48 protein-coding genes and 7 pseudogenes (2 of these 55 only partly in view) are annotated in these 57671 nt (G+C 69.1%); 19 read left to right on the top strand and 36 right to left on the bottom strand.

Annotated elements, in window-relative coordinates; translation table 11 throughout:
* Positions 1-37, bottom strand: the 5' end (the start) of a protein-coding gene (trhA, locus tag ACQY0Z_RS02355) for a PAQR family membrane homeostasis protein TrhA (RefSeq protein ID WP_189906211.1). 677 nt of this gene lie to the left of the window's left edge; only the first 37 of its 714 coding nucleotides appear in the window; its start codon is at positions 35-37; its stop codon lies beyond the left edge, outside the window.
* Positions 38-364: 327 nt separating this feature from the next.
* On the opposite strand from trhA, the gene ACQY0Z_RS02350 reads away from it, so the two are divergent.
* Positions 365-2185: a phosphoenolpyruvate carboxykinase (GTP) gene (locus ACQY0Z_RS02350; protein ID WP_254586418.1), complete on the top strand. Its 1821-nt coding sequence runs from the start codon at positions 365-367 to the stop codon at positions 2183-2185.
* A 287-nt stretch (positions 2186-2472) separates the two neighbouring features.
* Here the strand turns inward: ACQY0Z_RS02350 and ACQY0Z_RS02345 are convergent, their stop codons facing one another.
* The 4 genes and pseudogenes from ACQY0Z_RS02345 to ACQY0Z_RS02330 form a co-directional block, all read right to left on the bottom strand.
* Positions 2473-4095 carry a VWA domain-containing protein gene (locus ACQY0Z_RS02345; RefSeq protein ID WP_439811773.1) on the bottom strand — a complete coding sequence of 541 codons (1623 nt, stop codon included), beginning with the start codon at positions 4093-4095 and terminating at the stop codon, positions 2473-2475.
* Positions 4096-4102: 7 nt separating this feature from the next.
* Positions 4103-5301: pseudogene (locus ACQY0Z_RS02340) on the bottom strand (AAA family ATPase).
* A 40-nt stretch (positions 5302-5341) separates the two neighbouring features.
* Positions 5342-5965, bottom strand: coding sequence for a DUF6058 family natural product biosynthesis protein (locus ACQY0Z_RS02335; protein WP_439811772.1), 624 nt, complete (start codon positions 5963-5965; stop codon positions 5342-5344).
* Between the two features lie 99 nt (positions 5966-6064).
* On the bottom strand, positions 6065-6691 hold the full coding sequence (locus ACQY0Z_RS02330; protein WP_439811771.1) for a TetR/AcrR family transcriptional regulator: 627 nt from the start codon (positions 6689-6691) through the stop codon (positions 6065-6067).
* A gap of 80 nt (positions 6692-6771) precedes the next feature.
* On the opposite strand from ACQY0Z_RS02330, the gene ACQY0Z_RS02325 reads away from it, so the two are divergent.
* The 3 genes from ACQY0Z_RS02325 (at position 6772) to ACQY0Z_RS02315 (ending at position 10061) form a co-directional block, all read left to right on the top strand.
* Positions 6772-7737: a zinc-dependent alcohol dehydrogenase family protein gene (locus ACQY0Z_RS02325; RefSeq protein WP_439811770.1), complete on the top strand. Its 966-nt coding sequence runs from the start codon at positions 6772-6774 to the stop codon at positions 7735-7737.
* 259 nt (positions 7738-7996) lie between these two features.
* Positions 7997-8428 carry a hypothetical protein gene (locus ACQY0Z_RS02320; RefSeq protein ID WP_019526020.1) on the top strand — a complete coding sequence of 144 codons (432 nt, stop codon included), beginning with the start codon at positions 7997-7999 and terminating at the stop codon, positions 8426-8428.
* Positions 8429-8579: 151 nt separating this feature from the next.
* Positions 8580-10061, top strand: coding sequence for an FG-GAP and VCBS repeat-containing protein (locus ACQY0Z_RS02315; protein ID WP_439811769.1), 1482 nt, complete (start codon positions 8580-8582; stop codon positions 10059-10061).
* A 30-nt stretch (positions 10062-10091) separates the two neighbouring features.
* Here the strand turns inward: ACQY0Z_RS02315 and ACQY0Z_RS02310 are convergent, their stop codons facing one another.
* Entirely contained in the window at positions 10092-10532 is a 441-nt protein-coding gene (locus ACQY0Z_RS02310) for an ATP-binding protein (protein WP_189906226.1), read from the bottom strand.
* Positions 10532-10735, bottom strand: a complete 204-nt coding sequence (locus ACQY0Z_RS02305; protein WP_189906228.1) for a hypothetical protein — start codon at positions 10733-10735, stop codon at positions 10532-10534. Before ACQY0Z_RS02305 ends, ACQY0Z_RS02310 begins: the two co-directional genes overlap by 1 nt.
* Positions 10736-10893: 158 nt before the next feature.
* On the opposite strand from ACQY0Z_RS02305, the gene ACQY0Z_RS02300 reads away from it, so the two are divergent.
* Together ACQY0Z_RS02300 and ACQY0Z_RS02295 are read left to right on the top strand one after the other, a co-directional pair.
* Positions 10894-11748 (top strand): helix-turn-helix domain-containing protein, encoded by an 855-nt coding sequence (locus ACQY0Z_RS02300; protein WP_189906230.1) that lies wholly within the window; start codon positions 10894-10896, stop codon positions 11746-11748.
* Complete coding sequence (locus tag ACQY0Z_RS02295; RefSeq protein WP_189906233.1) at positions 11729-12004, top strand: DUF397 domain-containing protein; 276 nt, start codon at positions 11729-11731, stop codon at positions 12002-12004. The genes ACQY0Z_RS02300 and ACQY0Z_RS02295 overlap by 20 nt, the downstream gene beginning before the upstream one ends.
* A 7-nt stretch (positions 12005-12011) precedes the next feature.
* Here ACQY0Z_RS02295 and ACQY0Z_RS02290 read toward each other — a convergent pair whose 3' ends face one another.
* From ACQY0Z_RS02290 to ACQY0Z_RS02280, 3 genes are all read right to left on the bottom strand, one after another.
* Complete coding sequence (locus ACQY0Z_RS02290; protein ID WP_347225791.1) at positions 12012-12695, bottom strand: hypothetical protein; 684 nt, start codon at positions 12693-12695, stop codon at positions 12012-12014.
* Entirely contained in the window at positions 12692-14062 is a 1371-nt protein-coding gene (locus ACQY0Z_RS02285) for an SMI1/KNR4 family protein (RefSeq protein WP_189906235.1), read from the bottom strand. The genes ACQY0Z_RS02290 and ACQY0Z_RS02285 overlap by 4 nt, the downstream gene beginning before the upstream one ends.
* Positions 14063-14125: 63 nt before the next feature.
* On the bottom strand, positions 14126-14608 hold the full coding sequence (locus tag ACQY0Z_RS02280) for a hypothetical protein (protein ID WP_189906237.1): 483 nt from the start codon (positions 14606-14608) through the stop codon (positions 14126-14128).
* Positions 14609-14746: 138 nt separating this feature from the next.
* Here ACQY0Z_RS02280 and ACQY0Z_RS02275 point away from each other — a divergent pair, with 138 nt between their 5' ends.
* On the top strand, positions 14747-15601 hold the full coding sequence (locus ACQY0Z_RS02275; protein WP_189906656.1) for an alpha/beta fold hydrolase: 855 nt from the start codon (positions 14747-14749) through the stop codon (positions 15599-15601).
* A gap of 10 nt (positions 15602-15611) precedes the next feature.
* On the opposite strand, the gene ACQY0Z_RS02270 is transcribed toward ACQY0Z_RS02275, so the two are convergent.
* The 4 genes from ACQY0Z_RS02270 to ACQY0Z_RS02255 all read right to left on the bottom strand — a co-directional run bounded on the left by ACQY0Z_RS02270 (position 15612) and on the right by ACQY0Z_RS02255 (position 18399).
* Positions 15612-16121 (bottom strand): hypothetical protein, encoded by a 510-nt coding sequence (locus ACQY0Z_RS02270; protein ID WP_189906658.1) that lies wholly within the window; start codon positions 16119-16121, stop codon positions 15612-15614.
* Positions 16106-16432 carry a hypothetical protein gene (locus ACQY0Z_RS02265; protein ID WP_137210755.1) on the bottom strand — a complete coding sequence of 109 codons (327 nt, stop codon included), beginning with the start codon at positions 16430-16432 and terminating at the stop codon, positions 16106-16108. The genes ACQY0Z_RS02270 and ACQY0Z_RS02265 overlap by 16 nt, the downstream gene beginning before the upstream one ends.
* Before the next feature lie 295 nt (positions 16433-16727).
* Positions 16728-17342: an SMI1/KNR4 family protein gene (locus ACQY0Z_RS02260; protein WP_137210754.1), complete on the bottom strand. Its 615-nt coding sequence runs from the start codon at positions 17340-17342 to the stop codon at positions 16728-16730.
* Positions 17343-17628: 286 nt separating this feature from the next.
* Positions 17629-18399: a hypothetical protein gene (locus ACQY0Z_RS02255; protein ID WP_019527952.1), complete on the bottom strand. Its 771-nt coding sequence runs from the start codon at positions 18397-18399 to the stop codon at positions 17629-17631.
* A gap of 553 nt (positions 18400-18952) precedes the next feature.
* On the opposite strand from ACQY0Z_RS02255, the gene ACQY0Z_RS02250 reads away from it, so the two are divergent.
* A complete protein-coding gene (locus ACQY0Z_RS02250; RefSeq protein ID WP_078504720.1) occupies positions 18953-19321 on the top strand; it encodes a transposase in 369 nt (122 codons plus the stop codon).
* 125 nt (positions 19322-19446) lie between these two features.
* Positions 19447-19650 (top strand): annotated as a pseudogene (locus tag ACQY0Z_RS02245) (IS256 family transposase); the annotation flags it as partial.
* Here the strand turns inward: ACQY0Z_RS02245 and ACQY0Z_RS02240 are convergent.
* The 4 genes and pseudogenes from ACQY0Z_RS02240 to ACQY0Z_RS02225 all read right to left on the bottom strand — a co-directional run.
* Positions 19589-19936: a transposase family protein gene (locus ACQY0Z_RS02240; RefSeq protein ID WP_342636679.1), complete on the bottom strand. Its 348-nt coding sequence runs from the start codon at positions 19934-19936 to the stop codon at positions 19589-19591. The pseudogene ACQY0Z_RS02245 and the gene ACQY0Z_RS02240 sit on opposite strands and share 62 nt — an antisense overlap.
* 200 nt (positions 19937-20136) lie before the next feature.
* Positions 20137-20193: pseudogene (locus tag ACQY0Z_RS02235) on the bottom strand (hypothetical protein); the annotation flags it as partial.
* A 341-nt stretch (positions 20194-20534) separates the two neighbouring features.
* Positions 20535-20900: a hypothetical protein gene (locus ACQY0Z_RS02230; RefSeq protein WP_147474372.1), complete on the bottom strand. Its 366-nt coding sequence runs from the start codon at positions 20898-20900 to the stop codon at positions 20535-20537.
* An 860-nt stretch (positions 20901-21760) separates the two neighbouring features.
* Positions 21761-22081: pseudogene (locus tag ACQY0Z_RS02225) on the bottom strand (RHS repeat-associated core domain-containing protein); the annotation flags it as partial.
* Between the two features lie 36 nt (positions 22082-22117).
* Here ACQY0Z_RS02225 and ACQY0Z_RS02220 point away from each other — a divergent pair.
* Positions 22118-22935 (top strand): IS5 family transposase gene (locus ACQY0Z_RS02220; RefSeq protein WP_161233103.1). Its coding sequence is split into 2 segments (ribosomal slippage): positions 22118-22460 and positions 22460-22935, totalling 819 coding nucleotides; the frame shifts between segments, so codons are not numbered across the junction.
* Between the two features lie 213 nt (positions 22936-23148).
* Here the strand turns inward: ACQY0Z_RS02220 and ACQY0Z_RS02215 are convergent.
* From ACQY0Z_RS02215 to ACQY0Z_RS02165, 11 genes and pseudogenes are all read right to left on the bottom strand, one after another.
* On the bottom strand, positions 23149-23673 hold the full coding sequence (locus ACQY0Z_RS02215) for an SMI1/KNR4 family protein (protein WP_086699568.1): 525 nt from the start codon (positions 23671-23673) through the stop codon (positions 23149-23151).
* Between the two features lie 14 nt (positions 23674-23687).
* Positions 23688-24377 (bottom strand): DNA/RNA non-specific endonuclease, encoded by a 690-nt coding sequence (locus ACQY0Z_RS02210; RefSeq protein WP_439813338.1) that lies wholly within the window; start codon positions 24375-24377, stop codon positions 23688-23690.
* A gap of 57 nt (positions 24378-24434) precedes the next feature.
* Positions 24435-25205: pseudogene (locus ACQY0Z_RS02205) on the bottom strand (RHS repeat-associated core domain-containing protein); the annotation flags it as partial.
* A 98-nt stretch (positions 25206-25303) separates the two neighbouring features.
* Positions 25304-26551 carry an IS256 family transposase gene (locus ACQY0Z_RS02200; RefSeq protein ID WP_159674542.1) on the bottom strand — a complete coding sequence of 416 codons (1248 nt, stop codon included), beginning with the start codon at positions 26549-26551 and terminating at the stop codon, positions 25304-25306.
* 125 nt (positions 26552-26676) lie between these two features.
* A pseudogene (locus tag ACQY0Z_RS02195) lies at positions 26677-27159 on the bottom strand (hypothetical protein); the annotation flags it as partial.
* Positions 27160-27577: 418 nt separating this feature from the next.
* Positions 27578-27931 carry a hypothetical protein gene (locus ACQY0Z_RS02190; protein ID WP_439811768.1) on the bottom strand — a complete coding sequence of 118 codons (354 nt, stop codon included), beginning with the start codon at positions 27929-27931 and terminating at the stop codon, positions 27578-27580.
* Positions 27932-27961: 30 nt separating this feature from the next.
* The gene (locus ACQY0Z_RS02185) at positions 27962-28339 is read right to left on the bottom strand and encodes a hypothetical protein (RefSeq protein WP_155553692.1); all 378 of its coding nucleotides are present in this window, start codon (positions 28337-28339) and stop codon (positions 27962-27964) included.
* A gap of 96 nt (positions 28340-28435) precedes the next feature.
* Positions 28436-29173 (bottom strand): nucleic acid/nucleotide deaminase domain-containing protein, encoded by a 738-nt coding sequence (locus tag ACQY0Z_RS02180; protein WP_337657416.1) that lies wholly within the window; start codon positions 29171-29173, stop codon positions 28436-28438.
* A gap of 15 nt (positions 29174-29188) precedes the next feature.
* Positions 29189-30730 (bottom strand): annotated as a pseudogene (locus ACQY0Z_RS02175) (RHS repeat-associated core domain-containing protein); the annotation flags it as partial.
* A 413-nt stretch (positions 30731-31143) separates the two neighbouring features.
* Complete coding sequence (locus tag ACQY0Z_RS02170) at positions 31144-31758, bottom strand: hypothetical protein (protein ID WP_439811767.1); 615 nt, start codon at positions 31756-31758, stop codon at positions 31144-31146.
* A gap of 22 nt (positions 31759-31780) precedes the next feature.
* Positions 31781-40528 carry a golvesin C-terminal-like domain-containing protein gene (locus ACQY0Z_RS02165; protein WP_439811766.1) on the bottom strand — a complete coding sequence of 2916 codons (8748 nt, stop codon included), beginning with the start codon at positions 40526-40528 and terminating at the stop codon, positions 31781-31783.
* A gap of 461 nt (positions 40529-40989) precedes the next feature.
* Here ACQY0Z_RS02165 and ACQY0Z_RS02160 point away from each other — a divergent pair, with 461 nt between their 5' ends.
* The gene (locus ACQY0Z_RS02160; RefSeq protein ID WP_439811765.1) at positions 40990-41376 is read left to right on the top strand and encodes an MmpS family transport accessory protein; all 387 of its coding nucleotides are present in this window, start codon (positions 40990-40992) and stop codon (positions 41374-41376) included.
* A 67-nt stretch (positions 41377-41443) separates the two neighbouring features.
* Entirely contained in the window at positions 41444-43054 is a 1611-nt protein-coding gene (locus ACQY0Z_RS02155) for an N-acetylmuramoyl-L-alanine amidase (RefSeq protein ID WP_439811764.1), read from the top strand.
* 74 nt (positions 43055-43128) lie between these two features.
* On the opposite strand, the gene ACQY0Z_RS02150 is transcribed toward ACQY0Z_RS02155, so the two are convergent.
* Together ACQY0Z_RS02150 and ACQY0Z_RS02145 are read right to left on the bottom strand one after the other, a co-directional pair.
* Positions 43129-43554 carry an SCO4983 family protein gene (locus ACQY0Z_RS02150; RefSeq protein WP_028959644.1) on the bottom strand — a complete coding sequence of 142 codons (426 nt, stop codon included), beginning with the start codon at positions 43552-43554 and terminating at the stop codon, positions 43129-43131.
* A gap of 104 nt (positions 43555-43658) precedes the next feature.
* Entirely contained in the window at positions 43659-44870 is a 1212-nt protein-coding gene (locus tag ACQY0Z_RS02145) for a pyridoxal phosphate-dependent aminotransferase (protein WP_439811763.1), read from the bottom strand.
* A 390-nt stretch (positions 44871-45260) separates the two neighbouring features.
* On the opposite strand from ACQY0Z_RS02145, the gene ACQY0Z_RS02140 reads away from it, so the two are divergent.
* The gene (locus ACQY0Z_RS02140) at positions 45261-46196 is read left to right on the top strand and encodes a S1 family peptidase (protein WP_381730527.1); all 936 of its coding nucleotides are present in this window, start codon (positions 45261-45263) and stop codon (positions 46194-46196) included.
* Between the two features lie 21 nt (positions 46197-46217).
* On the opposite strand, the gene ACQY0Z_RS02135 is transcribed toward ACQY0Z_RS02140, so the two are convergent.
* Together ACQY0Z_RS02135 and ACQY0Z_RS02130 are read right to left on the bottom strand one after the other, a co-directional pair.
* Complete coding sequence (locus tag ACQY0Z_RS02135; RefSeq protein WP_439811762.1) at positions 46218-47828, bottom strand: N-acyl-D-amino-acid deacylase family protein; 1611 nt, start codon at positions 47826-47828, stop codon at positions 46218-46220.
* Between the two features lie 11 nt (positions 47829-47839).
* Positions 47840-49105, bottom strand: a complete 1266-nt coding sequence (locus tag ACQY0Z_RS02130) for an amino acid deaminase (RefSeq protein ID WP_437067532.1) — start codon at positions 49103-49105, stop codon at positions 47840-47842.
* Between the two features lie 133 nt (positions 49106-49238).
* Here ACQY0Z_RS02130 and ACQY0Z_RS02125 point away from each other — a divergent pair, with 133 nt between their 5' ends.
* The 6 genes from ACQY0Z_RS02125 to ACQY0Z_RS02100 all read left to right on the top strand — a co-directional run bounded on the left by ACQY0Z_RS02125 (position 49239) and on the right by ACQY0Z_RS02100 (position 55308).
* Positions 49239-50312 (top strand): sugar kinase, encoded by a 1074-nt coding sequence (locus ACQY0Z_RS02125; protein WP_439811761.1) that lies wholly within the window; start codon positions 49239-49241, stop codon positions 50310-50312.
* The gene (locus ACQY0Z_RS02120) at positions 50309-51067 is read left to right on the top strand and encodes an IclR family transcriptional regulator (protein WP_019522387.1); all 759 of its coding nucleotides are present in this window, start codon (positions 50309-50311) and stop codon (positions 51065-51067) included. The genes ACQY0Z_RS02125 and ACQY0Z_RS02120 overlap by 4 nt, the downstream gene beginning before the upstream one ends.
* 13 nt (positions 51068-51080) lie before the next feature.
* A complete protein-coding gene (locus tag ACQY0Z_RS02115; RefSeq protein WP_019522386.1) occupies positions 51081-51491 on the top strand; it encodes a RidA family protein in 411 nt (136 codons plus the stop codon).
* 149 nt (positions 51492-51640) lie between these two features.
* Entirely contained in the window at positions 51641-53128 is a 1488-nt protein-coding gene (locus ACQY0Z_RS02110; RefSeq protein ID WP_439811760.1) for a GntP family permease, read from the top strand.
* A gap of 101 nt (positions 53129-53229) precedes the next feature.
* Entirely contained in the window at positions 53230-53841 is a 612-nt protein-coding gene (locus ACQY0Z_RS02105) for a hypothetical protein (protein WP_189905249.1), read from the top strand.
* A gap of 144 nt (positions 53842-53985) precedes the next feature.
* Complete coding sequence (locus tag ACQY0Z_RS02100; protein ID WP_254587853.1) at positions 53986-55308, top strand: Nramp family divalent metal transporter; 1323 nt, start codon at positions 53986-53988, stop codon at positions 55306-55308.
* An 18-nt stretch (positions 55309-55326) separates the two neighbouring features.
* Here ACQY0Z_RS02100 and ACQY0Z_RS02095 read toward each other — a convergent pair whose 3' ends face one another.
* The 3 genes from ACQY0Z_RS02095 to ACQY0Z_RS02085 form a co-directional block, all read right to left on the bottom strand.
* Positions 55327-56592 carry a hypothetical protein gene (locus tag ACQY0Z_RS02095; RefSeq protein ID WP_439811759.1) on the bottom strand — a complete coding sequence of 422 codons (1266 nt, stop codon included), beginning with the start codon at positions 56590-56592 and terminating at the stop codon, positions 55327-55329.
* Between the two features lie 63 nt (positions 56593-56655).
* Positions 56656-57165 (bottom strand): SigE family RNA polymerase sigma factor, encoded by a 510-nt coding sequence (locus tag ACQY0Z_RS02090; protein WP_189905256.1) that lies wholly within the window; start codon positions 57163-57165, stop codon positions 56656-56658.
* Between the two features lie 150 nt (positions 57166-57315).
* Positions 57316-57671, bottom strand: the 3' portion of a protein-coding gene (locus ACQY0Z_RS02085) for a chitinase (protein WP_439811758.1). Its footprint extends 1354 nt past the window's final position; 356 of the gene's 1710 nt are visible here — the last part of the coding sequence; its start codon lies beyond the right edge, outside the window; its stop codon occupies positions 57316-57318.

Below are 57671 nucleotides of genomic sequence, written 5' to 3'. Positions count from 1 at the left end.
GAGGGTCCTTGGGCGTATCGGGGGCGAACGCAGTCATGTTCGCATGGTACCTACGGGACCGTAAGTTACACCTCTGAGCGTCCTGTTGGGCCGCGCGAAGTGGCCATCGTCTCACGACGGCCCGCGCGGGCCGTCACGCAAAGAATCGGTTTCGTTCACTCAACGTACGCGTAAAGCCGCACGACAACCGTGGTCAGCGTCACGTTGCTCACCTGTGCGGCCCTCTGGACAGATGGGCGCGGGCATCGGATGATCAAATGAGTGCGGTCGACACCGGATGAGCGCCAGAGTCACCACTTTTCGCATCCGGGTCGCAGCCCCCACGGGGCCTCCAACCACAAAAACCCCTCATTTAGGAGCAAACGTGGCGCGCGACATCGAGGAACCCGGCGTCCCCACCACCCATCAGGGACTGATCTCCTGGGTCGACGAGATCGCAGAGCTGACGCAGCCGGACCGCGTGGTCTGGTGCGACGGTTCGGAAGCCGAGTACGAGCGCCTGTGCGAGGAGCTCGTCGCCAAGGGCACGTTCACGAGACTCGACCCCGTCAAGCGCCCCAACTCCTACTACGCCGCCTCCGACCCGACCGACGTCGCCCGCGTCGAGGACCGGACGTTCATCTGCTCCGAGAAGGAGGAGGACGCCGGCCCGACCAACCACTGGAAGGCCCCCGCCGAGATGCGGGAGATCTTCCAGGGCGAGAAGGGCGTCTTCCGCGGCTCCATGCGCGGCCGCACCATGTACGTCGTCCCGTTCTGCATGGGCCCGCTCGGCTCGCCGCTGTCCGCGCTCGGCGTGGAGATCACCGACTCCGCGTACGTCGCCGTGTCCATGCGCACCATGACCCGCATGGGGCAGCCCGTCCTCGACGAGCTCGGCGACGACGGCTTCTTCGTGAAGGCCGTGCACTCCGTCGGCGCCCCGCTGGAGCCCGGTCAGGAGGACGTCCCCTGGCCCTGCAATCAGACCAAGTACATCTCGCACTTCCCCGAGGACCGCGAGATCTGGTCCTACGGCTCCGGCTACGGCGGCAACGCCCTGCTCGGCAAGAAGTGCTACGCCCTGCGCATCGCGTCCGTCATGGCCCGCGACGAGGGCTGGCTCGCCGAGCACATGCTCATCCTGAAGCTCACCCCGCCCACCGGTGAGTCGAAGTACGTCGCCGCCGCCTTCCCGTCGGCCTGCGGCAAGACCAACCTCGCCATGCTGGAGCCGACGATCTCCGGCTGGACCGTGGAGACCATCGGTGACGACATCGCCTGGATGCGCTTCGGCGAGGACGGCCGCCTCTACGCGATCAACCCCGAGGCCGGCTTCTTCGGCGTCGCGCCCGGCACCGGTGAGCACACCAACGCCAACGCCATGAAGACCCTGTGGGGCAACGCGGTCTTCACCAACGTCGCCCTCACCGACGACGGCGACGTCTGGTGGGAGGGCATGACGGAGGAGACCCCGGCGCACCTCACCGACTGGAAGGGCAACGACTGGACCCCCGAGTCGGGGACCCCGGCCGCCCACCCCAACGCGCGCTTCACGGTGCCCGCGTCGCAGTGCCCGATCATCGCGCCCGAGTGGGAGGACCCCAAGGGCGTGCCGATCTCCGCGATCCTCTTCGGCGGGCGCCGCGCCACGGCCGTACCGCTGGTGACGGAGTCCTTCGACTGGAACCACGGCGTCTTCCTCGGCGCCAACGTGGCCTCCGAGAAGACCGCCGCCGCCGAGGGCAAGGTCGGCGAGCTGCGCCGCGACCCCTTCGCCATGCTGCCGTTCTGCGGCTACAACATGGGCGACTACATGGCCCACTGGATCGACGTGGCGAAGGACAAGGACCAGTCCAAGCTGCCGAAGATCTACTACGTCAACTGGTTCCGCAAGAACGACGAGGGCACGTTCGTCTGGCCCGGCTTCGGCGAGAACTCCCGCGTGCTGAAGTGGATCGTGGAGCGCCTGGAGGGCAAGGCGGAGGGCGTCGAGACCCCGATCGGCGTGCTGCCGACGAAGGACGCCCTCGACACGGACGGCCTCGGCCTCTCCGACCGCGACCTGGACTTCCTGCTCACCGTGGACAAGGAGGTGTGGCGCGAGGAGGCCGCCCTGGTCCCCGAGCACCTCAACACCTTCGGCGACCACACCCCGAAGGAGCTGTGGGACCAGCACCGGGCGCTCGTGGAGCGCCTGGGCTGACCACGCCCGCACAGACCCCGCGGCCGGCCGGTATGAGGATGCCCTGACCAGCGATCGTCACGCCACGGCCGGCCGCGGAACACACCGGCGGGGCCCCGCACAACGGCGTGCGGGGTACCGGTCCCGGCGCCGCTCCTCCCGTCCGCCCCGACGGGAACCCGCGGCCCCGGGCCCGCCCCCGCCTGATTCGGCACGGCCCGCCCAGGGGCTCACGAACGTGCCGAGACCCGACGGACGCCCCGGTTCTTCTCGGACCGGGGCGTCCGGCTGTCCTCTCGCGAGGGTGGTCAGATCACGCGGAACAAATCCGCCGTCGTGTGGACGTCCGTCAGGTCGTCGACCGTGCGGAGGTTGTCGCAGAGGGACTCCAGGACCGAGCCGGAGGCGGTGGCCGTGTCCGGGGTGGCGATGGCGATGCCGAAGAGGCGGAAGTCCAGGCGGCGTTTGATCTCGTTCCACAGGCGGGTCCAGTTCTCCGAGACCTCGCAGGCGTCGTCGGTGATCAGGACGATGTCGCCGCGGGCGCGGGACGCGGAGTCGAACTCCTCCTCCAGGATCTTCGCGGCCGTGCCCAGCGGGCGCTGGAAGTCCGTGCCGCCGCCGAGGAACGTCTCCGCGAAGTCCAGGACGTCGGTGACCGGGGCGGGCCGGTCGCCCGGGAAGCGGAACACCTGGAGCTTGTCGGCGGCGGAGAAGAGGATGCCCACGAAGTCCCGGCCCGCGTGACGCGCCTGGTCAAGCAGCGCCAGCGCACACGCCTTCGACCACGCCTCCCGGGTGACCCCGCCCGGCCCCTCCGCGTACATGGAGTGCGACGTGTCCACGCACGCGATCACCGCGCCCTTGCCGGTGCCCTGCTCGCCCCGGCTGTCGTACAGCATCAGCTCCCCGGCGGCGTACCGCGCGGCGAACACCGCGCGCAGTTCCGGGACGCCGAGGACCGCCAGTTCGGAGGGGATGACCCGGGAGAGGTCGTCGCCGAGGGTGACGCCGACCAGTTCGCCGGTGGCGTGCTCCACCTTGCGGGCGCGTTCCCCGGCCGCCATCTGCCGGAAGCGGCCGATCAGTTCGGCCCACCGCGCGAGCCGCCCGGAGCGCAGCCGTTCGGCTAGGCGGGCCCGCTCCGCGAACGGCATCCGTTCCGTCTCGCCCGCGTCCACGCCCCACGCCCGCATCAGCGCGGCCTCCTGCCGGACCGCCTCGGCGGCGGCCGACGCCGCGTTCCGGGCGGCGGACCGGATGCCGGGGACCGCCGCCGCCATCGCCTGCGCGGCGGCGCCGTCCTCCCGCCGGGCGCTCTCCTCCGCCTCGCGAGCCGCCTCGGCCGCCCGGCGTACCGCAGTGGCGGCCGGCGCGGGTACCTCCCCCTGCCCGTCGGCCTCCTCGGCGGCCTGCCGCAGCGCCTCGCCCACGGCGGCCGCGGCGGCCTCCGCCTCCTGCCGGGCCCTGTCCGCCCGCCCGGTCCGCTCCCGCGCCTCCCGCGACCGCTCCAGCAGCCCCCGCAGCGCGGACGCCTCGGCGAGTACGGCCATGGCGGCGGCGTAGGCGTCGCCCGCCGTGTCCCGGCGCAGGGCGGCGAAGCCGGGGGACTGCGTCAGTGCGGTGACCACCTGGTGGTGGACCAGGTGGGACGGGGCCATGTCGGCGCGCTCCCGCAGGCGCGGGGCCGCCTGGTACGCGCACAGGAAGACGTCCCCCAGCAGGTCGGGCGCGTGCGCGTGCCGGGTGAGGAGCTGCGCCGACAGTTCACGGAGCGCCGCCGACTGCGCGTACACGTCGCGCCACGCGACCCGGTCGTACGGGCCCGCCACCACGGCCGTCGTGTGCCGTTCGGCGGGGGCGGCGGACAGGGCCAGCCACCGGCCGGCCTGCTGCGTGAGCGCGTCGAGCCGCTCGGTCTCCTCGTCCATGCGCGCCTCAGAGCTGCGTCGGCACCATGGACGCGTCCACGCCCAGCGCCTCGGTCAGCACCCGGGCGCGGACCGCGCGCTGACGGCCGGTCACCCGGTCGATGGTCGCCGTGGACCGTCCCGCGCCCGCCGCCTCCTCCCGCAGCCGCTCCAGCCGCTTGCCCGCCATCGCCAGCTTGTGGTGCGCGTTCTTGATGACCCACTCGCTGAGCGCCTCCCGCGACTGCCCGGCCATCGCGTCGAGCTGCGCCTCCAGCTCCTCGATCACGTCGGCCAGGTCGAGCGCCTCCCGGGCGTCGGGGTTCACCAGGTTCAGCACCTCCCGCTCCACGACGGGGCGCTGGGCGGGGGAGTCCCACAGCACATGGGTCAGCACGGACAGGTCGGTCTCCGCGACCTCCGTCCGCCCGTCCAGGTACGCGGACGCCTGGAGCAGCCCGACCGCCTGCCGCCACCGCCGGTCGGAGGCGACGAGCTCCTTGCGGCGCAGGGCGGCCCGCAGTGTCACCACCGCGTCCACGACCGCGTCGGGCACGTCCACCGCCGGGACGCCCTCGGTCACCGCCCCGCGCAGCGCGTCCAGTTCGAGGGTGGTGCGCGGTGCGGATTCGGTGGGGCGGCCGACGGCGGACCGTACGAGCGCGGCGAAGTTCGACGGGTCCTCCAGATAACCGACCTCGATCCGCACCAGCAGCCGGTCGTAGATCGCGGCCGAGTCCTCTCCGTCGGGCAGCTCGTTGCTCGCCGTGATCGCGCCGATCAGCGGGCAGCGGATGGGGGCGCCGCCGTTCTCGGGGTGGTAGATCCGCTCGTTGAGATAGCCGAGCGTCTCGTTCAGCGCGGCGGTCGAGCACTTGAAGATCTCGTCGATGAAGGCGACGTGCGCGGTGGTCGCGCGCCCGTCGTACACCTGCCGGTACTCGCCCCGCGCCAGCGCGGCCACGTCGATCGGCCCGAACATCCGCGTCGGCGCGGTGAACTTCGACAGCAGGATCTCCCAGTACGCGGCCCGTCGATCCGCCCCGTCAGCTCCCGCGCCAGCTCCGACTTCGCCGTGCCGGGCGGCCCCAGCACCAGCGAGTGCTGCCCGGCCAGCAGCGTCACCACCAGCGTCCGTACGACGTCGTCCCGCTCGAAGAAACGGTCCGACAGCTCCGCGCAGACCGCCCGCAGCCGCCGCGCCGTGTCCTGCGCGTCCCCCGCCATGCCGTGTCCCTCCCCGTCCCCGCCCAGGGGGCGTCTTCGGTCACCCGTGCGGCCCAACGCTACCCACGCCCCGGCCGTCCGGGCGCGGGAATCGGACGCGGACCGCGTCGATGCAGGTGTCGCGGGAGGTGGGTCCGCCGAAGCGGAGGCGGTCGTAGGCCGTGAACGCCGGTTCCAGGGCGTCGAGCTCGTCGACCAGGGCGTGCAGGTGCGCAGAATCGGTGTCGGGATCGTCGAGTGCGGCGCCGATCGCGGCCGTCAGCCGGTCCTTCCGCCGGATCGTGGCAGGGGTCACCGAGTGCAGACACACGTACTGTCCGCTGAGGTACGCGTTCCACTCTGCTTTCCCGGTGACCGGGTCGGTCCAGTGGGCGGTGAACCAGGCTTCCAGCAGGTCGACACCGCCGGCCTCGTCGGCGAGCGCGAACAGGTCGGCCGGCACCATCTCGGCGCCGTCGGACCGCAGATAGCCGGGGAGCGGGAGACGCCCGTCCAGCATCAGCCGGCGCACGGCGTCGGGGTGGTGGCCCTGTGCCGCGCACAGCTCCTCCAGCACGACGAACTGCGTGGTGACGTACGCGTCGTCCGCGGCGGTCATCGGATGGTCCCCGTTGACCTCCCGGAACCGCTCGGCGAGCTTCAGCTTCAGGTCCGTCTCCGGCACGGGGCGCCTCCTGCGTCTGGGCGCGGGCGTCTCCCACGCGGGACTCCGCACGCTACGGGCCGGACGGTTCGGCGCTCACCGAACGGTGGACGGAGTCCCTCACGTGGACAGACGGGGCGCCGGAGGCAGCGGAGTCGCCGCCTCCGGCGCCGGTGTCGCGCGGAACGCCTCGACGACGTAGGCCGCGTAACGGCGGGAGGCGGCGACCCGTGCCTCGCGGGGCGTGTCCTGGAGGCCCCGGTGGGCCATCAGGACCAGCACCAGGTCGTCGACCACGAAGTCCGGCCGCAGCCGGCCCGTCTCCCGCGCCCGCCGCGCCAGTTCCGCCACCGCGCGCAGCGTCCGCTCCCGGTCCGCCGTGAAGTCCATCGCCTCAGGGAACGCCGTCATGAACGCGTCCGCGAACCCCGCGCTGTGGGCGTGCAATTCACAGATCCGCTCGATCACGGTGCGGAACCCGTGCCACGGGTCCGGGTCCGCGAGGGCGTCCCTGACCGCCGTACGGCAGGCCCGCCGCTGTTCGGCGAAGGTCTCCGCGAGGAGGTCCCGCTTGGCCGGGAAGTGCCGGTACAGCGTGGCGGGGCCGACCCCCGCGCGCCGCGCGACCTTCCGCATCGGCGCGCCCAGCCCCTCCTCGCCGAACACCGCGCGTGCCGCCTCCAGGATGCGGGCGCGGTTGTCGCGGGCGTCGGAGCGTACGGGGTGGTGAGGCACTTCGGTGGTCATCGTCTCTCACTTCGGTCGAGCGGACGGGGGCGTCCGTTACGGTCCGACGGCGGTGCTGCCACCGACCTTAAGGAGCAGAGATGAAAGCCGTGGTGATCCGGACGTTCGGAGCGCCGGAAGGGCTGGAGGTCGTCGACCTTCCCGTGCCGGTGCCCGGGCCGGGACAGGTGCTGGTCGCCACCGAGGCGATCGGGGTGGGCGGGGTGGACGCCGTGATCCGCCGGGGTGCGCTCGCCGAGCACGGGTTCCGTGAGGGGCACCTCCTCGGGAGCGAGATCGCGGGGACCGTGATCGCCGTGGGAGAGGGCGTGGACGCCTCGTGGACCGGGCGGCGAGTGTGGGCGTTCACCGGGCTGTCGGGCGGATACGCCGAGCAGGCCGTCGCCCGCGTCGAGGACGTGCTCGCACTGCCCGTCGGGCTGAGCGGAGCGGACGCGGTGACCCTGGGCGGCTCCGGAATCGTCGCGCACTTCGCCCTGCGTAAGGCTCACTTCGCGCCCGGCGAGACCGTGCTCGTGCGCGGGGCGGCGGGAAGCATCGGGATCACGGCCGTCCAGCTCGCCGCACGGGGCGGCGCGGGCGCCGTGGCGGTCACCACCTCGTCCGAGGAGCGGGGCGCACGGCTGCGGGAGCTGGGGGCGACCCACGTACTCGACCGCTCCGGCAGGAGCGACGACCCGGACGCGCCGACCGGCTTCGACGTCGTGATCGACGTCGTCGGCGGCCCGGGCCTGCCGGACCTCCTGGACGCGCTGCACGCCGACGGGCGGTACGTGCTGGTCGGCGTCGTCGGCGGCCGGCCCCCGGAGGACTTCGGCACGCGGCTGATGCGCGACTTCCGCAAGTCCCTCTCGTTCGCCACCTTCAGCTCCGACACGGTGCCGGGCCCGGACCGTCAGGCCGTACGGGCACAACAGTTCGCCGAGGCGGCGCGCGGGGAACTACGCACGGTCGTGCACGACGTACTGCCACTTGACCGCGCGTCGGAGGCACACCGCGCGATGGACGCGGGCGAGGTCTTCGGCCGGGTGGTGCTCACACCCTGAGCCGGGACGTGAAGGGGCGCCTGGTCCAGGTGCTGCTCTGTGCGTGAAGGCACACGAGCCGGGGCCGTCGGGGGGCCACTCCCACCCGCGCCGGACGGTCCAGGACGCACAGCGGACGCAAAGGTTGTACCCGCACCCGCACGTTTCCCTGTGGCATTCCGCACGTCCGTGAGTCGTGACGCTTCCGCGAACGGTTCCGCTGGACTTCGTGGGGAACGGGCGAACGTTCTCCCCGATTCCGGCGGAACGGAGTGGTCCCGTGAGCGACGTGGGTGAACACCTGATGCACGCGGAGGAGATGCGGGCGCGCGCCGCTGCCTTCGTCGGACGGACCACCGCCGGCAACCGGCTCCCTCTGGACTACTCCGAGTCCAGCCTCCGCCTTGTCGACTTCCTGATCGACGGACTGCGCAAGCACGGAGCGGACGAGGCCCGGGTGAGCGGTGTGCTGGCAGGGCTCGGAGCGTACGTGGGAGAGGTGCTGGTCCGCCGGGCCGGCGCGACCTGGATCGACTTCGACGCCGACCAGCGGGCCTACTTCGTGCAGCCGGTCGGTGTACGGATGCCGGACGGGCGGGTGTGGAACCCTCTCGGCAAGGTCCGCAACTGCTTCGAGGCGGGCAGCCGGCGTGAGTCGCTGCGCACCTTCTACCTCACCCTGCACGGCCGGTCCCGGCGGACCTTGGACTGACCGACCGCATGTGGACCACAGGTGTGTGAGCCGAGGTTGTTCGCCGCTGATCCGTGGACGTCGCCCCCTGGAGCGCAACCTCCGCCCCACCGCGACGGTCATGCGTGCGGCCCCCCAACGCCTCACCCCTGTCCCAAAGACTGGAGCACTCTTGCGCACACGCACCCTGGCCGCCGCCCTGGCCGTCGCCACGGCGGCCGCGGGCCTGTCCCTCACCCTCGTCCCCACGGCGAGCGCGGCCACCTCCGTGCCCGACGACTTCAACGGCGACGGCGTCGCCGACCTCGTCGTGGCCACACCCCACGCGCCCGTCGACGGTCGCGTCAACGCCGGTTCGGTCACCGTCCTGTACGGCTCCGCGGACGGCGTCTCGCCCGGCCGTTCGACCACCCTCACCCAGAACTCCGCGGGCGTCCCCGGGGACGCCGGCTCGCACTCGCTGTTCGGGGTCACGCACGCCAGTGGCGACCTGGACGCCGACGGTTACGCCGATCTCGTCGTCGGCGCGCCGGGCGAAGCGGTGCGCTACAGCGGCGGCTACGGCACGCTCACCGTGCTGTGGGGCGGCCCGGACGGTCTGACCGGCGACGGCATCTCGATGGTGAGCCCGTACGCCACCAACGAGTGGATGTCCGAGGAGGACTACGGCAAGAAGGTCGTCGTCGCCGACCTGGACGGCGACGGCGTCCCGCAGATCGCCACGCTCAGCCGCACCAACCTGTGGGCGTACGACGACCTGGCGGGCCGCACGGCGCCCACCGATGTGGCGCGCTTCCACAACTACAACGCCTACATACAGCCGCGCACCCTCACCACAGCCGACTTCACCGGCGCCGGACGCGCCCAGCTCGTCGTCACCGGGGGCGAGAACTGCGAGGGGACGACGGGCGGCTGCCAGCACACCGCCGTCTACACGTGGAGCGACAGCGGGTTGCAGGAGGCCTGGCTGCCGGACCCGGGCGGCGACGTCTCGGGTACGAACGAGGCGCCCACCGTCTCGACGGCCGCAGGCGACGTGGACGGCGACGGCTACGCCGACCTCGTCACCGGCCACGTTCCCGCGTCGGCGACCACCACGGGCGAGTACTCGGACGCCGCGGGCTTCGTCCACGTCCGCTACGGCAGCGCGGACGGCCTCGGCGCCCACCGCACCGCCACGCTCGACGCCCCGGGCGGCGGCCGGGCCGGTGACAACGTCGGCGCGTCCGTCGCGGTCGGCGACGTCACGGGCGACGGCTACGACGACGTGGTGGCCGGGGCGCCGGGCGCGACGGTCCGCGGCGTGCCGGGCACCGGCGCGGCGGTTCTGCTACGCGGCTCGGCCACCGGCCTGACCGAAACCGACGCCCAGGTCGTCCACCAGGCCACCGACGACGTGCCCGGCACGGCGGAGACGGACGACTGGTTCGGCTCCGCCGTGGACCTCACCGACCTCGACGGCGACGGCATGGCGGACGTCACGATCGCGGCGAAGGGCGAGGACGTCCTCGCCGGATCGGTGCGCGACGGCGCCGACTGGGTGCTGCGCGGCTCGGCGGCCGGCCTGACCACGACCGGCGCGACCTCGTTCAGCGCGCAGGACGTCGGCCTCACCGCCCCGGACGCCGAGTTCGGCTCGGTCCTCGGCGACTGACCCGCCCCCGCATAGCGGCATGAGGGACGGCTACCGCGGGTCACGGCCCGCGGTAGCCGTACGACCGGGCCCTCCGACGGACGCCACAGGCTCCGCACCGTCGCCCGCACCCGCCTCCAGCTCGCACCACACGGTCTTGCCGCGGCCGGGCCCGTACGCCACGCCCCACCTCGTCGCCAGCGCGTCCAGCAGCGCCAGCCCCCGCCCCGACTCCTCGTCGGCGCCCACCGACGCCCGCAGGACGGGCAGCGCACGCGGGTCTGGATCGGTCACCTCCAGGCGCGTGCGCCCGCCGTCGTCGCACCACACCCTGACGGTGACGGGGACGCCCTCCCCGAGGTGCTGGACCACGTTCGTGACAAGCTCGCTCGCGCAGAGCTGGACGTCGTCGCCGTATGCGCGCAGGGCACGCCGTACGCCGGACACCTCGGCCGGTGTCGCGAGCAGTTCCAGCGTCGTGGCCGGTCGCATCACGCGGCCCCCCTGCGGAGGGCGGCGGTGAGGGCCTGGGCGGTGAGGAGGTTGCAGTTGCCGAGGGCGATCAGCGGCCGGACGGGGCAACGGGAGGCGAAGGCCGGGAGGTCGACGCCGAGGGACGGCAGCGTGATGCCGTGCGCGGCGAGCGCCGCCCGCAACTCCTCGGCGCGGGCGTCGGCTTCGGTGGTGCTGTGCATGGGGGTTCACACCTTCCAGTGCGCTGTGTGACGAACCGCTCACACTGTGCCGCCGGTCGGCGTAGCGTGACAGACCTTCGGCATCCCGGCCCTGAACTGCACGTATGCGGTGCGGGAAGGGGGAGCGGGCGGTAACGGCAACCCATGGACGGTGAACGATGGGGCAGCGCAAGGACATCGACGGTTCGACCGGCGTCCCGACCTTCTACGGCAGCGAACTGCGCTGGAAACGGGAGGAAGCGGGGCTCACCCTCCAGCAGTTGGTGGAGGGCAGCTTCTACGGCCCGAGCCACCTCAGCGAGATCGAGCGGGGGACCCGCCGGATGCCGGCGGAACTGGCCGAGCACGTGGACAAGGTGCTCGGCACGGACGGCTTCTTCCGGCGCCGGTGCGAGGACGTGCGGCGGGCGAAGCGGCGGGGGCATGCGAGTTATTTCGAGCGGGTGCTGGAGGCGGAGAAGCACGCGGAGACCATCGAGGAGTGGTGTCCGACGCTGATTCCGGGGTTGTTGCAGACGGACGCCTACGCGCGGGCGGTGGTGAGGGCGACCCATCCGCTGGCACCGGACGAGGAGGTGGAGGAGAAGGCCACCGCCCGACTGGCACGAGCCCGTCTCTTCGAGGAGAACCACAAGACCCCGGTGTACTGGGCCATCCTGTCTGAGTCCCTGCTGCGCCAGCCGATCGTTCCGCCGGACCAGGCAGCCGAACAGTGGGATCACATTGCAGGGCTGGCCCGGCGGCATCGCATCGTTCCCCAGATCCTTCCGTGGAACTGTGGGGCGCATCCGTTCATGCTGGGCACTGCCAAGATCATGACGTTCCCCGACGCGCCACCGCTGGTCTACACAGAGGCACTCCACAGCGGGGACACCATCGACGATCCGGGCCTCGTGAAGGAGTACCGCAGGTCGTACGATCTGCTCAGGGCCGCCGCGCTACCTCCGGAGGCGTCCCTCGCCCTGATTGAGCAAGCGGCTGAGGATGGCAGAAATGGCAAGCAACGGGATTGACTTGAGCACAGCCGTCTGGCGCAAGAGTACGTACAGCAACGGCAGCGGCGGCGACTGCGTAGAGGTAGCCGAGGCCTTCCCCGGCGCCGCCCGCTGGCGCAAGAGCACCTACAGCAACGGCGACGGCGGCAACTGCCTCGAAGTCTGCGACGCCCACACCGCCGTCGTCCCCGTCCGCGACTCCAAGGTCCCCGACGGCCCGGTCCTCACCGTCACGGCCCCGGCCTGGACGTCGTTCGTCGCCTCCCTCAAGTGATCCGGGTTCAGTTCTGGTTCACCGGCAAGACGGCCGCCGGGTCGCAACGCTTCGGGCAGGCCAGCAGGTAGACCTCGTTGCCGAGGAACAGGAGGTAGGCGTCGTCCCGGATGCTGTAGGGCTGCACCGGGGCCCTGGTGCGGACGCCGAACTCCCAGTTCTCCGGCACCTGGCAGACGAACGCCAGCTCCGACCCGCACGCGCACCGGTAGTACTCGGGGTCCTGCACCCAGGACGCCGTACCACCCACCTTGAAATACGTGTCCTCTGAGGGCCGCAGGGTCAGGGGCAGAGCCCGCACGGCCGGTTCGGGCTCCGCCTCCGGGATCCCCGGGTCACGCTGGAGCAGCACCCGCCAGAACGAGCCAGGGAACGGCGGCTGCGGAGCCTCCCAGAACCGGGGCACCAGGCGGCCGTCGGCCGTGATCGGGTCGGACGCGTCGTTGTGGTGCGCGCAGTGGAAGACCGACAGGTGTTCTCCGCCGAAGAACTCGATGTCGTCTGGCAGATCCAGCTGGAAGAACAGCGCCATCCGCTCGCCGCAGAAGCAGCGCGGCCACCCCTGGCCGTCGTCGAAGTAGGGCCACCCGCCGACCGAGTTCCGCGCCGGCCGGTCCAGGGGCTCAGTGCCGATCTCGATCCCGTACTCGGGGAGCACAGCCCGCTCCTCCTCCAGCCCGTCCTGGCTCACCGGCCGGCGTCCAGAACGGTCCGGCCGATGAGGGGCCGGTCCCACAGGGCGAGGAGCTCGTCGGCGAGGTCGAGGATCGGCAGCGGGCGCTGTTCGCCCTGCACCTCGATACCGGCCGCCGACAGGCTCCGGGGCACGGCACCGGCGTCGAGCAGGACACGCCATTCCTCGGGTCCGAGGCTCAGGTACTCCAGACCCGTCAGCCCGGCGATCTCCAGGGGGTCGGCGAGCGTGCCCGGGATGGCGGTGAGGGTCCGCAGGCGGGGGAGCCCGGCGACCGGGGCGAGGCTGACCGGCTGGCCCTTCCGCCAGCCGATGCAGAGCACCTCCAGCTCGGGACGGGCGGCCGCCTCCACACTGTCCAGGTAGTTGATGTTCACCCGGGCCACCACCGGCGGGCTGTCCGCGTCACGGTCCTGGCGCCGGCCGTCGGGTCGGTTGACCACCATGTCGGTGAGGGAGTCGGCGCGCAGGCCGGCGCCGATGGTCCGCTCGTGGTCGATCACGATGACCTGCCCGGTGTGTCCGCCCGGGCCGGGCGTCAGGTCGACGGCCAGCCGGTCGCCGCCGCCGTTGTCGCCGAAGACGATCCAGCCGGGCGAACCGACGAGACCCTGCACGGCGGCGTCCGGCGCGGTGACGACGGCGTCGTCGGCAGCGAACTGCCAAGGGCAGGGTCGGGAGGCCGCGTCCGCGATGTAGAGCTCGTCCAAGGAGAAGAGCTCACAGTCGACCGCGTCACTGACGCGTTCCTCTGCCGCGTGGTCGCCACCCCAGTCCTCCCACCGCGCCCGGGTCACCCGGTAGAGCGCCTTGAGCTCGTCGAGCAGCGCGACACCGAGACGCGCCTCCGCCGCGGCGATCTCCTCCTCGGTGGCCCCGATGGCGTCGGGGAGCCGCTCGCGCAGGGTCCGCTCCAACAGCTCCGGGTCCGCAGACGGCGCAGGTGTGGCCCCCGGCATTTCCTCGGGCAGGCGCCGCCAGGGCTCGGGCACGGCACCCTCGACCAGGAGCAGGGCACCCACGAAGGGGCTGACGACGCCGCGCTCCACGGCAGGGCCCAAGTCGACGACGTGAAGCAGCGACCTTCCGTCCGGCGCCGTCTCGACCAGGTACGAAACGCTGCTCGCCCCGTCGGCTCTGAGGGCGTCCTGCACCCGTTCCACGGCGGTGAACTGGTCCTGCATGTCCGCCACCTGAAGGGCTCGCCCCGGCATCGGGTGCGGCTGTGGCGCGGGCAGGGTCCAACTGCCGAGAGTGATCTGCCCAGTGAAGCAACCACCCGGCGCGGCGAGCTGTTCCGCGTGGGCATCCCGCACCAGCCGCAGCAGCGGCTCCCAGGTCGCGAGGTCACGTATCGAGGACAACGGTGTTCTCCGGTCGGGTCGGTTGTTGAGGACGGCGAAACAATGGGGGAGCCGCGGGACGGCTCAGTTGCCCGAGTATCCGAAGATGCCCAGGTGGGTCGGCTCGGGCTGGTCATCGGCGTAGAGGAGGACGTACACGCCCGTCCACCGCATACGGCACTCGTCCAGCAGCGTCTCCTCGGGGTCGGGCGGGAGTCGGTTGGCCGTGCGGGCGTGGTCGAGGAGTTCCGCGAACCGAACAGGCGTCGGCCGGGCGGTGCCGAAGTGGTGGAGAACGCGTTCCGGCGCCAGGGGACGCAGTGTCCCGTAGTCCTCGACGTTGAGCGGCTTCGGCGCCGTCGTCGAGTGGACGACACGCTGGATGTCGAGGATGGAGTGCGTCCCCTCCTCACCCATCAACTCTTCGTCGGACCAGAGGTCGTCCAGGCAGCCGTACGTGTCGTCGTGGCCGTAGTACTCGTCGAAGACCCGGCAGTGCAACGCCTCCAGCGACTTCTGGACGCTGCCTTCGTACGCGGTGACGTACTCCCACCCACTGGCACCCACGGTCGCCCCCTCTGTCTCATGGATCCGGCGTGATCCTAGGGCCGCCCACTGACATGGAGCGGGGCAGCCGCCGGAGGGTGCTCCGGTCGTCCGGCGCGTGAGCGATGAATCCGGGCGGCGGATGGAGTCTGCTCTGTCATGACTGGTCACACCACCACCGTCAAAGCCAACGGGGTCACCTTGGGCGTCGAGTCGTTCGGTGACGACGACGCGCCGCTCGTCCTGCTCGTGGGAGGGACGACGATGCTCTCCTGGCCCGACGCGCTGTGCGAGCGCCTCGCCGCCGGCGGGCGCCGCGTCGTGCGCTACGACCTGCGGGACAGCGGCGCGTCGACGACGCGCGACCCGGAGGCTCCCGCCTACACCCTGCGCGACCTCGCCGCCGACGCGGTGGCCCTCGCCGACGCGCTCGGCGGCCGGCCCGCGCACCTCGCCGGGATCGGCGTCGGCGGGATGGTCGCCCAGGTCGCCGCGCTCGACCACCCGGACGCCTTCTCGGCGCTCACGCTGGCCGGCACCCGCGCGGTCGCGCCCGGCCCGCCCGACGACGACCTCCCCGACCACGACCAGGCGACGATGAGCCGGCTGTTCGGGCACCCGATGCCCGACTGGAGCGACCGCGAGGCGGTCGCGGACTTCGCCGCCGCCGGGGCGGAGATCCTCGGCGACGACCCCGTCGCCGCACGCGCGGTCGCCGCGCGCATCTGGGACCGCACGCCCGGCACCGCACCGGCGGTCCACATGGCCAACCAACTGGGCATGGTGTTCTCCAGGCTTGACTGTTCACCCCGCTGGCGCGAGCGCCTGCCCGAGATCAAGCTCCCCACGCTCGTCGTCCACGGCCGCCGCGACCGGTTCTTCCCCGTCGGCAACGCCGAGGCGATCGCGCGCGAGATCCCCGGGGCACGGCTGCTCGTCCTCGAGGAGGCCGCCACGGCGATCCCCGATACGGCGATCGACGAGATCACCGAGGCCATGCTCACGCTCGAATGAAGGACGCCACTCACACCTTCTTCCGGGGATTCGTCGCATCGAACACGAGAGTGTTCTTCTGGAAGTCGATGTGGAAGGTCCCGGCGTAACGACCTTCGGTGACGGTCGCGGTGAACTCATCACTGGCCTTCCAATCCGCCTGGGCGGGAACGTACGGTCGAATGCCGGCCAGCACGGCTGGACCTTCAGAAGCGCCCTGCCAGGTGTACTCGCTCCGCAGCCGCCGGGTGTCGGACGCGGTCAGCCGGACCATCCCGGAGAACCGGAAGTCCGTGGGCCCCGGCAACGCGGCCCTGGCGTCACCCAACAGCTCACCCGTCCACACGACCTCTTCGACGGTGCCCAGTTCGGGAAAGTACTGCCGGATGACCTTCGCGTCCCGCCGGACGTCCTGCTCCGGCGTCGAACCGGCATGCGTGCCACACCCCGCGACCAGCGCACCGGTGAGTACAAGGCACAGCGAGGCTGCGACGCGGAGAAGCGCCGGCCCCCATGGGGCCGGCCTCACAGCGGAAGCCATGTGGGCCACCAGGGCGGAACATTGTCCGGTGGACAGGTAGAGACGGGGTAGCCGTCGGGCGCGCGCCAGAACGCCATGAAGGGCCAGAGAAGCAGGATGCCCGTCGCGGTGGTCAGGAGGAACGGAGTCAGCAGCCGACGCCGGCCGGTGGCCCAGCGCATCAGAGCCCACACGGACGTCGACACGGTGGCCATGACCATCGATGCGACTACGAGACTTCCGAGGTTGGCCGACGCGTTGACCCCGATGTCGCAGTCGACCCACGCGCTGTTGAGGAGGACGGACGCCACGAAGCCGGACGAAAGGAACACCGCCCAACCGACCAGCCAACTGGCCGCGCTGTACGGCTGTTCGCCTCTGAGCGGTTGCGGGGACGACCGCATTGTGTGGAGACCCTTCGACGCAGGGAAGGTGTAACACTCACGCGTTTCCTACCACATGGTGTGATCCGCGACAGGGCCCGGACTAGGAAATCGGCGCGAAGAAGGGATTTTGAGGGGCGTAGTTACGGGACCACACCGATGGCAGAGAGACCGGGAGCAGTTGTTCACCAGGAGGCAGACACCTGCCGTTTCACGTGCGTGGTGAGCACGCGTCATTCATGGGTCAGGGTCCGAACATTCCGGCGTACGGATCCGGCTCGCCCGTCCAGGGGTCCAGTCCGGCTTCCCACATGCGTTCTTCCTCGTGCCGGTTCAGGAAAGCCGCTGACTCCCGTCCCCAGAGTGAGAGATCACCGAGAGGGCACTCGTCGAAGCCACCCCGCAGGACGCGCACGAGGAACTGCACCATCCCGCAGTCGTAACGACGCCACAGACCGTCGCCCCGGTTGTACACCAGGACGGGCCACCTGCCCGGGTCCTCGTCCGAGGCATCCCAGCAGAGAAGGTCGGCGCTCGCGTCTCCACCCCAGGCGATCAGCTCAGGGCGGGCCTCCGCGAGCTCGGGGGCCTTCCGTACCCATGACCAAGCCTCCCGGGCCATCTCGGTCTCGTTGGCCATGTCGGAGTTCTCCGTCACCGTGCCTTCGGGCTCCGGTTTCAGGACCGCCAGGTACCTCTCGATCGAGCCGTACCCGTAGACGTCGATGAACCGACAGTAGTCGGAGGGGAACTGCTTGCCCCAGGACCGGCCGAACTGATCCCAGTCGACCGACGCGTTGCTCGGTGCCGTGGGCGGCATCGCCTGTCGCAGCGCCTCCAGCTCGTCTTCCCCGGTCATGTCTGCCTCCTCAGGGTGAGCATCATGGCATCCCTCCCGACAGGCACTTGACGACCTGCGTTGTGGTCCCGACCACGGTCCGCAGAGCCCTGGTTTCGTGCGCTTACCTCGGGGCGCCGCATGCGTTCCGCCGCTCCGACAGGCAGGGGGGCCTACTGTAGGAAGTCCCGGCCCGGATGGGGCGCCGACACCGGCTCGGCGACATGGGCCGCGCCTCCGCCCCCAAGCGCCGCGAACTGCGCAGGCGCCGGATCCTCCCCGTGACCTCCCGCAGAGGCGCCCCGAATCATGACGGTTCAAAAGGCAGCGGTCCGGCATCCAGTGACTCGGTGTATCCCAGGGACCACCGTCCGGGGACGGTCTCGCAGATCGCCTCCAGATCCGCCCGGGTCCGGCCCCGGACGTGCAACCAGCTGTGGGCGTCCAAGCCGTCCAGGCGTAGCAACTGCCCCGGGGCGGAGAACCAACGCACTGGAAAGTCCTCCGGCCCCGTCCACATCGGGTAGTCGGGCAGGGCGACGCGCTGGAAGCGTTCGGGAACTGCCTCAAGCAGGTCCGCCGGCAGCTCACACGCGTTGTACAGCCGACCTCCACCGCCGAACAGCGCCTCGCTCAGTACGAGCTCGGCGCAGGCAAGGGATACCCGGTCCAAGAACGGCACCCAGCCGTGCCGCGCCTGGACGAACACCGGCGGATCGTCCTGATCAAGGTCGCCCAGACGCACACCCCAGAAGGCACAGCCCTGATTCTCGCTACGGAACACAAGGACACCGCCGCACTGGTCATGCACGAAGATCTCTGCGGGGGGCAGCAGTGGATCCTGGTTGGCGACCAGACTGGACCGCAAGCCCAGAAGCATGTAAACCTCGCGCAGCGCGGCCGGCAGGGAGCAGCCGAATGTCGCCTCGGCCCGCGCCAGTTCCGCTGCTGGCGTGCCGTCGTCCTCGGTCAGCGGCTCGTCCCAGGCAGCGGCGAAACCGCGGATGAATGCCCACGCCCGCCCCCGGTCCGGGACTCCGTCGTCAAAAGCCTGGGCCACGTCGGACACGTCAGTCATGCCGCGAACCGTACCGGAAGCACACCTTGCATCACCCAGAAACGATCAGGCAGTGAAAGCAGCGGTCCTTGGGCCAGTCACGCCCTGGTGGCTCCCCCCGGGGGGCAAGAACGAATCCAACGAGCGTCGCCGACCGCCGGAAGGGCGCCGGGGCACCACCCGCTTCCGCAGACCCCCACGGGTTGCCCCGAAGGCCAGGCGCGGCCGCGCACATCGGAGGCCGCGATGCTTGACACGAAGGTGGGGGCGAGCAGGCGCTGCACCGCGTTCGTGCAGGACGGCGGCGTGATTGTGCTGGGTGTGCAGGGCTGTCGGCGGTGATCACGGCTCCGTCCAGGCCGATGCCGGCGTTGCCTCGAACGTCGCGGAGCCCTCACCGACCTGGCTGTCGGTGGGGTTCCGTCGCGCCCTTACTGGATTTCGTTCCAGCGGTGTGGACGTCAGCTCCGTGTCTACTCCTCGTCGTCGCTACCCGAACTCACCCCCATACGTGCCATGACAAGGACTGGCAAGTCGATGTCTGCTGCGGAAACGCCCATGACTCGCCCGCTACCTGCTCACCCGCCCCGACCGCCTAAAGGACCACCAGCGGGAACGTGTCGAGGCCGCCCGCACCGCCTGCCATGAGATGACCGCTCTGGCCGACCTCATCCACCACTTCGTCGTGCTGCTGGATCCCGCCGACGGCAATGCCACTCTCCTGAGCACCTGGATCACCTCGGCCCAGGCCGAGGACCTGCCCCACCTGCATGTCTTCACTCGGGGCCTCGAGAAGGACCGCGCCGCAGTCGACGCCGCCCCCACCCTGCCGCACCACAACGGCGGTACCGAAGGCGTCAACAACAAAACCAAGCTGATCAAGCGCCAGATGTACGGCCGCGCGAGCTTCCCTCCCCTCCGCCACCGGATCCTCCTGGGCTGACGACACCCTCCGTCACCACCGACTACGGAACAGACCCAATCGTTCGGTGCAACTCCCGATCATGAGATTGCATTGATGACCAATGAAACGTAACTGAGCAGGACGCTGCCGAGTCGGCAGCGGCTGTGTCGGCGAAGGCCGTGGACGACCAGTCGATCGACGAGCTGGTGAGCCGCGCCCAGGCCGAGGGCCTGCAGTTGACCGGCGAGGGCGGGCTGTTGCAGCAGCTGGCCAAGCGGCTGCTGGAGTCCGCGCTGGAGGGCGAGATCACCGACCACCTCGGATATGCCCAGCGCGATCCGACGGGCAAGAACGGCGGCAACTCGCGATGGTCAGGCCCTTCGCGGCCAGCGACATCACCATCTCCTTCTTGAACTTGCGGTGTGGTGGTGTGATCACCCGTCCGCCGGTCTGGGCGCCCAGGCCCTGGTAGCCGGCGTCGGCGAGGATCTCCACCGCGGGTCCGTCGGCCAGGATCGCGACCAGCCCTAACTGGCGGGCGTGGGTGGTGTCCGCGCAGCTGCCGGGTTTGGTGGGGCTGCAGAAGAGCAGGCGTCCGTCGTCGTCTGTGACGACCATGGTCTTGACCGCGTTCTGCTTGTTCTTGCCGGGGATGAATTGTCCCGGTCATTGTGCCCGGCTGCTGGCCGGCGGACCCGGATCTCGGTGCCGTCGATGATGCCGGTCTTCCCGTTGGTACCGAGGTGGTCGATGACCTCGGCCAGGGTCCGCAGCCGCACACCCTGGCTGATGGTGCACCCTCGCTCGGCGAGCAAGGGCCGCACCTCTGCGATGGCCCGAGTGATGGTGGAGCGGTCCACACCGAACCAGCAGGCGATCACGTGGTGCGTGGTGGCATGCCGGAGGTGCACGAGCGTGGCCAGGAGCCGGTCGACAAACACCAACCGGTGCTTCGCACCCGCGCCCAGCCCGCTTCCGCGGCCGGGACGCAAGCCTGGCCTGGTGCCGGTCGTGCCACAACGGGCCAAGCTCAGCCACAAGTTCAGAGATCACGTCGGCCGACAGGCCCGTGATCCTCCGGTCGCTGGTGATCGCTGCGCGAGACGCGTTCCCCACCACACAACCATGATCAACGGTCAGAAGCTCGACGCCTCACCGCCTACCGTGCACGAGCTCGTTAGACGATGCTCATGCTCGGACAGACGGCGTAACGACCCTCGGCGATCTTCCACCCGCCGACCGACGACTGGAGTCAGCGGTAGTACTTACGTCGTAGATCTGCCTCGAACTGCATGTGAGGGCCCGCGTAGCTCGCGAATCGCTCCCAGAGTTCAGGGAACCCCAGCAGAAGATCCGTAATGCGAATGCTGACGAGTTCGATCACCTGAGGGCGTCCCGATCCCAGGAGTGTCTCTATCAAACGGGCCGAGCGAACGATGGTCTCCTCCGCCCATTTTTCCAGGGCGGGACGGAACACGGGGTGGATAAATCCGTAACTCAGCATGGAATACATGCCGGGATCGGAGCACTCGCCGTTCGTGAGCTCCAATTCCTCCTGTTCAAGCTCAGTGATGAAGGGGCGGGCCTCCGGGACATGTTCCCAGATGCTCTGCCGCACGAACTCGCTGTCCGTATTATTCATTTCCTGTATCCGTGATGGGTTGATGGGACGAACGGGTGAGCCCAGGGGGATGCGAACGCATCGCAACCCCCTGGACTCCGGACGTCACACAGGTGCAGGTTCCTGCTGTGATGTCAGGCGATGCTCGGCTGGTACTGGGGATCAGCGACCCCGAAGGGGTCCACTATGTCCTTGAACATCTCCCAGGCGCCTTGTCCCCACCCATACGTTCTGACGTATGACGGAGCCTGACCGATAGTGAGAACCCCGCCTGCCACGCCCAGGATACGCGGCATCTTCGGTTTGTTCGTCAGTCGGGGAGCCTTGAACCCGCGTGGATCCTCATAAAATTGTCCACCTGTCACCGATGCCATGGAAGCGGACTCGGCGGTGCGCTTGAGTGCTGACTGCACTGCCTTGCCGATTTCCGGGTTGTCGTTGATCAACTGCGCGATCTTGCCTGTCGAGTCAGGCGTGTCGAACGCATCCCAGATCTCCTTGGCCTCGGCCAAGGCGATCTTCCGGTCGGCGGCGCTCAGCAGCGTGTTCTTGCTCTTACGGTCTTCTTCGAGCAGCTTCTGCAGCTGCCGGAGCGAACCGGCAGCATCGGCCAGATGCCAGAGCTCCTTGGTCGGCTGACCGGTCCTGAGCTCGTTGACAACGGCCTCGCTCACCTTTCCGGTTCCGACGGCGGGGACGCTGCCGGCCTTTATGTAGATTTCCGTGGTGAGCACTTTTTGCAAATCGGGGTTCTGCACCGTGGGGGCGACCGCCGCTATCGGGCACGGCCCGATGAAGCCCGGCGTCCCGCAGCCACCGGTGGGGGTCGTGTTGCTACCGCCATCAATCGGCGCGGGCATGTGGCCGTCGAGCTCCACGTTGCTGACGGGGTTGCCTCCGGTGAACGCGTACCGATTGCCGGTGTACGGGTCCGTCCCGAGGCCCATGTCGGCGAGGGCGCCGTTGTACATGTCTCGGGTGGTGAAGCGGTTCAGGCCCGGGTCGTAGTCGCGGAAGCCCATGTCGTAGGTGCCGGACTGAGCGTCCCAGCGCTTGGAGTTGTAGCGGTAGGGGTTGTAGTTCTCCTTGGTGGGGTCGGTGGCATCGGGCTTGTCGATGCCGGTGAACTCGGACTCGTCGTTGGATCCGTAGGCGGTATAGCCGTAGGTGGTCTTAGACCGTGTCCTACGTGGTGAGGCGTCGTTGTTTCGTTCATGGGGCGGGGTACGTGGAGTTGGATTGTTCCGGACGGGTTGTGGGAGATCGCGAAGCCGCTGATCCCGCCGTCGAAGGTGCGGCCGCAGGGCGGCGGAACACAGGACACGCCTGATGAGACGCTGTTCGCCGCGATCATCTACGTCCTGGTGTCCGGCTGCGCCTGGCGGGCGTTGCCGCCCTGCTTCGGCGTCTCGAAGTCGACCGCCCATCGGCGGTTCCTCATCTGGTCGAGAGCCGGTGTCTGGGGCCGGCTGCACGAAGCCGTGCTGCACCGGCTCGACGACGCCGGCCTCATCGACGTCACCCGCGTCGTCCTCGACACCGCCCACGTGAGGGCGAAAAAGGGGGCGAACACACAGGTCCGAGCCCCGTGGACCGGGGCAAGCCGGGTTCCAAGATGCACATCCTGTCGGACACGAACGGCCTGCCCCTCCTCGTCGGAGTCTCCGCCGGCAACACCCACGACAGCGAAGGACTGAAGCCGATGGTGGAGGGTCACCAAACGAGACACGACCCCCACAACGGCCGGTACTTCAAGCCGCAACGCCTGCACGCCGACAAAGCCTACGACCGGGCCGACCTGCGCAGATGGCTCCGCGGCAAGCGGATCGGCGTGCGCATCGCCCGCAAGGGCATCGAGTCCAGCGAACGATTAGGGCGCCGCCGCTGGGTCATCGAACGGACGATGTCCTGGCTGTCCGGCTACCGCCGCCTGAGTCCTCGCTACGAACGCGATCCCCGCAACTACCTGGCCTTTCTCGGACTCGCCGCCACCCTGTGCTGCTACAAGCGGCTCGTCCGCCTCACCACGTAGGACACGGTCTTATGAGGTGCCCTGCTGGTTGGGCCGGACGGAAGCGTGAGAACTCCCATCTTCCCAGCTCAGCAAGCACCTCTCTGCGTCAGCCCCTCCACGTCCCGATCGCGATCGGTGGATCCAGGCTGAAAAAAGGCGGCGGCCCGCCGTCCCGACCGAATCGGGACGGCGGGCCGGGCGGGGGACATGATCGCTCCCCCACCCTTCCAGCTATTCTTCCAACGGCTCGAACGAGGCTTCAGGCACCTGCCGGGCAATACCGAACGGAGCGAATTCCTCGTCCTTCAGGACTCGGTACAGGAACTCCGATGTCGACATCTCCAGTTCGTGCCAAGGCTCGTCGGTAGCCCGACGTGCCACGACCTTCCACGATTCCGGCCTGTCCGACTGTACGAGCCAGTAGAACTCTGTCTCATCAGCCGTGTCCGCCCACTGAATCAGCCTGCCTTCAGGATGGACTCCGTAGGGCTCGTAGAGCCGACGGGCGGTCGGCCTTCGATCGAAGATGCTGTGCAGCCTTCGCAGGTTGTCGACCACCGCAGAGGACTCGCCTCCGGCGGAAGCCAGCACGGTGACGTATCCGGAGAACTCTCCACGGCCGAAGGTGGCGCACAACTCCTTGAAGTCGCCCGGCAGCTCGACACCCAGAGCTTCCTCCACAACAGTCCAGGAAATCTGGATGTCGCGCGGCTGCCACCCCGTAGCGCCGACAATTCTTTCGACCCAAGGGGTCATTTTCCCTCTTCTCGCTATGGCTGATTGATCAAGGGGTAGTTCAGTCTATACCCCTTGTTGCCGACAGCAGTCAAGGTGAGACTTGTCGGCACATTTCCACCGCTTCCGTAGTCCGGGATTACACTGTACAGAATTGTCTCATTCCCTTGGATGCGCTCGGCAATCTCGGTCTCGATGTCCCGCATTTCCGGCGTATTGACGCGGGCATACAGGGGGACTAGATTCCTGCGGTCCTCACCGTCACCTCCCAGTTGACGGGCCAGGAGATGCCCCCTGTGCATACCGGACTTTATGCCCTTCGGGTTGTCTCCCCAGTCCTCGACGGGCCAGGGCGCCTTGGAGCCCCAGATCGCGGTGGCGTCATTGTCGGGGAAGGCAGCCTCTCCGTTGTCCTTCGAGTAGTTGAAGTCTCCCTTGTTGAGGCAGGCGTGCATGCCCGTGGCACGCCCCTGGTCGTCCAGAGGCTGATAGAAGACCCAGGTCTGCCCACCGTTGAGACAACTCGGAGGGAGGTCGCCGGAACCGATGCCCGGATCCGTCTCCACCTCTCCATCAGGGGTGAGGAAACGGCCCTTGTCGTAGTCCTTCGCCTGGTACCAGCGGGACTCGGTCTCTCCGAAGATCTCGCCGACCACCGTGTCAACGGCGTCACCGACGGGATCGAAGTCGAACAACAGGCCCGATACGGAGCTGACCAGGCCCACCGGGTTCCTCTTGCCGGCGAACTTCAGGACGTCCTTCGCGATGTCCGTGATGGAGAAGTGGCCATCGAATTCGACGAAACTGGTGGGGTTGCCCCCGGTGAAGGCGTACCGGTTTCCGGTGTACGGGTCCACACCGAGGTTCATGTCGGCCAGGGCGCCGTTGTACATGTCCCGGGTGGTGAAGCGGTTGAGCCCCGGGTTGTAGTCGCGGAAGCCCATGTCATAGGTGCCGGACTGGGCGTCCCAGCGCTTGGCGTTGTAGCGGTAGGGGTTGTACGTCTCCTTCGTGGGATCGTTGGCGTCCGGCTTGTCGATGCCCGTGAATTCGGACTCGTCCTCGGAGCCGTAGGCGGTGTAGCCGTACGTGGCCTTGGTGTTGCCGCTGCTGTCCGTGAGGGTCTCGACATCGGTGTGGCTGTTGTAGCCGTAGTAGCCGTCTTCGGTCGTGCCGTCGGTGTTGTGCTTGATCTGCGACAGGCGTTCGCCCCACGGGCTGTACTGGTAGGACTTGGTGAGTTTGCCGGCGACCTTCTCGTCGAGGACCTCGCCGGACAGGCCGAGGTACTCGAAGTCGGTGGTCTTGCCGTCCGCGGTCTTGGACGCGGTGCGGTCCAGCGGGTCGAAGGTGTACGTCGTCGACTTCATCGCGCCGGCGTCGTCCGTCTTCTGGGACTCCACGACGTGGTCGAAACCGTCGTACACGCTCCGCTCGATGACCTTGCCGCCGGAGGTTACCGACTCCTGGCGCCCGAAGGGGTCGTAGTTGTAGTTGGCCGTGACCCCGTCGGCGGTGGCAGACAGCAGCCTGTTGCGGTCGTAGGCGTAGGTGTGGGAGGCGACCAGCGTGGTGCCGTCGGCCTTCTTCTCGACCGTCGACTTCAGCGCGCCGTCGGAGTAATTGTCAAGACTTGTGGGTGAGTTGAGTTTCAGGCGGCTTCGAGGTCCTCGACGAGGTGGCCGTTTTCGAAGCGGGCGCCGGAGCGGACGAGGGCGACGAGGTGGGGTGCGGTGACCGCCCGCCAGCGGGCCTGGGCGGCCTCGGCGAGCTTGAACACCATCGCCAGGGCGGCGGCCGGGCTGCCCGCTCCTCGGGTGACCTTCGTCCGCAGCCTGATCGTGGAGAACGTGGACTCGATGGGGTTCGTGGTCCGCAGATGGATCCAGTGCTCGGCGGGGAAGTCGTAGAACGCCAGGAGCTCGTCCAGGTCGTCGGTGATCTTCTTCACGGCCTTGGGCCACTTCGCCCCGTAGGTCTTCTCGAACGCGCGGGCCGCCTTCTCGGCGTGGGTGCGGTCCTCGGCGTTGTAGATCTCCTGCAGGGCCTTCTTCGCTCCGGGCTGCGTGGACTTCGGTAGCGTGTTCATGACATTACGGGTCTTGTGGACCCAGCACCTTTGGTGCCTGGCCTGCGGGAACACCTCCGCCAGGGCCCGCCACAGGCCCATGGCACCGTCGCCCACGACGAGGGCCGGATCGCGCATGCCACGCCGTCGGCAGTCCCGCAGCAGGTCGGCCCACGACTCCGTCGACTCCCGCAGCCCCTCGGCCAGCGCGATCAGCTCCTTGGTGCCGTCCAGACGCACGCCCATCAGGACCAGGACGCAGGAGTGGGCCTGGCCGAGGCGGACCTTGGGGTGGACGCCGTCGGCCCACACGTAGACGTAGTCGGTGCCGGACAGGTCCCGGTTCTGGAAGGCCGTGTGGTCGTCCTGCCACTGCTTCGTGAGCCGGTTCACGGTGGCCGCCGACAGGCCGGCCGCGGAGCCGAGGAACTGCTCAAGGGCGGGCACGAAGTCACCGCTGGACAGCCCGTGCAGGTAGAGCAGCGGCAGGACCTCGCTGATCTTCGGGGACTTGCGGCACCAGGGCGGAAGGATTTTCGAGGAGAACCGCTGCCGTTCACCGGTCGCCTCGTCGACGCGGCGGTCGTTCACTCGCGGGGCGCGGACCTCGACCGGGCCGGCCGCTGTCGTCACGGTGCGGGGACGGTGGTGACCGTTACGCACCACCAGACGGTGGCCGCGTTCGTCCCGCTCGGCAGCCAACTCGGCTATGTACTGGTCGACTTCCGCTTCCAGAGCGGCGGCGAGCATCCGGCGGGCGCCTTCCCGCACGATCTCGTCGATCAGCGAACCGGTAGCGGTGGAGCCGTCTTCGTTGACTACGCTGAGCACGGGCGTGCCTTCCCGACCCGCGCTGCGAACGCGGGCCTGACTTGGTGACCGATACAGGATCATTCGGGAAGGTACGCCCTTCGCGTGCCGTCCCGAAGACCGATCCACAAGTCATGAGCATTGCTCGCGCCGTCGAGGTAGTAGGCGTAGTCGACGGTGTTGTCGTTGGCCTTGGTCTCCTTCAGCTTCTGGCCGCGGTCGGTGTATGTGTACGACGTCACCTTCGGGTCGGTGTCCGTCGCCGTCTTACCGACCGACACCGTCTTGACCAGTTCGCGCAGGTCGTAGGTGTACGCGGAGTGCTGGGTCGGGTGGGTGACCGTCTCGGGCTGGCCGTTGGCGTCGTAGGTGTACGACGTCGCCTTCTTCTCCGTACCGGACAGCGACTCCGTGACCTTCTGGACCTGGTTGAGGCCCGTGTAGGCGACGGTGTAGGCGTCGATCCGCGCCCCGGAGGAGGTGTCGTCGATCGACGTCAGGTTGCCATTGACGTCGTAGGCGTAGGTGAAGGTCTTCTTCTCGTTGTCGGTGTCCGCGGAGTTGTCACGGACCAGCTTGACCGCGTCGGCCACTACGGTGCCGGTGCTGTTCTGCTCCAGATTCAGCTCGGTGTCCTCGCCCGTGGACCCTGCGACGCAAGGAAGGTGCAAGGCTCAGCCTCGTGGAATCCGTCACCGTTTGTTCGGTGCATCATCTGCAAAAGTCAGCGGTCAGCCTGAACCTTTTCCTCCGCCGTCCCGAGGCCGGCCTCGTACAGCGCGGCGACCACCCACATTGCGGGAACGCGGCCCCCTTGCGCGGCGACCAGGTACCACTTGAAGGCGTCTTCCTCTTCGTCCCGCGCATTATGGGGCGTCCCTGAGGCATGCTCGCTGTTGGCTGATCAGTACGGTCGGAAACTTCGAGGACGCAGCAGGCGGGCTCGCCGATGGATTCGACGGGCCCGCCGGGACTGGCTATTCACTCACCAGGAGACAGACACCTGTCATGTTCCGTGTGGTGTGCAGGCGTCATTCATGGGTCAGGTCAGGGTCCGAACATTCCGGCGTACGGATCCGGCTCGCCCGTCCAGGGGTCCAGTCCGGCTTCCCACATGCGTTCTTCCTCGTCGCGGTTGAGGAAAACCGCTGACTCCCGTCCCCAGAGTGAGAGATCGCCGAGAGGGCACTCGTCGAAGTCTCCCCGCAGGACGCGCACGAGGAATTGCACCATCCCGCAGTCGTAACGACGCCACAGACCGTCGTCCCGGTTGTACACCAGGACGGGCCACCTGCCCGGCTCCTCGTCCGAGGCATCCCAGCAGAGAAGGTCGGCGCTCGCGTCCCCACCCCAGGCGATCAGCTCAGGGCGGGCCTCCGCGAGCTCGGGTGCCTTTCGCACCCACGACCAAGCCTCCCGGGCCACCTGAGGTCATCGATGTTCTTGGCGGATCACTCGGATTCCAAACGGGCGCATATCGTCCGCAACTTCGATGAGGAATCCGCTCAGTTGCAGGGAGTCCGCGAGCGTCTTCTGCATGTCAGACGAGTGCTGGGCAACCCGTGCAAGAAACGGAGACTGCAACTCTTGTGACCGGATTAGTTCTTTTACTTTCGAGGAGATCAAGTTTGGGAGTTTCCATGCAATGTAAACTCCTCCGGCTTCATCGTCGCCTGCATCAATCTCCACGGAAAATCCACCACAATCCCCAGATGCCGGGGAAAAGCCGTGGGACTTCAGTGTCATTGTGGTGAGTTCAGCCAATTCGCGGATGCCGCGAAGGGTTTCTTCGCTCATGTGGTCGACCATGTGAGATCTCCTTCTGTGCTGGAACCGGGGACCCGGCAACGGGATTCTCCTCCTGTTGCCGGGCCCTAGGATGTCACGATCCGATCAGGGGGTCCGCTAGTACCCCTTTGCCCGCCTGATCATCTCGCTCAGCATCTCGTTCGACTGCTGATTCATCAAGAGTCCCAATTCCGTCGTCTTGGTGTGCCATGGGACAGACCAGGAGACCGGCGTCCCATTTTCCAGCGTCTTTGCCAACATGGGGTCACATTTGTCGGGGCAGGGCTGTCGTTCGCTGTATAGCGCTCTAATCTTACTCGGATCGATTTTCATGGCCGTGAGCTGGGCCAGGATGTCATCTTCCGAGTGATACTCTTTGCCGTTTACCTTGCCCTTGCTGAAACCGATCACCGGCGCATCAAGGCCCTCTACCCAGGCTGCGGCAACGTTCCGACCGTCACCGACTCCCGATTTCACACGTGCATTGAACGCCGCCCTGCTCAGATCGTCGCTGTTGTACGCGATCTCGCCACTGGATGCCGAGAATCCTCCGGAGGATCCGCTGTCGGCGCTACGGAGGTTCGCGATGTCATCGAAGAGGTTCTGAAGACCTGAGCCGAAGACGCCCGCCGATTCCATAGCGAGGGCCCCGCCCGCCGTGGCGGTGGCCGCGCCGAGTGCACATGAGGCGCCGAGCGTTGGAATGCCACCGACGACGCACTCACCCGCGCCGACGACCACAGCTGCGACGCCGAGTACAGTGCCTCCGGCCCCTGCCCCGGTCTCGAGAAGGTCCCAGCCGATGTCTTGCAGAGTGTCGGAATTCTCCGAGAACCAGTCACCCGTGGCGTCCAGCGTGTCGGAGCACCAGTCGCACCAGTCGTGTCCGTCGAGTTCGATACGGCTGATGGGGTTGCCGCCGGTGAAGGCGTACCGGTTACCGGTATAGGGATCGTTGCCCAGGCTCACGTCGGCGAGGGCGCCGTTGTACATGTCCCGGGTGGTGAAGCGGTTGAGGCCCGGGTTGTAGTCACGGAAGCCCATGTCGTAGGTGCCGGACTGGGCGTCCCAGCGCTTGGAGTTGTAGCGGTAGGGGTTGTAGTCCTCCTTGGTGGCGTCGGTGGTGTCGGGCTTGTCGATGCCGGTGAACTCGGACTCGTCGTTGGCGCCGTAGGCGGTGTAGCCGTAGGTGGCCTTCGTGTCGCCGTTGTCGTCCGTCAGGGTTTCGACGTCGGAGTGGCTGTTGTAGCTGTAGTAGCCGTCCTCGGCCGTGCCGTCCGTGTTGTGCTTGACCTGCGACAGGCGTTTGCCCCAGGGGCTGTACTGGTACGACTTGGTGAGCTCGCCGGCGACCTCTTCGTTCAGCACTTCGCCGGACAGGCCGAGGTAGGTGAAGTCGGTGGTCTTGCCGTCCGCTGTCTTCGAGGCGGTGCGGTCCAGGGGGTCGAAGGTGTACGTGGTGGACTTCATCGCGCCGGTGTCGTCCATCTTCTGGGACTCCACGACGTGGTCGAAGCCGTCGTACACGCTGCGGGAGATGACCTTGCCCTGCGATGTCACCGACTGCTGGCGGCCGAAGGGGTCGTAGTTGTAGTCGGCCGTGACGCCGGATGTCGTCGCGGTCAGCAGCCGGTTGCGGTCGTAGTGATATGTGGTGCTGGTGCCCTTGACCGTCTGACTGATGACGTTGGCGTTGTCGTCGTGGACGTAGGTTTCCGTGCCGGCGCCATTGCCCGTCTTGACCGACTTGGTGAGCCGGTTGGCCGGGTCGTAGGAGTAGTCGGTCGTGGAGTCGAGGTACGCCGTGTGGTTGTCGGCGTTCATCTTCTTCGCGACGTCCTGTGCCTTGTTGCCGTTGGGGTCGTAGGCGTAGGTGTGGGAGGCGACCAGCGTGGTGCCGTCGGCCTTCTTCTCGACCGTCGACTTCAGCGCGCCGTCGAGGTAGTAGGCGAAGTCGACGGTGTTGTCGTTGGCCTTGGTCTCCTTCAGCTTCTGGCCGCGGTCCGTGTATGTGTACGACGTCACCTTCGGGTCGGTGTCCGTCGCCGTCTTACCGACCGACACCGTCTTGACCAGTTCGCGCAGGTCGTAGGTGTACGCGGAGTGCTGGGTCGGGTGGGTGACCGTCTCGGGCTGGCCGTTGGCGTCGTAGGTGTACGACGTCGCCTTCTTCTCCGTACCGGACAGCGACTCCGTGACCTTCTGGACCTGGTTGAGGCCCGTGTAGGCGACGGTGTAGGCGTCGATCCGCGCCCCGGAGGAGGTGTCGTCGATCGACGTCAGGTTGCCATTGACGTCGTAGGCGTAGGTGAAGGTCTTCTTCTCGTTGTCGGTGTCCGCGGAGTTGTCACGGACCAGCTTGACCGCGTCGGCCACTACGGTGCCGGCGCTGTTCTGCTCCAGATTCAGCTCGGTGTCCTCGCCCGTGGACCCTGCGACGCAAGGAAGGTGCAAGGCTCAGCCTCGTGGAATCCGTCACCGTTTGTTCGGTGCATCATCTGCAAAAGCCAGCGGTCAGCCTGAACCTTTTCCTCCGCCGTCCCGAGGCCGGCCTCGTACAGCGCGGCGACCACCCACATTGCGGGAACGCGGCCCCCTTGCGCGGCGACCAGGTACCACTTGAAGGCGTCTTCCTCTTCGTCCCGCGCATTATGGGGCGTCCCTGAGGCATGCTCGCTGTTGGCTGATCAGTACGGTCGGAAACTTCGAGGACGCAGCAGGCGGGCTCGCCGATGGATTCGACGGGCCCGCCGGGACTGGCTATTCACTCACCAGGAGACAGACACCTGTCATGTTCCGTGTGGTGTGCAGGCGTCATTCATGGGTCAGGGTCCGAACATTCCGGCGTACGGATCCGGCTCGCCCGTCCAAGGGTCCAGTCCGGCTTCCCACCTGCGTTCTTCCTCGTCGCGGTTGAGGAAAACCGCTGACTCCCGTCCCCAGAGTGAGAGATCGCCGAGAGGGCATTCGTCGAAGTCTCCCCGCAGGACGCGCACGAGGAATTGCACCATCCCGCAGTCGTAACGACGCCACAGACCGTCGTCCCTGTTGTACACCAGGACGGGCCACCTGCCCGGGTCCTCGTCCGAGGCATCCCAGCAGAGAAGGTCGGCGCTCGCGTCTCCACCCCAGGCGATCAGCTCAGGGCGGGCCTCCGCGAGCTCGGGGGCCTTTCGCACCCACGACCAGGCCTCTCGGGCCACCTCGGTCTCGTTGGCCATGTCGGAGTTCTCCGTCACCGTCCCTCTTGGCTCCGGTTTCAGGACCTCCATATAGTTCCCGATCGAGCCGTACCCGTAGACGTCGATGAACCGACAGTAGTCGGAGGGGAACTGCTTGCCCCAGGACCGGCCGAATTGGTCCCAGTCGACCGACGCGTTGCTCGGTGCCGTGGGCGGCATCGCCTGTCGCAGCTCGTCCAGCTCGTCTTCCCCGGTCACGTCTTCCTCCTCAGGGTGAGCATCATGACATCCCTCCGACAGGTACCTGACGACCTGTGTTGTGGTCCACGAACGAACCGAGGTTTCGCCCCCTGAGATCGTTGGACACGAATGTGGGTGCGACCACGGTCTGTAGTACCCCAGTTTCGGGGTCGATGCCGTAAGCACTCATGTGAAACCCGGTAGGTACCGTCCTGCGGCCACTGTAGCTCGGCCGCACCGTGTAGTAGACGTCCAGGTTCGCGTTGACGGCGTCCATGACCTTCTGCTCGTAGTAGGCCATGTGCTTGTCGCCCTGTCGGGAACCTTTCTGCTTTGCATTGGCCCCGCGTGCACATGTGGCCAGGTTGTGCGGGTCGGTACCGGACCCGCCCAACTGATTGGCGAGGAGGTGACACGCGTTGATGTTCTCTCGCACCGGTTTGGCCCCCAGGTGGGCGGCGACCCTCTGCGCCCACCGGTAGCCCGGCGGCGCGAAGACGCTGGTATTTGTCTCCGTGCCCTTCTTCAGCGTCGCCTTGTTGAGGCAGGACGTCATATAGGTGGCACGGTTGCCGTTCTTCTTGTCCAAGGCCCCATGCTCGACCCAACCGCAGCTGCTGGAGCCGTTGTCCCCCGACCGCGGCTTGGGGGTGGGCTTAGGGGTGGGCTTGGGTGCCGGCTCCGGTTCGTCGGACCCGGACGAGTCGTCGTCGGCCCTGTCCGCCACTTCCGAGGCCACCGTGACCACACCGGCCGTGACGATGGTTGCCCCCACCAGGGCCACGGTCGCCTCGGCCACGGGTATCGCGGCGAGCAGGAAGAAGAAGTGGCCGTCGACCTCCACGCTGCTAGTGGGGTTACCACCGGTGAAGGCGTAACGGTTGCCGGTGAAGGGGTCGGTGCCGAGCCCCATGTCGGCGAGGGCGCCGTTGTACATGTCCCGGGTGGTGAAGCGGTTGAGCCCCGGGTCGTAGTCGCGGAAGCCCATGTCGTAGGTGCCGGACTGGGCGTCCCAGCGCTTGGAGTTGTAGCGGTAGGGGTTGTAGTCCTCCTTGGTGGGGTCGGTGGTGTCGGGCTTGTCGATGCCGGTGAACTCGGATGTGTCGTCCGAACCGTAGGCGGTGTAGCCGTAGGTGGCCTTCGTGTCGCCGTTCTTGTCCGTCAGGGTTTCGACGTCGGTGTGGCTGTTGTAGCCGTAGTAGCCGTCCTCCGTCGTACCGTCCGTGTTGTGCTTGACCTGCGACAGGCGCTCGCCCCACGGGCTGTACTGGTACGACTTCGTCAGCTGACCGGCGACCTCCTCGGTCAGTACCTCATCGGACAGACCGAGGTAGTTGAACTGGGACGTCTTGCCGTCGGCAGTCTTGGATACGGTGCGATCGAGCGGGTCGAAGGTGTAGGTGGTGGACTTCATCACGCCGGCGCCGTCCCTCGTCTGGGACTCGATGACGTGGTCGAAGCCGTCGTAGATGCTCCGCGAGACGATTTGACCGCCGCTGGTGACGGATTCCTGGCGGCCGAACGGGTCGTAATTGAAGGTGGACGTGGCCCCCGAAGTCGTGGAGGTCAGCAGCCGGTTACGGTCGTAGGTGAAGGTCGTGGACGTGTCCTTGACCGTCTGGCTGATGACGTTGGCGTTGTCGTCGTGAACGTACTTCTCGGTGGCGGCCCCGTTGCCGGTCTTGACCGACTCGGACAGCCGGTCGACCGGGTCATAGGTGTAGTTGGTGGTGGAGTCGAGATATGCCGTGTGGTTGTCGGCGTTCATCTTCTTCGCCACGTCCTGCGCCTTGTTGCCGTTGGCGTCGTAGGCGTAGGTGTGCGACGAGACGAGAGTGCCGTTCGGCTTCTTCTCCTCCTGGGTCCGCAGCACGCCGTCGAGGTAATAGGTGTAGTCGACGGTGTTGTTGTTGGCCTTCGTCTCCTGCCGTATCTGGCCGCGGTCCGTGTAGGTGTACGACGTCACCTTCGGCGAGGTGTCGCTCGCGCTCTTGCCGACGGAGACCGTCTTGACCAGCTCACGCACGTCGTAGGTGTACCTGGCGTACTGGTCGGGGTGGGTGACCGTCTCGGGTTGACTGTTGGCGTCGTAGGTATAGGTGGTAGAGGTCTTCTCCTCACCCGCCAGCGCCTCGGTGATCTTCTGGACCTGGTTCAGGCCCGTGTAGGTGACTGTGTACGAGTCGATCTTCGTCCCGGACGAGGTGTCGTCGATCGACGTCAGGTTGCCGTTGACGTCGTAGGCGTAGGTGAAGGTGTGCTTCTCCGTGTCCGCGTCGCCGGAGTTGTCGCGCACCAGCTTGACTCCGTCGGCCACGACGGCGCCGCCGCTGCTCTGGAACAACTGGAGCTTGGACGCGTTGCCCTGCGTGAAGGTGTACGTGCCGAGCGGGACCCAGGTGCCGGCCCCGGTGGCCTGGCTGACGGTCTTGTCCGTGCTCCCGCCTGCGTGCGTGACCGTGTACTTCGCCGTCGTCGTAGCGCCGGTGACCTGCGGGAATTTGACGTAGGCGGTGTAGGTGCCGTCCCTGGGGATGTTCAGCGTCCAGGTGAACGCGTCCGACCCGGTTCCTGAGGCGTGCACCTGGTGGTCGTAGCCCTGCTGTCCGGCGACGCTGGCCTTGGTCCAGGTGCCGGTGGAACTGGTGTTCTGGGTGTCGGAGTTATCGACGAGCGGGACGGCGCTGCCCACCGGCACACCGTCGTCGGTCTTCGACTTCAGCTTGCCGTTCGGGTAGTACGTCCAGCCCATCGTGCGCTTGAGGGAGCCGCCCGCCGAGCTCAGGGTCCTGGCTGTCTGCTGTCCCAGCTCGTTGTAGCCGTAGGTGGTGGTGATGTCCCACGGGTCGGTCGACGACTTGATCCACCCGTTGTCGAAGTAGTCGACGGTGGAGTCGTTCCGAACCGTCTGGCCCTCCGACGGTGGCAGCGAGGTCTTGGTGACCCGGCCCACCTTGTCGTAAGTAGTCTGGGTGTAGACGTTCGGGCTGTTGTAACGGGTGTCCGCCGGGTCGTACGGCTGGAACTGCTTGACCGGGCGGTTCAGCGCGTCGTACTCGGTACGCGCGGTGAACGCCGTGGTCGTCCCGGCCTCGACGGCCCGCGGGGTGATCACCTTGGTGGTGTTGCCGACCTGGTCGTACTCGTACCGGGTCGTGCGGTACGTGATCGGGCCGGTACCGTCGTGCGGAACCTTGACCTCGGTCTGCTTGCCCCGCTCGTCGTAGCTGACCGTGGTGGTGTTGTTCTCGGCGTCCGTCGTGGAGACGACCAGCGAGTCCTTGTCGTAGGACTGCTTCGTGGTCTGGCCGGCCGCGTCCGTGGTGACCGTGGCCCGATGGTTGAGGTCGTAGGCCGTTTTGACTGTGAAGTCGGCCGGGTCAGCGGTCGCGTTCTTCTTCGGGTCGATGACGGTGGTGACGTTGCCGACGTTGTCGTATTCGTAGGACAGCTTGTCCTTTGCGGCATTGACCACGGAGGACAACTGGTAGATCTCGTTGTAGGTGTTGGTGGTGACGTAGTCGTCGGGAACTGCGGTGGTAGCAGTGCCCTTGGGCTCCGTGGTCGTCTTCAGGTGACCGGTCTTGTCGTAGGTGTAGGTCGTCCTCTTCTCAGGACCGGTCGGGGTGTCCTTCGGCGCGGTGGCCGAGGTGATCTGGTCCGCAGCGTCGTACACCGCTGCGGACACCGCGCCGTTGGGCGCCGTGGACGTGGTGACATTGTCGTTGGCGTCGTACACGGGCGCCGGAGTGGTGATCAGCTCACCTGCCGCCTGGTCCTTCGGCACCGTGCTGACCAGCGGTCGGCCGAACGTGTCATACGTCTGCGTGGTCTTCTTGCCCAGGGCGTCGGTGACCTCGCGGACCTGTCCGCGCTCGTCGTAGACGAACGTCGCCGACTCGCCCAATGCGTCCGTGATCGTCGCCGGGTAGCCCGTCGGGCCGAAGTCGCTGTACGTCGTCGGGTTTCCGTTGGCGTCGACGGCCTTGGTGAGCTGGCCGTAGGAGTCGTACTCGTACGACGTCGTGTAGTCGCCCGCCGTAGCAGTCGCCACGCCCTTGGGGTCGGTGACCGTCTTCAGGTTGCCGAAGGCGTCATAGCCGAACTGCCAGGCGCGGCCCTCGGGGGAGCTCTTGCGCCACAGGTCGGCGGCGTAGCCGTCGGCGCGGGTCTGGTACTCGTACCTCGCCGTGTCGGCGGGCCACTTGGAGGTGTCCGTCACACAGGTGGTCGCCTGGTCGGGCACGCCCGTCTTGTTGTTCTCGGCGTCACGCGACCAGAGCGGGTAGCCGGTCTTCTGGTCGTAGCAGTACGCGGTCTTGGCGCCGTTGGCCTCCTCCAGGTAGGTGACGTTGTTGTCCGCGTCCCAGCTCATCTTGGTGGTCTGGGACTTGGCGTTGGTGGTCTGGACGGGGCGGCCGTAGTCGTCGGTGACGTACTTCGTCGCGTGGGACTCGGCGTCCGTCACGGTGGTGTCCGTGAACTTGGGGTTCGCGGTGTTCGCCGCGTACGTGTAGCCGGTGTTCCCGCCGAGGCGGTCGGTGACGGTCTTCGTCCACCAGTGGTACTTGGGGTCGTCACCGTTCTGCGGGGCGTAGTACGCCAGGTCGGTGCCGTTGCCGCGCGGGTCGGTGACGGTGACCAGTTTGACGTTCTTGTTGCCCTGGGTGGCGTCGTAGGTGAACTTGAAGGTCTTCGGCTGGTCGGAGCCGCTGCCGTCGACCATGCGGCCGAGCAGGCCCTTCTCGGTGTAGTAGAAGGAGATCTTGCGGCCCGAGATGTCCGTCATGGACGCCACGTGGTCGTAGATCTTGGAGTTGGTGAGGTTGGTGCCCGAGACCAGGGCGCCGCTGTCGTCGACGTACGAGTACGTCGCGTCGCCCTTGAGGTAGTAGCCGACGCGCAGCGACTTCCGGCCCGCGGGGTCGGTGATGTACTTGAGGAACTTGGTCGGCTTGTTGTTGGACCTGCGTTCCTCGTACGTGTACGTCTGCGTGTTGCCGTTCTTGTCGACCACCGAGGTCAGGTAGCCGTCGCAGCCGAAGAGGAAGCGGGTGCCGTCCGGGCGCAGCATCGTCCAGGCGTCCGGGACCGGGTCCTTGGTGGGCTTGCAGTCCAGGCCGTCCTTCATCGACAGCCGGTAGTGGACGCCCGCCGGGGCCTTGAAGGTGCCGTCGGCCTGCTTGTGGAAGACGTGCGTGGTGCCGTCGCCGTCCGGCAGGCGGACCTCGGTGGGGTTGGGGTTGGGGTGGAAGTCCAGCGGTGTGCCCAGGCGGATGGGGCCTGCCAGCTGCGCCGACCAGCCCGCGCCCGAGACCGTGTCACTGGTGTCGAGTGAGTTGTAGGAGAAGCGCGCGAACGTCGTCAGACCGCGTCCGGGGTTGGTGAACGCGTTGTAGGACCAGACGCTGTTGCCGGAGGACAGGTTGTTCATCACCGTCGAGCCGGCGCCGGTGTTCTTGCCGGTGTAGGAGTAGAACTTCTCCAGGCCGAGCTGGTTGGAGGTCGGGTCCTCGACCGCCACGCTCTGCTTCAGCGACGGGATGCCGCCGGTGCCGGCCGACAGCCAGCTGCCGTCGGCAATCTTGCGGACGTCCCAGCCGAGCACGTACTCGCCGCGCTTGTTGCCCGAGTCCGAGTTGACGGGTGTGGCGACCTTCGCCTGGATCGTGGCCGACTGGCCGGGCAGCAGCCTCGGGATCGGGGTGGCGAGCTGGTTGCCGCCGGTGGTGACGTCCGTGCCGTCGGGCAGCTTCCAGGTGTAGGACAGCTCACGCTCGCCCGCCACCCACTCCGCGGAGGTGGTGTTGGTGACCGTGAAGTCCACCGTGTAGGTGGTGTTCGGGGTCATCCGGGACGGCGTCTGCGGGGCGTAGTACGTGTCCTCCGTGGTGGAGTCGACGTAGATGACCTGCATGTACGGACGCAGCTGGGGGTCGGCCGTCTCGGCGGACAGGAACAGGGTGCGCTCCTGCGGGCCGGCGGAGGACTCGTCCTTCAGCTTGACGGCGACGCCCTTGTTGCCGGCAGGGTCGTCGATCCAGCCCTGCATCAGGCTGGTGGCGTCCCACTCGCGGCGGCCGACGTCCGCCACCCGGCCGACGGTGCTGGAGACCGCCGGGGACATGTCACCGCCGGCGCTGCTCCAGGTGATGGTGGAGGTGGCGTTGCTCCACGTGGCCTGGGTCTCGTTGAAGTCCCGCGTCAGGGCGTGGAGTTCGTAGAGCGCCCCGTCGGTGTCGGTGGTGGTCTCCGCACCCCACAGGAACATGCGGTTGTTGATCACGGTGGCGGTCGACGGGATACCGGTGGTGGGGAACTTCAGCACGGCGCGGGTCGTGCCGTAGGTGCCGGAGTTGTTACCGACGCTCAGCCACTTCTGGCCCACGCCCCAGGACTGGATGGTGTCCTGGTTGGTGGACGGCTGCTGGGAGGAGAGCGTGGTGTCGGTGACGCCGCCCTGGCTGCCCTGGATGATCTTCATCGTCCGGCCGGCCTTCGGGATGCCCACGATGCGGGTCGGCGACCCGAGCAGTTCCCCGCTCTTGGTCTTCACCGCGATCTGGTAGTAGTACGACTTCCCGATCTCGTTGGCCGCCGAGTCCGGGGTCGGAACCGCGGTGGTGTCCGTGTACGTGGTGGCCGACGAGCTGATCGGCGCGATCAGGGTCGCCGCCGACGGCGTGAACGCCTGCTGCGTGGAGCGGTGCAGCTGGTACTCCACGATGTCCTGGCCGGTGTCCCCGCTGGTGTTGGTGTACGCCTTCCACGACAGCTCCGGGCCCGTGGAGTGCACCACGGTCGGGGAGTTCAGCGCCGTGCCGACCTTGCCGTAGGTCACCGTCAGGCGGGGGATGCTGGAGGTCTCGCCGCCGTAGGAGCCGTCACCGGCCTCGTAGCGGGGGCCGCCGAGCGGGCCGGTGGACGACTCGTCCTTCGCCGCCAGCACGAAGCCGTGGTTGGCGGCGGTGCCGCTCACCCACTTCTGCACCGTGTCGGCGACCGGGAACTCGTGCCACTGGTTGTACTCGCCCGTGTTCTTGACGATCTGGGCCGGGTTCACCAGGCGCACGGCGTCCGCGATCACCGCGGTCGACGTCGACGCGGGACCGTCGCCGAGGACGATCTTGCCAACCGTGCCCTTGGTGAAGGGCAGCTGGCCGCCGCCGTTCAGCGACGTCCAGACACCGTTGGTGCCGGCCGACTGGTCGACGGTGAACGTCTGCGTGCCGTCCCGGTGCGTCACCGTGTACGGGGCGTTCGTCGCCCGGTCGGTGGCCGCGACGTAGTGCACGTCCACGCGGTAGGTGGCGGTGTCGGTGACCTTCGGCTGCCAGGTGTACGTGTCACCGGCGACCGCGTCCTTGTTGTAGCGGTAGTCCTGGCCGATCGCGTACTGCGTCAGCGTCGACCCGGACGCGGGCCAGGAGCCGGTCGCGGCCGTGGTGCCCGCGTCCCCGTCGTCGACCTGGACGCTCGTGCCGGACAGCTCGCCCACCAGCCCGGACGTGTTCGACCAGGTGGCCGTCGACTCGTCCCAGGCGCCGGTCGCGCGGTGCGCCTCGATGGTGACGTCGTTGCCGTTGGTGGTGTGCGACTGGTCGAAGTAGACGCCCAGCCGGGCGCCGTCGACCTTCACCCCGGCCGGGATCTCGTCCAGCGGAAACTTCAGCAGCGAACGCGCCTGGGCGGTGGAGGAGGTCTTGCCGACCGCCAGCTTCCACGAGGAGTTGAAGTTCACGCCCGGCTGGTCCGACAGGACCATGGCGTCCTGCGAACCCGACGGCGACGGCGCGATCGTGATCGTCGGGTCGATCACGACCGGATACTGCCGCTCCTTCGCCGCCAGCCACTTCGCGTCCGGCGTGACCGTCAGCTTCCAGCCGTCACCGTCACGGACCAACTTCTGCGTGACGTCCGCGCTGTACGCGTACCCGTACGGCGACGAGGCCGACTTTCTCGCGTCCGTCATGTACGGGGCCGGTATCACCAGCACCGGCGTGTTCGGCAGCTCACCGAAGAACGCGATCGAGCCGTCCTTGCGCGCCTTCGGCGTCAGGCCCTCGGTGTCCAGGGTGAAGGTGTACGTCACCGGGCCGGCGGGCCGCTCGGCGAGGGTGATGTTCTCCTTCACCCGGCCGGGACCGACCTCGTAGGACAGGTCCGCGCCGCCGACCGCGTCCTTGTAGGTGACGGTGTCGCCCTTGGCCTCCGGCTTCAGGGAGCCGCGCGCCCCCCGCAGGCCGAGGGTGACCGACTGACCCCCCTCCGCCGTCTCGAACCGCAGCAGCCGGTCCGGGTCCGACCCGAACCAGCTACGGCCGGTGTTGGCCGTGTTGGCGAAATCGAAGCCCTTGGCCCTCGTCCCCGTCACCCGGGTGTCGATCGCCTTCCACGCCTTCGAGGACGGGTCCCTGTACGCGGTCGGGGCGGCCGTCAGCTCCGCCTCGACGCGGCCGTCGGACAGCTCCCAGAAGCGGGCCGACGGGGTGCGGCGGGAGGTGAGTTCCTTGACCCGCTTCGCCTTCGGGGCGTTCTTCCCCTTGGCCAGTTTCTGCCGGTCGGCCACGGGCCGGTCACCGTACGACGGCGGCTCGGGCTTTCCCTCCTCGTCGTCTCCGAACCAGCCGGAGACCGTATCGAGAAACCCCTTGTCCTCGCTCTTTCCGGGCTCGGACGGCGGGGCCGCATAAGCGACTTGCGGCAGGAGTGTGCCCGCAATCGCCGCGGCCACCAGACAGGAGAGATATCTCCTGTACGGCACCTTCACGTGCATACCTTTCGACATCGGCGGCCCTCCCCGCCGAACGCGAAAAGGGCGCGCCGAACGAGCCGGCGCGGAGAATCCCGCACGGCTTGGTGCATGGCTGTGCAGCACCTCGCGAGCAGGTGAGAAACCGGTCGCGGGGCGCGGCGGCGGGATTATTGGCAAGCTCGCTGACGCCTTGTCAAGTGAAAGGACATTGAGGGCATTTGGAGGGCCGAACGCCAATGTTTCGCCCCTTTATGTCCGCCCGCTCGCGCGGCACGTTCCGGGTGGTGTATAACCGCCCGGTTCAACTTCAGTTGCATGTCGCATCGATCCGGACCAGGGAAAGCCGAGCCCCGTTCATGTCAGCCAATGAATTCACGGATAACAAAGAGAACGGCACAGCGAACGGCGCACCGAGCGATGCCAGGAACGGCGCACCGAGCGATACCGGGAACGGCGTCGGCGGCAAGGACACGAGCGGCGCCGGCAGAGCCGTTGTGCTGATCGCCGCCGTCCTGCTGCTCGCCTGCGCGGGCCTTGTCGGCTACGGACTGCTCGACACCGAGGAGGAGCCGGGGAAGCCCTCGACGCCGACCGCCGCCGTGACCTACGAGGTCACCGGCGACGGCACGGCCGAGATCTCCTTCCTCGGCCGGAACGAGGACGGCACGGCGACCGTCGTCCGGGACGCCGAACTGCCCTGGAAGCGCACGGTCCAGGTGCCGCTCGGCACGGCCCCCACCGTGGCGATCGTCCTCGGCGAGAAGGGCGGACAGGCCTCCTGCACGCTCGCGGTCCGCGGCAAGCACGTCCAGCGGGCCACCGCCACGGACGCGTTCGGGCGGGCGACCTGCGCGGGCGCACTGCCCGCCGGCGGCAACTGATCACGACGTACACACATCATGAGGGGTGGGCATGAGCCCGAGGGGAATCCGCGCACGGCGTCCGAGGGTGCCGAAGCGCACGATATGGCTGGCGGCCGGTGTCGTCGTCCTGGCGGGTACCGGGGTGACGGCGGTGTCCGTGACCGGCGGCTCCGGGGGGAGCGGTGCCGACGACGCGTCCCGTCCCGCGCAGGCGCACACGCTGTCGCTGGACGGCAAGGACCCGAAGAAGCGCGAACTGCCGCGCACGGACACACAGTTGTTCTCCCTCGTCGGCGTCTCCTGGGAGGACGGCGCCGACGACTTCGAGGGCACCGCGCAGATCCGTACCCGCGGTGCGGAGAGCGGCACGTGGACGGACTGGCGGGACCTCGACTTCGGCATCCGGGCACCGGAGACGGAGGAGGGTGACGCCTCGCGCGTCCGCGGCGCCTCGGAGCCGCTGTGGGTGGGACCGTCGGACGCGGTCGAGGCCCGGGTGGTGGCCGGCGGCAAGGAGACGGCCGTGCCGGACGCCCTGCGGCTCGACATGATCGACCCGGGTGACGAGAAGGGCGGCAAGGGGCAGGGCAAGGGCGGCGGTAACGGCGGCAAGGGGAACGGCAAGGGCAAGCCCTCCACCGAGCCGGGCACCGGCGAGAGCGCCACCGCCACAGCCACCGCCGGTGCCACGCCCTCCGGCGAGGACACCGCGCCGACCACCGCGCCCGAGGAGCCGGCCGAGCCGCCCCAGGAACCCACGGAGGCTCCGGCCACCGAGCAGCCGGCCCCCTCCGACGCCCCGGCCACCTCCGAGGAGCCGGCTCAGGAGCCGACGGCGACAGAGCCCGATGCGCCCGCGCCGAGCGAGGAGCCGACCACCGAACCGGCCCTCCCGGGCGAGGAGCCGACGGCCCCCGCGCCCTCGGACGCACCGACGCAGGAGCCGACGGAAGACCCCGCCGCCCCCGCGCCGAGCGAGGAGCCGGCCACGGAGCCCACCCCGGCCCCGACCGCCGAGCCCACGGCGGAGCCGAGCACCGGGCCGGACCCGAGCGGGTCCACGTCACCGGTCGCTCCCGCCGCCCCCGCGATCGTCAGCCGCGCCGACTGGGGCGCGGACGAGTCGCTCGTCGTCGACCCGCCCTCCTACCTGGACACGGTCGACGCGGTCTTCGTCCACCACACGGCGGGCACCAACGACTACGACTGCGCCGACTCGGCGGCGATCGTCCGGGGGATCCTCACGTACCACGTGGAGACCAACGGCTGGAGCGACATCGGCTACAACTTCTTCGTCGACAAGTGCGGCACGGTCTTCGAGGGCCGGGCGGGCGGCGTCGACAAGCCGGTCCGCGGCGCCCACACCTACGGCTTCAACGGCTACTCGGCCGGTGTCTCACTCCTCGGTGACTACGAGAACGGCGGCACGCCGACCGCAGCGGCCAAGAAGGCCATCGCCGACCTCTCGGCCTGGAAGCTGGGCCTGCACGGCGTCGACCCGGAGGCGCAGGTGACGCTGACCGCCGCCGGCGACACCGGGGTCTACGACACCGGCGAGCAGGCCACGCTGAACACGATCTCCGGCCACCGCGACGGGTACGCGACGCTCTGCCCGGGCGCCGCGCTTTACTCGGCGCTCCCGGAGATCCGCGGTGCGGCCGGCGCGTCGGTGTACGGGAGCCGGCCGGAGAAGTGAGAGGGCGCCCGGTCCGCGCGTCGCTGCGGGTGCGCGCGGACCGGGGCCGTATGCGGGGAGCCCCCGGAGGGGGCTCAGTGGGCGGAGGACGCCAGCGGGCGCTGCTTCAGCGCCGCGGTGTGCGCGTCCATCCGCTCGGCGGCCAGGATCGCCGCCGCCGTGTCCGCGCGGGACGCGGCGACGACCAGGGCGCGCCCGGCGAGCGCGTGCGCCTTCCTGTGCAGGGCCGTCGCGTCCGGCTCGCGGCCGCGCGTGGACGTCGTCGCACGGGCCGGCGTACGTCCTCCCCGCAGGCGGGTGATCTCCTGGGTGAGCCGCTCGGCCGCGGTGTCCAGATCGGCCGAAGGCGCCGCCGCCCGCAGCTCGTCGGTGACGGCGAGCAGCGCGGCGAGATGGCCCGCGAGCTGGATGTCCAGCTCCTCCTCGCGGGACCTGTGGGGGAAGTCGTCGGGGCCGGCCATCGTGCTGTGGACCGACTTGGAGCGGATCGGTTCGTACATGGATGGCCTCCTGGGTGCTGACAGGAAGCCATCCTAGCTTAGATTCTGTCTAAAGTTGAGTTGTAGTCGAAAGTGATCAATCCTCAGTACCGAGTGCGAAAAGCTCAGTGCTGGCTGTAGCCGTCCAGGAAGCGTGCGATGCGGCCCACCGCGTCCCGCAGGTCCGTGGCCGAGGGCAGCGTGACCACGCGGAAGTGGTCCGGCTCCGGCCAGTTGAAGCCGGTGCCCTGCACGACCATGATCTTCTCGCGGCGCAGCAGGTCCAGCACCATCCGCCGGTCGTCCTTGATCTTGAAGACCTCGGGGTCCAGGCGCGGGAACAGGTACAGCGCACCCTTCGGCTTCACACAGCTCACGCCCGGGATCTGGGTCAGCAGCTCGTACGCCACGTCCCGCTGCTCGCGCAGCCGTCCGCCCGGCAGGACCAGGTCCTTGATCGTCTGGCGGCCGCTGAGCGCCGCGACCACCCCGTGCTGGCCCGGCATGTTCGCGCACAGGCGCATGTTCGCCAGGATCGTCAGGCCCTCGATGTAGGAGTCGGCGTGGGCGCGCGGGCCCGAGATCGACATCCAGCCCACCCGGTAGCCGGCCACCCGGTACGCCTTCGACATGCCGTTGAAGGTGAGGGTGAGCAGGTCGGGGGCGACCTTGGCGGTCGGGGTGTGCACGGCGTCGTCGTAGAGGATCTTGTCGTAGATCTCGTCCGAGCAGACCATCAGGTTGTGGCGGCGGGCGATGTCGGTGAGGCCCTTGATGACCGCCTCGTCGTAGACCGCGCCGGTCGGGTTGTTCGGGTTGATGATGACGAGGGCCTTGGTGCGGTCGGTGACCTTGCGCTCCACGTCGGCGAGGTCCGGCATCCAGTCGGACTGCTCGTCGCAGCGGTAGTGCACCGCCGTGCCGCCGGACAGGGAGACGGCCGCCGTCCACAGCGGGTAGTCCGGGGCGGGGACCAGCACCTCGTCGCCGTCGTCCAGCAGGCCCTGCATCGCCATCACGATCAGCTCGGACACGCCGTTGCCGATGAAGACGTGCTCGACGTCGGTCTCGATGCCGAGGGTCTGGTTGTGCATGACGACGGCCCGGCGCGCGGCCAGCAGGCCCTTCGCGTCGCCGTAGCCGTGCGCCGACGACACGTTGCGGAGGATGTCCTCGAGGATCTCGGGCGGGCATTCGAAGCCGAACGCCGCCGGGTTGCCCGTGTTCAGCTTGAGGATGCGGTGACCGGCAGCTTCCAGCCGCATCGCCTCCTCGAGCACCGGGCCCCGGATCTCGTAACAGACGTTGGCGAGCTTGGTCGACTGGATCACCTGCATGCTGGGAGCTTACGGCCCGGTATGGCCCTTCGGGCCGTGTTTTCCGCCACGTGAGACGCGTCGGTTCGGGTGGTTTTGTCCTGCGCGTGGTTCTCCGCGTGACGATCATGGGCGCGCGCCTCCATCACCTCCACACCCAGCCTCCCCACGCCCGGCCCCTCTTTTCGCAGGTCCGCGGGTGAACCTGTAGGCCGTCCCGCGTCCGGCCGCCGGGAGGGCGCGTCATGTCCGTCGGCCGCGGGACGAGCGCTGCCCCGCCGTCACCGAAGGTCGTCACCGGGAAAAACGGGTCCTTGCCCGCCCGGCGCGCCCATGATGACAATGCGCATGACAATTTTTGTGGGTGGTCGGAGTGATCCGGCCGCCCGACGCCGCATTGAGGGGACCCCCATGAGAAAACCTCTCGTCGTCGCGCTCTGCGCCCTGGCACTCGCCGGCGCGGGCGCGACCCCCGCGGTCGCCGCCGCGCCATCCCCCACGGGCGCGGACACGACCACGGGCACGGCCCCGGCCACGTCGCTGACGGGCATCGTCAACGACACGGTCGGGGCCGTCGCGGACACCCTGTCGGGGCTCACCGCGAAGAACTCGGGCGCGGTGAACTTCGCGGGCACCGTCTCGCTGAGCAACTGTTCCGGCTCCGTCGTCCGCATGCCGGACTCGGCCGCCTCCGACCCGGCGCTGGTCCTCACCAACGGCCACTGCCTGGAGAGCGGCTTCCCCGCGCCCGGCCAGGTCATCACCGACCAGGCGTCGAGCCGCACCTTCGGGCTGCTGAACGCCTCGGGCACCAAGGTCGCCACCCTGCGCGCCGACCGGCTGGTCTACGCGACCATGACCGACACGGACGCGGCGATCTACCGCCTGAACACGACGTACGCGCAGATCAAGAGCTCGTACGGGATCGACCCGCTCACCCTCAGCAGCTCCCGCCCCGCCGCCGGCACCGCCATCAGCGTGGTCTCCGGCTACTGGAAGCGGATCTACAGCTGCTCCGTCGACGGCTTCGTCCACCGGCTGAAGGAGGGCGACTGGACCTGGAAGGACTCGGTCCGCTACACCTCCGCCTGCAACACCATCGGCGGCACCTCCGGCTCCCCGGTGGTCGACGACGCCACCGGAAAGGTGGTCGCCGTCAACAACACCGGCAACGAGGACGGCGCCCGCTGCACGGTCAACAACCCGTGCGAGGTCGACGAGAACGGCGCTGTCACGGTCCGCCAGGGCATCAACTACGCCCAGCAGACCTACCCGTTCACCTCCTGCTTCACCACCGGCAACCGCCTCGACCTGAGCGCGAGCGGCTGCACCGTGCCCAAGCCCTGACGGGCCCGGCGGGGCGGGCGGTCAGCGCGGAGTCCTGCGCACCGCCCGCCCCGCCAGCACGTCCGTGCGCCGCCCGTCCTCGATCACGAACCGCCCGTCGACCAGCACGTACGGAATGCCCGTGGGCAGCGTGCGCGGCTCGGCGAAGGTCGACCCGGCGTCCACCGTCCGCGGGTCGAACAGCACCAGGTCCGCCTTGTACCCCTCGCGGACCAGCCCCCGGTCCGGCAGCCGCAGCCGCGCCGCCGGGCGCGAGGTCAGATGGGCCACGCACTCCTCAAGCGACAGCACCCCCAGCTCCCGCACGTAGTGGCCGAGGTAGCGGGGGAACGTCCCGTACGCCCGCGGGTGCGGCTTCGCGCCCTGCAGGATGCCGTCCGAGCCGCCCGTGTGCACCCGGTGGCGCATGATCGCCCGTACGTTCTCCTCGTGGCCCACGTGCTGGAGGATCGTCGGCGCGAGCCGGTCCTTCAGCAGCAGCTCCCGCGCCACCGTCCACGGGCTCTCGCCGCGCGCCCGCGCCGACTCCAGCACCGTACGGCCCACGTACTCGTCCAGCGCAGGGTCGCCCACCCCGGAGATCTCGATCGTCTCCCACTCCACCGGCACGCCGTGGCAGCCGTCCGAGCCGGTGACCTCCAGGTCGTGCCGGATCCGCTCCGCCGTCGCCTCGTCCGAGAGCCGCCGCAGGATCTCCTCGGGGCCGCCTTCGCTCGCCCAGCTCGGCAGCAGCGCCACCAGGGTCGTGCAGCCCGGGGTGTACGGATAGGTGTCCAGGGTGATGTCGGCGCCCGCGTCCAGCGCCTCGTCCAGCAGCGCCAGCAGCTCGGGGGCCCGGCCCTTGTTCACGCCGAAGTTCATGGTGGCGTGCGCCAGATGCAGCGGGCAGCCCGCCTCCCGCGTGAGGGCCACCATCTCCGCGTACGCCTCCAGCGCGCCGGCGCCGTAGGAGCGGTGGTGCGGGCAGTAGTAGCCGCCGTACGACGCCACCACCCGGCACAGCTCGGTCAGTTCGGCGTCCGGGGCGTACATCCCGGGCGTGTACGTCAGCCCCGACGACATCCCGACCGCGCCCTGCTCCATGCCCTCCGCGACCAACTGCCGCATCCGGTCCAGCTCTTCGGGCGTGGCCCCGCGGTCCTCCCAGCCGACGGCGAGCGCGCGCACGGTGCCCTGCGGGATCAGGTACGCCGCGTTCACCGCTATGCCCCGGTCCAGCCGGTCCAGGTACTCGCCGACCGACCGCCAGTCGAAGTCCACGTCGTCACCCGGGCCGTTCCACCCGGCGATTGCCCGCCGCACCTCGCCCAGCGTCCGGTCGTCCACCGGCGCGTACGACAATCCGTCCTGGCCGAGGACTTCGAGGGTGACGCCCTGCGCGGCCTTCGCGCTGTGGTCGGGGTCGCGCAGCAGGGCGAGGTCGCTGTGCGCGTGCATGTCGATGAAGCCGGGGGCCAGCACCAGCCCCTCCGCGTCCAGTTCGCGCCGCGCCTTCGGACGCTGGCAGCCCGCGTCCGCCGCCTCCTTGACGATGGAGACGATGCGTCCGCCGTCCACCACCACGTCCGCGCGGTACGAGTGGTCGCCGGAGCCGTCGACGACGTCCGCGTCCCGGATGACGAGCTCTTCCACGGTCCTGCCTCCTAGAAGAAGGTACGGATGTAGTCGACGACCGTGCCGTCCGCCTCGGCCACGGGGATCAGCGCCCACTTGTCGAAGGACGTGCAGGGGTGCGACAGACCGAGCCCCACCCAGTCTCCCACCTCCACGTCCGCCTCCGAAGAGGTGCGCAGCCACGCGTGCTGGTCGGACAGACCGGTCACCTCGATGCCGGTGGCCGGCCGCTCCGTCCCGTCCCGGCGCACCACCCGCGCCACCGGCAGATCCAGGTCGTACGCCGCGTCCCGCTTGCCCGCGTTGGTGAACGCCTGCTCCGCCGACGGCCGCGACACCACCTGCGTCCACAGCCGGAACGCCGGCTCCAGACCGCCCTCCTGAGGCACTCGGTTGAAGGGGGTCAGCCGCTCGTAGTGCCCGTCGTCGTGCGACACGTACGCGCCCGAGCGCAGCAGCTTCAGCACGGGCGCCGACAGCTCGGGCACCTCGGCGAAGACGTCCGCGACCGCGTCGAACCAGGCGCTGCCGCCCGCGCTCACCACGATCTCGTCCAGCCCCGCGAACCGCCCCGCCTTGTCGAAGTCCACGGCCAGCGCCACCAGCCGCCGCAGCCACGCGCGCACCCGCTCGGGGTCGGCCTGAGGCACCTCGCCCTCGTACCCGGCGACCCCGGCCAGCCGCAGCGTCCGCGCGGCCGACACCGCATCGGCGACGGCCGCGCACTCCGCCTCCGTCCGCACCCCGGTGCGCGCGCCCTCACCGGCGGCCAGCTCGACCACCACGTCCACCGGCCGGGACGCCCCGGCCAGCGCCGCGTCCATCAGCTCCACCCCGCGCACGGAGTCGACGTAGCAGACGAACCGGAACGCCGGGTCGGCGTCCTGCTCGGCGGCGATCCAGCGCAGCGCCGCCGCGTCCACCAGCTCGTTCGCCAGGAAGACCCGCTCGACCCCGAACTCCCGCGCCACGCGCACCTGGTGGGGAACGGCCAGGGTGATGCCCCACGCGCCCCGCTCGATCTGGCGGTGGAAGAGCTGCGGCGCCATGGAGGTCTTGCCGTGCGGCGCGAACGCGAGACCGTGCCGCTCGGCGAACGTCTCCAGCGCCGCCAGGTTGTGCTCCAGACGCTCGGCGGACAGCGCGAGCACGGGGGTGGTGAAGCCGCCGGTGAAAAGGTTCCGCCGCTGCGCGGCCAGCTCGCCGACCGTGAGGTCCGCGGCGTCCGGCGGGAGGCCCTTGAAGCGGTGACCGACCCGTTCCTCGGCGAGGCGGGCGAGAGCATCGAGGACCATGGAGCCTCCCTGATCAGGTGCGTTGCGTGTATTGCAACACTCATTGCGTATATCGCTCACCGCTGTCTAACATCTCCGCCACACGCGGTCAACGGACACCGCGTCCCCCGCCCCGACGAGGAGCCCCGCCATCGTGACCGTCACCGGAACCGGCAACGCCCCCGACGTCGTCGACGTCGTCGCGCTCGGCGAGTCCATGGTGACGTTCCTGCCGTCCCGCCCCGGCCGCCTCGCCGACGTCCCCGCCTTCCACCGGTCGATCGGCGGCGCGGAGTCCAACGTGGCCTGCACACTCGCGGCGGCCGGCCACACCACACGCTGGGTCAGCCGCGTCGGCGCGGACGGCTTCGGCGACCACCTCGTCGAGGCGATCGGCGCGTACGGCGTCGACGTGTCGCACGTCCGCCGTGACCCCGCCCGTCCCACGGGCGTCTACTTCCGCACGGCGGGCGACCGCGCGGGCGACACGCACGAGGTCGCCTACTACCGGGCGGGCTCGGCGGCGTCGGCGATGTCGCCGGCCGGCGTGGACCTGGAGGCGGTACGGGCGGGACGGGTGCTGCATCTGTCGGGCATCACGGCGGCGTTGTCGCAGGACTGCCTGGCCCTGATGCGCGAGCTGACCGGCCCCCGGCCGGGGCGCCCGTTGATCTCCTTCGACGTGAACCACCGGCCGGGCCTGTGGGGCGAGGGCCAGGATGCGGATGTGCTGCTGGAGCTGGCCCGCAGGGCGGACATCGTCTTCGTGGGAGACGACGAGGCGCGCCAGGCATGGGGGCTGCACGGCGCCCGTGCGGTGCGGAAGGCCCTCCCCGAGCCTGAGATCGTGGTCGTCAAGCAGGGCAAGGGCGGGGCGGTCGCCTTCGACAAGGAGACCGACGGCCTGTGCGAGGACGCCGACGGCACCGCGACGTTCGTACGCGCCGTGCACGTCGACGTCGTCGCGGCAGTCGGCGCCGGCGACGCCTTCGCCGCCGGTTTCCTCTCGGCCACCCTCCGGGGTCTGCCCGTACGGGACCGCCTACGCCACGGCCACCTCGCCGCCGCCGCCACCCTCACCACCCCCGGTGACCTCGCCCCACCCCCGCCCCGCCCCCTCGCCGACCGCCTCGCCGCCCTCGACGACCCCACGTGGGGGACACTGCGACTCGGCCCCGGCTGGACAGCAGCCGACACAGAGGCCGCAGAGGAGGCACGCACCCCATGAGCCAGACCGTAGACCGCGCCCTGAGCATCCTTCCGCTGCTCGCCGAGGGCCCCGCCGACCTCGGCCAGGTCGCCGACCGCCTCGGCGTGCACAAGTCCACGGCCCTGCGCCTGCTCCGCACCCTGCACGAGCACGGCCTGGTCTACCGCCAGTCCGACCAGCGCTACCGCCTCGGCGCCCGCCTCTTCGCCCTCGCCCAGGAGGCGATGGAGAACCTCGACGTGCGCGAGATCGCCCACGCCCACCTCGTACGCCTCAACGAGCAGTGCGGACACACCGTCCACCTCGCCGTGTACGAGGAGAACGAGGTCCTCTACATCGACAAGGTGGAGAGCCGCTACCCGGTGCGGATGTACTCCCGTATCGGCAAGCCCGTCGCCATCACCGTGGCCGCCGTGGCCAAGCTGCTCCTGGCCGACCTGCCCGAGCACGAGCGCCGAGCCCTCGCGGAGAAGCTCGACTACCCCATGTACACGCCCCGTTCGACGCCCCACGCGGCCGCGTTCCTCCAGGAACTGGCCAAGGTGCGCGAACAGGGCTGGGCCACCGACCTCGGCGGCCACGAGGAGTCCATCAACTGCGTCGCCGCGCCGATCCGCGGCGCCGACGGCCGGGTGGTCGCCGCGATGTCGGTGTCCGCGCCGAACGTCGTCGTCACCGCCGACGAACTCCTCACCCTGCTCCCGCTGGTGCGCCGTACCGCGGACGCCATCAGCGGCGAGTACTCCGGCCGTACCCCGGCAGAACCGAAGTAAGGACATCCCCCGCATGACCGAGAAAGTCGCGCTGACCCCGAAGACCCACACCACCCCGCCCGCGAAGTTCTCGCACGGCGTCCGCAAGGGCAACATCCTCCAGGTCGCCGGCCAGGTCGGCTTCCTGCCCGCCGAGGAGGGCAAGCCGCCCACGCCCGCCGGTCCCACCCTGCGCGAGCAGACCCTCCAGACCCTCGCCAACGTCAAGGCGATCCTCGAGGAGGGCGGCGCCAGCTGGGACGACGTGATGATGATCCGCGTCTACCTCACCGACGTGGACCACTTCGCCGAGATGAACGAGATCTACAACACCTACTTCGAGGAGCAGGGCCTCACCCAGCCCCCGGCCGCCCGCACGACCGTCTACGTCGGTCTCCCCGCCGGCCTCCTCATCGAGATCGACGCGCTCGCCGTCCTCGGCTGAGTCCCCCCACCCCCCACCCCCCCCGCACGTCGTCACGGCACGGCGCCCCGCACCCCGGGACGCCGTGCCGCGATCCCCCCTGCCCGGCTGTGCCGTCTGGGGGGACCCCCAGACCCCCGAGACCATGCCCTTACCCAGAGGACCCCCCGATGTCCCATCCGCTCCTCCCGCTCGCCGCCTCCGCGCCCGCCGAGACACCACCGCACACCGGAGGACTGCTCCTCCTGATCGACGGCACCGCCGGCCTGCTCACCGTGGCCGCCATCGGCATCGCCCTGCTGCTCTTCCTGATCATCAAGGTTCGCCTCCAGCCGTTCGTCGCGCTGCTCGGCGTCTCCATAGCCGTCGGCCTGCTCGCCGGCCTGTCGGTCACCGAACTCTTCGGCACCGTGCAGAAGTCGGACGCGGTGTCCACCATCGAGTCCGGGATGGGCGGCATCCTCGGCCATGTCGCGATCATCATCGGCCTGGGCACCATGCTCGGCGCGATCCTCGAAGTCAGCGGCGGCGCCGAGGTATTGGCGGGCCGGCTGCTCGGACTGTTCGGCGAGAAGCGGGCGCCCCTCGCGATGGGCCTGACCGGCCTCATCTTCGGCATCCCCGTCTTCTTCGACGTCGGCATCTTCGTCCTCGCGCCCATCGTCTACGCCGCCGCCAAACGCTCCGGCAAGTCGATCCTGCTCTACTGCCTCCCCCTCCTCGCCGGTCTCTCCGTCACCCACGCCTTCCTGCCCCCGCACCCGGGCCCGGTGGCCGCCGCCGGACTGCTCCACGTCGACCTCGGCTGGGTCATCCTCATGGGCGTCGTCTGCGGCCTGCCCGCCGTCGCCGCCGCGTGGGTCTACTCCGCCTGGATCGGCAAGCGCATCTTCGTCGCCGTGCCACAGGACATGGTGGAGGCCGCGCAGGAGGCCAAGGACGCCGTCGCCGCCGAACAGCGCGTGTCGGGCGTGCGGCCGCCCGAGACGCCGGTGCCGCTCGGCACGGTCCTCGGCATCATCGGCACGCCGCTCGTCCTGATCCTCGCGGCGACCTTCTCCTCCATCGCGCTGGACCCGTCCACCCTGCGCTCGGTGATCGAGTTCTTCGGCCACCCGTTCGTGGCGCTCACCCTCGCCCTGTTCCTCGCGTACTACCTGCTGGGCATCCGGCGCGGCTGGTCCCGCAAGTCCCTGGAGACCGTGTCCACTTCCTCGCTGAAGCCGGTCGGCAACATCCTGCTGGTGGTCGGCGCGGGCGGCGTCTTCGGCGCCGTTCTTAAGGGCAGCGGGGTCGCGCAGGCCCTGTCCGACACCTTCAACGACGTCGGTCTGCCGGTCATCGTGCTGTCGTACCTGATCTCCGTGGTGCTGCGGGTCGCGCAGGGCTCGGCGACGGTGGCGATCGTGACGACCGCCGGCATCGTGGCGCCGCTGCTGTCCGAGGGCGACCACTCGCAGGCGTTCGTGGCGCTCGTCATCATGGCCATCTCGGCCGGCTCCATCTTCGCCTCGCACGTCAACGACGGCGGGTTCTGGATGGTCGCTAAGTACTTCGGCATCAGCGAGCGGGACACGCTGAAGACATGGACGGTGCTGGAGAGCGTGCTCTCGGTGGCCGGGTTCGTGGTCGCGGCGGCGCTGAGCCTGGTCGTGTGACCCCGGTCGGCGCGGTGAGACGTGGTGCCCGTGTAGTCGTCCGATAACGAAGTCGGGGCTGGCTGTGACGCGCACAGGTTCGTCGACCATACTCCTGCGGTGTGGAGCAGCGCATAGGTTCGAGCAGCAGCAAGCCCCTGGAGGGCGCCGGGTTCGACCCGGCCTTCATCCCCGGGCTCACCGCGCCCGCGACCGGCCGCGAGGAGGACACGAAGGACACGCAGGACGCGCCCGGCACGGACGAGGACGGGACCGTCGACGACACGGCGACGGAAGCCGCCTCGGAGGCCGAGGAGTCGGAGCACTCCGGTGACTCCCCGGCCGCCGGGGACGACGAGCCGGAACCCGCCCCCGACGGACCCGTCTTCGAGGCGTCCGACCGCCGTGCCGCCCTCGTCGCCGACCACCGCGGCGTGCGGCTGAGGCTGGACGACCAGGAGTGCGAGTTCCGCTGGGACGAGATCGGCGCGGTGGAGACGGCGACGGCCCGCTTCGGCAAGCGGTACACCGTCACCGTCCACACCCCCGACCGGCGTTGGTACCCGATCGAGATCGAGGCCGACGCACGCCGCCGGTTCGCCGAGTGGGACGCGGCCCTGGACAAGGTCCTCGACGCGTACTTCGACGACGGCGCCGAGGAGCCCGTCCAGGAGGACGAGGCCGAGGACCGGGCGGAGTCCGAGGACAAGGCCGAGGCCGCCGACCGCGCCTGACCGGGGGCCGGCTCCCCGGCGATCACCGGTTCTGCGTGCGGCCGGCCGTCCCCGCCAGGGGAATCGGCCACCCTGCCACGCAGAACCGGTGAAGATCCCGCACGCCCTCTTGCCGGACCGGCACCCGTCCGCTTTCTTGACCCCATGGCGGACACCACGGGAAACACCCAGGACATCGGCGCGATGGACGGCCCCGGCCCGCAGCCGCGCCGGTCCAGTTGGCGCTACATCGGCCCCGGCATCGTCGTCGCCGCGACCGGCGTGGGCGCCGGGGACCTCGTTGCCACCCTCATCGCCGGCAGCAACTTCGGCTACACCCTCCTGTGGGCGGCCGTCGTCGGCTGCCTGGTGAAGATCTCGCTCGCGGAGGCGTGCGGCCGGTGGCACCTGTCCACCGGCCGCACCCTGTTCGACGGCTGGGCCAGCCTCGGCCCGTGGACCACCTGGTTCTTCGCCGTCTACGCCGTCATCTGGGGCTTCGTCTACGGCGCCGCCGCGATGTCGTCCAGCGCCCTGCCGCTCCAGGCGCTGTTCCCGAGTGTGATGGACCTCGAGTACTGGGGCATCGCCTGCGGCCTGGTGGGCCTGGTCTTCGTCTGGTTCAACAAGTACGCGGTGTTCGAGAAGGTCATGACCGTCCTGGTGGGCGTCATGTTCGTGGTCACCGTGTACCTGGCGTTCCGCGTCACCCCGAACCTGGGCGACGCCTTCGCCGGCCTCCTCCCCGTGCTGCCCGACGAGGAGGACTCCATCCTCAACACCCTCGGCCTGATCGGCGGCGTCGGCGGCACCATCACGCTGGCCGCCTACGGCTACTGGGTCAACGCCAAGGGCTGGACCAGCAGCGGCTGGATGAAGGTCATGCGGCTGGACAACCGGGTCGCCTACATCACCACCGGCATCTTCGTCGTCGCGATGCTCTTCGTCGGCGCGGAGCTGCTGCACTCGGCGAACATCGCCATCTCCGGCGGCGACCAGGGCCTCATCCAGCTCGGTGACATCCTGGAGGACCGGTACGGGAAGACCACCGGCGTCCTGTTCCTGGTCGGCTTCTTCGCCGCCTCCTTCACCTCCCTGATCGGCGTCTGGCACGGCGTGAGCCTGATGTTCGCCGACTTCCTCGCCCGGCAGCGCGGCGAGCGGCAGGCGCGCGCCGACGAGCTGGCCTCCGGCCGCCGGGAACGCTCCTGGACCTTCCGCGCGTACCTGCTGTGGCTGACGTTCCCGCCGATGATCCTGCTGTTCCAGGACGAGCCGTTCCGCCTGATCATCATCTACGGCGTCCTCGGCGCGGCGTTCATGCCGTTCCTGGCGCTGACCCTGCTGTGGCTCCTGAACTCCTCCCGCACGCCGCGCGAGTGGCGCAACGGCTACCTCAGCAACGGCATGCTGACGGTCGCGGGCCTGCTGTTCCTGGTCCTGGCGGTCAAGCAGATCTGGGACCAGCCGTGGTCGGAGTTCTTCTGATCCGCGGTTGGATCCGTCTCACGCCCCCGCGTCCCACTCCGTGCTCAGCGCGATCTCCCGCAGCTGCGCCAGGGTGAGCGCGGGGGTGTCGCGTGTGGCGTCCGCGTTCTGGTCGGGCGTGTTGAAGGCGCTGATCACGACGCGCAGGCCGTCGGGGCGCAGGGTGTCCGCGGTCCACATGACGACGTTCTTGCCGCCCTTCTCCCCGGGCGACTCCCGGGTGACGACCAGCCTGCCGTCGGGCAGCTTCTCGGCGTCCTTGAACAGTTCGCCGGCCACGTCCGACATACCCGGCTGCACATTGATCTGGACGAGGCTCCCGCCCTTGCCGTCGTCGACGACGAGGTAGGCGTACTCGCCGCCCGGGCCGCTCCGGCCGGTCACCTTCAGGTTCTCGGGCAGCAGACCCATCAGCGTCTTGGCGATCGCCCCGGACGGCCTGCCCTCCGGAGACGCCTCGCCGGTCGCGGACGGCTTCGGGCTCTGCGGCATGGCGGCGGCGACCCGCTTCCACACGTCGGCGGTGACGACCTCCTTCAGCTGCTCGACGGAGAGCGGGGGCCGCGGACGGGACACCGGCGCGTCCTTCTGCGCGGGCGCGTTCCACTCGCTCAGGGACACGTGCACCCCGTCGGGCGTGACCAGTTCGGCGTTCCACCACTTGGTGTCCACCCGCCGGTCCGGGTACTCGTAGCCGCGGAGCAGCATCAGCCGGGAGCCGTCCGGCTGCGTGGCGCTGGTGCAGTCGTCGTAGCCGACGGTCTTCTTGTCCGGGCACGTCGTCCACTGGGCGGCCTGCTCGCCCCCGGGATCCATCCGGTCGACGCTCAGCCCGAGTGCCGCCGCGCCCTGGCCGTCGTCGAACACCAGCCGCGCGTACGGGGGCATCGTCGACTCCGTGCCCTGGGCCGCCTCCTCGCTGTACGCGCCCTGCGGCAGCAGTTCCTTGAGCGAGCGCAGCATGTCGTCGCTCGTGAAGGTCTCGGCGGGTGAGGGGCTCGCCGCCGACGGACCCGCGGTGGAGGCGGGGCCGGCCGCCGCGGAGGTCCGCCGGGGGTCGTGCACGTCGGTCGGCAGGAGCAGCGTCGCGCCCACGCCGACCAGCGCGACCCCGGTCATCCCGCCCAGCACGGCCGTGCGCCGCAGCAGCTGCTTCCGCCGCCCGCGCACCTGACCCTGTCCGACGAGGGCGGCCGGGTCGTCCGTACGGAAGCTGTGGCCGGTGTCGCGCAGGGCTGCGGCGAACCGGCTCTCGAAGGGGTCCTCGTGCTGGTTCTCGGGCATGACGAACCCACCTTTCTGAGGGTGTGAGCGTATGAGGTCGATGAAGGGGCCGGGCGGCCGGTGTCAGGGGCGGGAGAACTCGTGGAGGTCCTCGCCCAGCAGCTCCCGCAGCCGGCCGAGCGCGCGGACGCAGCGGGTGCGCACGGCCGCCGAGCTGACGTTCAGCACGTCGGCGGTCTGCTCCACCGAGCGGTCCTCCCAGTAGCGCAGGACGACGACGGCGCGGTCCTTCGCGGGCAGCCGGGCGAGCGCGGCCATCAGCGTCAGCCGCAGCGGCGCGTCGCCGTCGGCGGTGCCCGGCAGGTCGGGGAACGTGTCGGTCGCCCGCTCCCGGCTGCTGCGCAGCCGCCGGTGGGCGAGGAAGGTCCGGGTGAGCACGGTCTGCGCGTACGCGGCCGGGTTCTCCGCCCGGGAGACGCGTCCCCAGCGGACGTACAGCCGGCCGAAGGTCTCCTGCACGAGGTCCTCGGCGAGGTGTGTGTCCCCGGCGGTGAGCAGGCACGCGGACCGGTACAGGTGTCCCGCCCGCGCGGAGGCGAACTCCGCGTAGTCCGCGCCGCGCCGCTGTCTCATCCGTCGTCCCCCGTCATGCTCCCCGAACCGCTTTCACCTCATTGATGCGGTGGGCCCGGAGAAATGTTTCATGTGGCGGCGGACACAACGCGGACCGCCCCTGTCCGGTGAGCCGGACAGGGGCGGTCGGGTTGCACGAACCTGCCGGGGTTACGGCAGCGCGTGGACGTGCGGCCCCACCGCGTTGGACCAGGCGTTGCCCGCCGTCGCGTCCCAGTTGGTGGACCAGGTCATCGCGCCGCGCAGGGCCGGGTAGGTCTTCGACGGCTTGAAGGAGCCGCAGTTGGTGCCGCGGGTCAGGCAGTCCAGGGCGGCGTTCACCACGGACGGCGCCACGTAGCCGCTGCCCGCGCCCCGGGTGGAGGCCGGCAGGCCGAGGCCCACCTGCGACGGGTCGAGGCCGCCCTCCAGCTGGATGCAGGCCAGCGCGGTGAGGAAGTCCACCGAGCCCTGGCTGTAGACCTTGCCGTCGCAGCCGAGCATGGAACCGCTGTTGTAGTACTGCA

The sequence above is a fragment of the Streptomyces sp. P9-2 genome (assembly GCF_051903975.1).
GTDB lineage: Bacteria > Actinomycetota > Actinomycetes > Streptomycetales > Streptomycetaceae > Streptomyces > Streptomyces cellulosae.
This window is presented reverse-complemented; position numbering and strand designations above follow the sequence as displayed.

Bases quoted from the DNA above. Each gene is read 5' to 3' on its own strand.
- ACQY0Z_RS02330 (WP_439811771.1), bottom strand. From the start codon at position 6,691: ATGACCACCGAAGTGCCTCACCACCCCGTACGCTCCGACGCCCGCGAC.
- ACQY0Z_RS02300 (WP_189906230.1), top strand. From the start codon at position 10,894: ATGGGGCAGCGCAAGGACATCGACGGTTCGACCGGCGTCCCGACCTTC.
- ACQY0Z_RS02095 (WP_439811759.1), bottom strand. From the start codon at position 56,592: ATGCCCGAGAACCAGCACGAGGACCCCTTCGAGAGCCGGTTCGCCGCA.
- ACQY0Z_RS02345 (WP_439811773.1), bottom strand. From the start codon at position 4,095: ATGGACGAGGAGACCGAGCGGCTCGACGCGCTCACGCAGCAGGCCGGC.
- ACQY0Z_RS02310 (WP_189906226.1), bottom strand. From the start codon at position 10,532: ATGCGACCGGCCACGACGCTGGAACTGCTCGCGACACCGGCCGAGGTG.
- ACQY0Z_RS02255 (WP_019527952.1), bottom strand. From the start codon at position 18,399: ATGACTGACGTGTCCGACGTGGCCCAGGCTTTTGACGACGGAGTCCCG.
- ACQY0Z_RS02275 (WP_189906656.1), top strand. From the start codon at position 14,747: ATGACTGGTCACACCACCACCGTCAAAGCCAACGGGGTCACCTTGGGC.
- ACQY0Z_RS02120 (WP_019522387.1), top strand. From the start codon at position 50,309: ATGAGCCAGACCGTAGACCGCGCCCTGAGCATCCTTCCGCTGCTCGCC.
- ACQY0Z_RS02110 (WP_439811760.1), top strand. From the start codon at position 51,641: ATGTCCCATCCGCTCCTCCCGCTCGCCGCCTCCGCGCCCGCCGAGACA.
- ACQY0Z_RS02130 (WP_437067532.1), bottom strand. From the start codon at position 49,105: ATGGTCCTCGATGCTCTCGCCCGCCTCGCCGAGGAACGGGTCGGTCAC.
- ACQY0Z_RS02100 (WP_254587853.1), top strand. From the start codon at position 53,986: ATGGCGGACACCACGGGAAACACCCAGGACATCGGCGCGATGGACGGC.
- ACQY0Z_RS02295 (WP_189906233.1), top strand. From the start codon at position 11,729: ATGGCAAGCAACGGGATTGACTTGAGCACAGCCGTCTGGCGCAAGAGT.
- ACQY0Z_RS02115 (WP_019522386.1), top strand. From the start codon at position 51,081: ATGACCGAGAAAGTCGCGCTGACCCCGAAGACCCACACCACCCCGCCC.
- ACQY0Z_RS02165 (WP_439811766.1), bottom strand. From the start codon at position 40,528: ATGTCGAAAGGTATGCACGTGAAGGTGCCGTACAGGAGATATCTCTCC.
- ACQY0Z_RS02150 (WP_028959644.1), bottom strand. From the start codon at position 43,554: ATGTACGAACCGATCCGCTCCAAGTCGGTCCACAGCACGATGGCCGGC.
- ACQY0Z_RS02305 (WP_189906228.1), bottom strand. From the start codon at position 10,735: ATGCACAGCACCACCGAAGCCGACGCCCGCGCCGAGGAGTTGCGGGCG.
- ACQY0Z_RS02090 (WP_189905256.1), bottom strand. From the start codon at position 57,165: ATGAGACAGCGGCGCGGCGCGGACTACGCGGAGTTCGCCTCCGCGCGG.
- ACQY0Z_RS02145 (WP_439811763.1), bottom strand. From the start codon at position 44,870: ATGCAGGTGATCCAGTCGACCAAGCTCGCCAACGTCTGTTACGAGATC.
- ACQY0Z_RS02140 (WP_381730527.1), top strand. From the start codon at position 45,261: ATGAGAAAACCTCTCGTCGTCGCGCTCTGCGCCCTGGCACTCGCCGGC.
- ACQY0Z_RS02185 (WP_155553692.1), bottom strand. From the start codon at position 28,339: ATGGTCGACCACATGAGCGAAGAAACCCTTCGCGGCATCCGCGAATTG.
- ACQY0Z_RS02270 (WP_189906658.1), bottom strand. From the start codon at position 16,121: ATGGCTTCCGCTGTGAGGCCGGCCCCATGGGGGCCGGCGCTTCTCCGC.
- ACQY0Z_RS02325 (WP_439811770.1), top strand. From the start codon at position 6,772: ATGAAAGCCGTGGTGATCCGGACGTTCGGAGCGCCGGAAGGGCTGGAG.
- ACQY0Z_RS02215 (WP_086699568.1), bottom strand. From the start codon at position 23,673: ATGACCCCTTGGGTCGAAAGAATTGTCGGCGCTACGGGGTGGCAGCCG.
- ACQY0Z_RS02260 (WP_137210754.1), bottom strand. From the start codon at position 17,342: ATGACCGGGGAAGACGAGCTGGAGGCGCTGCGACAGGCGATGCCGCCC.